At 30.4% G+C, this 43,945-nt stretch carries 46 protein-coding genes; 18 read left to right on the plus strand and 28 right to left on the minus strand.

Features of this window, described 5'->3' with window-relative positions:
* Nucleotides 1-133: 133 nt before the first annotated feature.
* Nucleotides 134-1,228: a tyrosine-type recombinase/integrase gene (locus tag HY951_14215; GenBank protein MBI5541216.1), complete on the minus strand. Its 1,095-nt coding sequence runs from the start codon at nt 1,226-1,228 to the stop codon at nt 134-136.
* Between the two features lie 130 nt (nt 1,229-1,358).
* Between HY951_14215 and HY951_14220 the strand changes: the two genes are divergently transcribed.
* The 15 genes from HY951_14220 to HY951_14290 all read left to right on the plus strand — a co-directional run bounded on the left by HY951_14220 (nt 1,359) and on the right by HY951_14290 (nt 13,614).
* Entirely contained in the window at nt 1,359-1,775 is a 417-nt protein-coding gene (locus HY951_14220) for a type II secretion system protein (protein ID MBI5541217.1), read from the plus strand.
* Nucleotides 1,775-2,308, plus strand: a complete 534-nt coding sequence (locus HY951_14225) for a prepilin peptidase (GenBank protein MBI5541218.1) — start codon at nt 1,775-1,777, stop codon at nt 2,306-2,308. The genes HY951_14220 and HY951_14225 overlap by 1 nt, the downstream gene beginning before the upstream one ends.
* A complete protein-coding gene (locus HY951_14230; protein ID MBI5541219.1) occupies nt 2,301-3,740 on the plus strand; it encodes a type II/IV secretion system protein in 1,440 nt (479 codons plus the stop codon). The genes HY951_14225 and HY951_14230 overlap by 8 nt, the downstream gene beginning before the upstream one ends.
* Before the next feature lie 12 nt (nt 3,741-3,752).
* Nucleotides 3,753-5,663 carry a general secretion pathway protein GspD gene (locus HY951_14235; GenBank protein ID MBI5541220.1) on the plus strand — a complete coding sequence of 637 codons (1,911 nt, stop codon included), beginning with the start codon at nt 3,753-3,755 and terminating at the stop codon, nt 5,661-5,663.
* The gene (locus HY951_14240; protein ID MBI5541221.1) at nt 5,663-6,886 is read left to right on the plus strand and encodes a hypothetical protein; all 1,224 of its coding nucleotides are present in this window, start codon (nt 5,663-5,665) and stop codon (nt 6,884-6,886) included. The genes HY951_14235 and HY951_14240 overlap by 1 nt, the downstream gene beginning before the upstream one ends.
* Nucleotides 6,886-7,425 (plus strand): hypothetical protein, encoded by a 540-nt coding sequence (locus tag HY951_14245; GenBank protein MBI5541222.1) that lies wholly within the window; start codon nt 6,886-6,888, stop codon nt 7,423-7,425. The genes HY951_14240 and HY951_14245 overlap by 1 nt, the downstream gene beginning before the upstream one ends.
* On the plus strand, nt 7,418-8,389 hold the full coding sequence (locus HY951_14250) for a hypothetical protein (GenBank protein MBI5541223.1): 972 nt from the start codon (nt 7,418-7,420) through the stop codon (nt 8,387-8,389). The genes HY951_14245 and HY951_14250 overlap by 8 nt, the downstream gene beginning before the upstream one ends.
* Nucleotides 8,379-8,882, plus strand: coding sequence for a hypothetical protein (locus tag HY951_14255; protein ID MBI5541224.1), 504 nt, complete (start codon nt 8,379-8,381; stop codon nt 8,880-8,882). Before HY951_14250 ends, HY951_14255 begins: the two co-directional genes overlap by 11 nt.
* A gap of 73 nt (nt 8,883-8,955) precedes the next feature.
* Nucleotides 8,956-9,627: a hypothetical protein gene (locus HY951_14260; protein ID MBI5541225.1), complete on the plus strand. Its 672-nt coding sequence runs from the start codon at nt 8,956-8,958 to the stop codon at nt 9,625-9,627.
* A 15-nt stretch (nt 9,628-9,642) separates the two neighbouring features.
* Nucleotides 9,643-10,896, plus strand: coding sequence for a hypothetical protein (locus HY951_14265; protein MBI5541226.1), 1,254 nt, complete (start codon nt 9,643-9,645; stop codon nt 10,894-10,896).
* Nucleotides 10,884-11,261 carry a prepilin-type N-terminal cleavage/methylation domain-containing protein gene (locus HY951_14270; protein ID MBI5541227.1) on the plus strand — a complete coding sequence of 126 codons (378 nt, stop codon included), beginning with the start codon at nt 10,884-10,886 and terminating at the stop codon, nt 11,259-11,261. Before HY951_14265 ends, HY951_14270 begins: the two co-directional genes overlap by 13 nt.
* On the plus strand, nt 11,262-11,744 hold the full coding sequence (locus tag HY951_14275) for a prepilin-type N-terminal cleavage/methylation domain-containing protein (protein ID MBI5541228.1): 483 nt from the start codon (nt 11,262-11,264) through the stop codon (nt 11,742-11,744).
* Nucleotides 11,734-12,882 carry a type II secretion system F family protein gene (locus HY951_14280; GenBank protein MBI5541229.1) on the plus strand — a complete coding sequence of 383 codons (1,149 nt, stop codon included), beginning with the start codon at nt 11,734-11,736 and terminating at the stop codon, nt 12,880-12,882. Before HY951_14275 ends, HY951_14280 begins: the two co-directional genes overlap by 11 nt.
* 21 nt (nt 12,883-12,903) lie before the next feature.
* A complete protein-coding gene (locus HY951_14285) occupies nt 12,904-13,335 on the plus strand; it encodes a hypothetical protein (protein MBI5541230.1) in 432 nt (143 codons plus the stop codon).
* A gap of 45 nt (nt 13,336-13,380) precedes the next feature.
* Entirely contained in the window at nt 13,381-13,614 is a 234-nt protein-coding gene (locus HY951_14290; protein ID MBI5541231.1) for a hypothetical protein, read from the plus strand.
* Between the two features lie 476 nt (nt 13,615-14,090).
* Here HY951_14290 and HY951_14295 read toward each other — a convergent pair whose 3' ends face one another.
* The 7 genes from HY951_14295 to HY951_14325 form a co-directional block, all read right to left on the minus strand.
* Entirely contained in the window at nt 14,091-14,636 is a 546-nt protein-coding gene (locus tag HY951_14295) for a hypothetical protein (protein ID MBI5541232.1), read from the minus strand.
* 69 nt (nt 14,637-14,705) lie between these two features.
* On the minus strand, nt 14,706-14,912 hold the full coding sequence (locus HY951_14300) for a hypothetical protein (GenBank protein MBI5541233.1): 207 nt from the start codon (nt 14,910-14,912) through the stop codon (nt 14,706-14,708).
* A gap of 41 nt (nt 14,913-14,953) precedes the next feature.
* On the minus strand, nt 14,954-15,301 hold the full coding sequence (locus HY951_14305; protein MBI5541234.1) for a helix-turn-helix domain-containing protein: 348 nt from the start codon (nt 15,299-15,301) through the stop codon (nt 14,954-14,956).
* A 158-nt stretch (nt 15,302-15,459) separates the two neighbouring features.
* The gene (locus HY951_14310) at nt 15,460-16,176 is read right to left on the minus strand and encodes a hypothetical protein (GenBank protein MBI5541235.1); all 717 of its coding nucleotides are present in this window, start codon (nt 16,174-16,176) and stop codon (nt 15,460-15,462) included.
* Between the two features lie 98 nt (nt 16,177-16,274).
* The gene (locus HY951_14315) at nt 16,275-17,387 is read right to left on the minus strand and encodes a site-specific integrase (protein MBI5541236.1); all 1,113 of its coding nucleotides are present in this window, start codon (nt 17,385-17,387) and stop codon (nt 16,275-16,277) included.
* Between the two features lie 106 nt (nt 17,388-17,493).
* Nucleotides 17,494-18,672: a site-specific integrase gene (locus HY951_14320; GenBank protein ID MBI5541237.1), complete on the minus strand. Its 1,179-nt coding sequence runs from the start codon at nt 18,670-18,672 to the stop codon at nt 17,494-17,496.
* The gene (locus HY951_14325) at nt 18,653-19,756 is read right to left on the minus strand and encodes a phage integrase SAM-like domain-containing protein (GenBank protein MBI5541238.1); all 1,104 of its coding nucleotides are present in this window, start codon (nt 19,754-19,756) and stop codon (nt 18,653-18,655) included. The genes HY951_14320 and HY951_14325 overlap by 20 nt, the downstream gene beginning before the upstream one ends.
* 350 nt (nt 19,757-20,106) lie before the next feature.
* Between HY951_14325 and HY951_14330 the strand changes: the two genes are divergently transcribed.
* Complete coding sequence (locus tag HY951_14330) at nt 20,107-22,518, plus strand: hypothetical protein (protein MBI5541239.1); 2,412 nt, start codon at nt 20,107-20,109, stop codon at nt 22,516-22,518.
* 4 nt (nt 22,519-22,522) lie between these two features.
* Here the strand turns inward: HY951_14330 and HY951_14335 are convergent, their stop codons facing one another.
* Entirely contained in the window at nt 22,523-22,876 is a 354-nt protein-coding gene (locus HY951_14335; protein MBI5541240.1) for a hypothetical protein, read from the minus strand.
* A 42-nt stretch (nt 22,877-22,918) separates the two neighbouring features.
* On the opposite strand from HY951_14335, the gene HY951_14340 reads away from it, so the two are divergent.
* On the plus strand, nt 22,919-24,361 hold the full coding sequence (locus tag HY951_14340; protein ID MBI5541241.1) for an ATP-binding protein: 1,443 nt from the start codon (nt 22,919-22,921) through the stop codon (nt 24,359-24,361).
* Nucleotides 24,362-24,422: 61 nt separating this feature from the next.
* On the opposite strand, the gene HY951_14345 is transcribed toward HY951_14340, so the two are convergent.
* From HY951_14345 to HY951_14390, 10 genes are all read right to left on the minus strand, one after another.
* Nucleotides 24,423-25,094: a hypothetical protein gene (locus HY951_14345; GenBank protein MBI5541242.1), complete on the minus strand. Its 672-nt coding sequence runs from the start codon at nt 25,092-25,094 to the stop codon at nt 24,423-24,425.
* A 64-nt stretch (nt 25,095-25,158) separates the two neighbouring features.
* Nucleotides 25,159-25,536, minus strand: a complete 378-nt coding sequence (locus tag HY951_14350) for a TIR domain-containing protein (protein ID MBI5541243.1) — start codon at nt 25,534-25,536, stop codon at nt 25,159-25,161.
* Between the two features lie 17 nt (nt 25,537-25,553).
* Entirely contained in the window at nt 25,554-26,150 is a 597-nt protein-coding gene (locus tag HY951_14355; GenBank protein MBI5541244.1) for a TIR domain-containing protein, read from the minus strand.
* Nucleotides 26,151-26,153: 3 nt separating this feature from the next.
* On the minus strand, nt 26,154-26,645 hold the full coding sequence (locus HY951_14360) for a TIR domain-containing protein (protein MBI5541245.1): 492 nt from the start codon (nt 26,643-26,645) through the stop codon (nt 26,154-26,156).
* A 4-nt stretch (nt 26,646-26,649) separates the two neighbouring features.
* Nucleotides 26,650-28,089, minus strand: coding sequence for an SIR2 family protein (locus tag HY951_14365; protein ID MBI5541246.1), 1,440 nt, complete (start codon nt 28,087-28,089; stop codon nt 26,650-26,652).
* Nucleotides 28,090-28,094: 5 nt separating this feature from the next.
* Nucleotides 28,095-28,643 (minus strand): toll/interleukin-1 receptor domain-containing protein, encoded by a 549-nt coding sequence (locus HY951_14370; protein MBI5541247.1) that lies wholly within the window; start codon nt 28,641-28,643, stop codon nt 28,095-28,097.
* A 132-nt stretch (nt 28,644-28,775) separates the two neighbouring features.
* On the minus strand, nt 28,776-29,051 hold the full coding sequence (locus tag HY951_14375) for a hypothetical protein (GenBank protein MBI5541248.1): 276 nt from the start codon (nt 29,049-29,051) through the stop codon (nt 28,776-28,778).
* 1 nt (nt 29,052) lies between these two features.
* Nucleotides 29,053-31,449: a T9SS type A sorting domain-containing protein gene (locus HY951_14380; protein ID MBI5541249.1), complete on the minus strand. Its 2,397-nt coding sequence runs from the start codon at nt 31,447-31,449 to the stop codon at nt 29,053-29,055.
* A 144-nt stretch (nt 31,450-31,593) separates the two neighbouring features.
* Complete coding sequence (locus HY951_14385) at nt 31,594-32,340, minus strand: response regulator transcription factor (protein ID MBI5541250.1); 747 nt, start codon at nt 32,338-32,340, stop codon at nt 31,594-31,596.
* A 33-nt stretch (nt 32,341-32,373) separates the two neighbouring features.
* Complete coding sequence (locus HY951_14390) at nt 32,374-34,329, minus strand: tetratricopeptide repeat protein (GenBank protein MBI5541251.1); 1,956 nt, start codon at nt 34,327-34,329, stop codon at nt 32,374-32,376.
* A 1,086-nt stretch (nt 34,330-35,415) separates the two neighbouring features.
* Between HY951_14390 and HY951_14395 the strand changes: the two genes are divergently transcribed.
* A complete protein-coding gene (locus tag HY951_14395) occupies nt 35,416-36,345 on the plus strand; it encodes a hypothetical protein (GenBank protein MBI5541252.1) in 930 nt (309 codons plus the stop codon).
* On the opposite strand, the gene HY951_14400 is transcribed toward HY951_14395, so the two are convergent.
* The 9 genes from HY951_14400 to HY951_14440 all read right to left on the minus strand — a co-directional run bounded on the left by HY951_14400 (nt 36,342) and on the right by HY951_14440 (nt 43,887).
* On the minus strand, nt 36,342-37,508 hold the full coding sequence (locus tag HY951_14400; GenBank protein MBI5541253.1) for a hypothetical protein: 1,167 nt from the start codon (nt 37,506-37,508) through the stop codon (nt 36,342-36,344). The two genes, HY951_14395 and HY951_14400, sit on opposite strands and share 4 nt — an antisense overlap.
* Nucleotides 37,508-38,791 carry a radical SAM protein gene (locus tag HY951_14405; GenBank protein ID MBI5541254.1) on the minus strand — a complete coding sequence of 428 codons (1,284 nt, stop codon included), beginning with the start codon at nt 38,789-38,791 and terminating at the stop codon, nt 37,508-37,510. Before HY951_14405 ends, HY951_14400 begins: the two co-directional genes overlap by 1 nt.
* A 16-nt stretch (nt 38,792-38,807) precedes the next feature.
* Nucleotides 38,808-39,104 carry a hypothetical protein gene (locus tag HY951_14410; GenBank protein MBI5541255.1) on the minus strand — a complete coding sequence of 99 codons (297 nt, stop codon included), beginning with the start codon at nt 39,102-39,104 and terminating at the stop codon, nt 38,808-38,810.
* 36 nt (nt 39,105-39,140) lie between these two features.
* Nucleotides 39,141-39,944: a hypothetical protein gene (locus tag HY951_14415; protein ID MBI5541256.1), complete on the minus strand. Its 804-nt coding sequence runs from the start codon at nt 39,942-39,944 to the stop codon at nt 39,141-39,143.
* Between the two features lie 37 nt (nt 39,945-39,981).
* Complete coding sequence (locus tag HY951_14420) at nt 39,982-40,851, minus strand: hypothetical protein (protein ID MBI5541257.1); 870 nt, start codon at nt 40,849-40,851, stop codon at nt 39,982-39,984.
* Nucleotides 40,852-40,889: 38 nt separating this feature from the next.
* Complete coding sequence (locus HY951_14425; GenBank protein ID MBI5541258.1) at nt 40,890-41,678, minus strand: hypothetical protein; 789 nt, start codon at nt 41,676-41,678, stop codon at nt 40,890-40,892.
* Nucleotides 41,679-41,716: 38 nt separating this feature from the next.
* On the minus strand, nt 41,717-42,199 hold the full coding sequence (locus tag HY951_14430; GenBank protein ID MBI5541259.1) for a hypothetical protein: 483 nt from the start codon (nt 42,197-42,199) through the stop codon (nt 41,717-41,719).
* Between the two features lie 136 nt (nt 42,200-42,335).
* Nucleotides 42,336-42,989, minus strand: a complete 654-nt coding sequence (locus tag HY951_14435) for a hypothetical protein (protein MBI5541260.1) — start codon at nt 42,987-42,989, stop codon at nt 42,336-42,338.
* Nucleotides 42,990-43,566: 577 nt separating this feature from the next.
* Complete coding sequence (locus HY951_14440; GenBank protein ID MBI5541261.1) at nt 43,567-43,887, minus strand: helix-turn-helix domain-containing protein; 321 nt, start codon at nt 43,885-43,887, stop codon at nt 43,567-43,569.
* Between the last annotated feature and the right edge of the window lie 58 nt (nt 43,888-43,945).

Consider the following 43,945-nt stretch of genomic DNA (forward strand, 5'->3'; position numbering starts at 1 on the left):
AATTACGTTGTGGCATTAGCATCCCGCCCGAAGGGTTATGTATTGATGTAACAGTATAAATATTATAATTATACAATGGTTAAGAAATTGATATTTTTGTATAACAAATTAAATTAACGATATAAATTTACAATTATTTTTCTATTGATTTTTTAGATTTTAACAAGTCAAATGCTTTTTCAGTTTCATTATCCATATATTCTTGAGATAATTCAACGTATCTATAAAATTCCTTACTATTTGGGGCATGTCCTGAAATTTTACGTACAGCTTTCTCAGACATATTTAGACAAAGTAAAGTTGTAATTGCCGTGCGACGCATTGTATGGCTGGTAATTAAATCGCAAAAACGATATGGCTCTTTAGTTTTCTTGTTTTTATACACAGGTATAGAAATTCCTCTGCGTTGACGTGTTTTTACAAATGTGTCAGTCCAAGGTGTAAGCTCAAAAAGCGATTTTATATTTAAGTTTAACCTTGCATTTGAAATTACAGGAAAAATATTTTTTCTGTAATTTTTGTACTTGTCAATTATCGTTAAAGCATAATCAGGTAAAAGAACACTCGTGTAAGTATTTGTTTTTTGAGATATTACTTTTAAATAAAACTTACCATTTGATCTTTCTATATTATCCTTTGTAAGTTTAAATAAATCTGAAATACGTAGGGCAACAGTGCATCCAAAAACAAAAATGTCTTTAGTTCTTTGTAAATGTTCAGGTAAAGATTCTTCAAATTCTTTATTGTAAATTAAAAAATTTAATTGTTCAGGCGAAAGGGTTAAAATTTGAATTTCCTCAGTAAAAACATAAAACGATTTATGAAAATTGCCAATGTTTAGTTCAAGTTCATTATTCAAGTAATTAAAAAATGTACGTATTTTTTTAATGTTGCTTCCTACATAATTATCGTAACAATCACATTCATTATATAAATAATCAGTGAAACTATTGTAAAATTCCGTCCAATATTTTTTTTCTGCTACAAGTTCCCTTTTTTTTAATCTGGCTACTGAGCAAAATCGTAACTTAAACTGTTTTTTATCAGAAAAGTCAATTAATAGTTTTCTTAAATCTTTATATGGCTTTAAACTTGAACTTCTAATTCGTTTTCCGTTTTTTTGCAATCGCTTACCATTTGTTGAATATTTTAGGAATTGATCATATAGTTTAATGAAATCATATTCAGTAGTTTTGTTGATTTTAATATTATCTCTTTTGGATAGCATGACCTCTGTTAATTTAGAAAATTTTAACAAATGTAATAATCTTTATAAAGGAATATTAATAGTTATATTAACTCTTTGTCTTCACGAAAATTTTTCATACAATTGTAATAGAAAATAAAGTCAATCAGATATGTTGAAGTCTAAAATATATAACAGTAGGCTTAAAGCCTTTTCGTTAACGGAGCTACTTGTTGCTCTTGTTATTATGGGAATTTTAATCCTATTAGCTTTGCCTGAACTTATGCCTTTAATAACCAAAGCTAAAAGTACAGAAGCACAAGTTCAACTGAATCATTTATACACTCTAGAAAAAAGTTTTTTTTATCAAAATTCTAAATACACGCAAATCATTGATGAAATAGGTTTTGAACAATCAAAACTGGTAACAGAAAACGGAAAAGCAAATTATAAAATCGAAGTTGTGGAAGCCAGTACTAATAGTTTCAAAGCAGTGGCAACGGCTGTAGTTGATTTTGACGGTGATGGAGTTTTTAATGTGTGGGAAATAGACCAGAATCAAAACCTTAAAGAAACAACCAAAGACTAATGTTTTGGCTAATTCATATTTCATTGTTTACTTTACTTTTGATAACCGCTTATCAGGATTTTAAGTGGCGTGAAATTCATTGGATAATTATTCCATTTTTAGCAATATCGCTTATTTTTTATTCAATTCAGGAAAGTACTTTAATAGAGGTTTTAAACAATTCATTAATTAATTTAAGTATTGTGTTAATTCAATTTCTATTTGTTACAATTTGGTTTTCCATTAAATCCAAAAAACTGGTTAATATATTGAGACAACATATTGGGTTGGGCGATTGGCTCTTTTTTGTTTGCTTATGCCTTGCTTTTTCACCAATAAACTTTATTCTATTTTTAGTTTCTGCTTTTATTTTAAGTCTTTTAATTCATTTAATCACGTTGTTAATTTTAAAAACCACTGAAAAAACAGTGCCTCTGGCTGGCTTGGTTGCTACAATTTTATTAGGTGTTTTGATAATAGAATCTGTTTTTTATCCGGGCAAACTTCAAAATGATAGTTATATAACGAATTTATTAGGTTTTTACCATGTCTGAGATAGATCATATAACAATTAGTACTGATTTATTGCAGATGGTTTCAGCAGACCAGGCTTGGCATTATGGTATTTTGCCAAAAGCAGCTAACAACGGAAATATTGAATTTTATATTGATGTATTAAAATGTAATGAAACTATTAAGGATGATTTAGAAGTCCTTTTTGGCAAAATAATAACATTAGAAAAAACTCCCTCTCCTATTGTTCAGAAATCGTTAAGTCTTTATTACAGAAAAGGAAAAGGAAAAACCGGAGAAGAAACACTTTCAGTAAACGGTAGGTTAAGTGATGATTTTCTTTTTCGACTAATTTCTGAAGCAAATTCTATAAATAGCTCAGATATACATATTGAAACCTATGAAGAAAATTGTCGCATAAGATTGAGAATTGATGGAAAATTAGTAGAAAGATATGTTATTAAAAAAGATGAATACCCATCTTTAGTTAACAAAATAAAAATAAAATCAAACCTTGATATTGCTGAAAAAAGACTTCCACAGGATGGTAGAATTTTTTTTAATACAGGAAAAGATAAATTTGATATAAGAGTTTCAGTTTTACCTTCCTTATATGGCGAAAAAATTGTTTTAAGACTTTTAAGCAAAGATTCAACAAATGTTGATATTACATCGCTTGGTTTTAACGCTCAACAATTAGAGGATTATTACGAAGGAATTAAGAAACCTCATGGAATTATTCTTATTAGTGGCCCTACAGGTAGCGGAAAAACAACTACCTTATATGCAACTTTAAAAATTCTTAACAAAGAGAATGTAAATATTCTTACAATTGAAGATCCTATAGAATATACACTTGATGGAGTTAATCAGGTACAATTAAAAGAAAGCATAGGTTTGACTTTTGCAAGTGCATTAAGAACATTTTTGCGTCAAGACCCGGATATTATAATGTTAGGTGAAATACGTGATAATGAAACAGCACAAATGGCAATACGTGCAGCTTTAACGGGGCATCTTGTTTTGTCAACAATTCACACAAACTCTGCATGGGGAACTATTTCAAGGCTTATAGATATGGAAGTTCCTTCATTCCTTTTGGCTAATACTTTGAGTCTTTCTGTTGCTCAACGCCTTGTTAGAGTTTTATGTCCACACTGCAAAACACAAGTACCTTATGACAGTTCTTTGTTACCAAAGAGTTTTGTTTTGCCACGCAAACTTGAAACTTTATATACTGCAACAGGATGTGAAAAATGCTATTATACAGGTTATCGTGGACGTAGAGCAGTTTATGAGGTAATTACTATGGATTACAATTTATCGGAACGGATAAAAGCCGGAGACATGAATGTAGGTTCTTTACTAAAAGAAAAGGGAATACTTCGTTTATCTGATAGTGCTTTTAATCTTCTTGAACAGGGCTTAACAACAGCCGAAGAAGTCTATCCAATCCTTATGACAACGATATAATGAAAAATTAGAATGATAAAAATCAAAGGAATTATATTTAAAATAGTCTGGTTTATTTTTCTTTCGGGAATAGTAAACTCTGCTTGGTCACAAACCGACCGTTTTACAGTTATTGAAAAAAAACTGACTGCACTTTCTGTAACTATGCCTGCTATTGACGAATCAGTTGATATTTCAATGAGTGGTGTATCAATTCAGGAGTTTTTACGTGCAGTTGCCAATAATGCAAAAATAAATATTTCAGTTGACCCTAATTTAAATATAAACATAGTAAATAATTTTTCTAATGTTAGAGTATTTGACATGCTAATGTTTATGGCTAAAGAATTTGATCTGGAAATAAATGTAATTGGAACAATTATTACTGTAGCAAAATATCAGGCTCCTATAGAAGAGGTGAAATTTATCCCCAGAAAACTTAACATTAAATATACTGCTGCAAATGACCAGCTTTCTGTTGATTTAACAAAAGATACTTTGGTGAGTGTTACAAAAGAGATAACACGTCAGTCTGGTAAAAATATTATTCTTGCATCTTCACTTAATGGAATATTAATTAATGGTTTTGTTCAGGATAAACCTTTCGATCAGGTAATTGAAATGTTAGCATTCTCTAATGATTTAAGTCTTACAAAAAACTCTGATGGTTTTTATATTCTGGATAAAAAAGAAATCCAGAAACTAGATAATAAAGCAACAGGAGATAATAAGAAAAATAAAAAATCAACAGATGCCAGTATATCTGCACAAATATACTCTATGGATAGTATTAATGTATCCGTTGTTAATGCACCAATAATTGATTTAATTAAAGATGTTTCTGATAAATTACATGTAAATTATTCAGTGGTCTCCCAAATTGATGGAACGGTTGATATGACAATTACTGGTTTGACTTATGATGAATTTCTGGATAATGTTTTAAATGGAACCGAATTTACTTATCGAAAGAATGATAATATTTATGTGTTGGGTGAACAAAAAGTAATGGTTTTAAAAGAATCTGAAGTAGTTCAGTTGCAATTCAGAACAGTTGAAAAAATCATGGAGGTAATTCCTGCTGATGTAAAAAAAGATGTTGAAATAAAAGAATTTCCTGAGTTAAATAGTCTTTTGCTAACGGGTATTAGCTCAAAAGTGCAACTTGTTAAAGATTTTATCAGAAGCATAGATAAAGTTGTACCTGTTGTTTTAATCGAAGTAATGATTGTTGATGTTACAAAGAAACATATTACTTCAACAGGAATTTCAACAGGAATAGGTGATAATTCCCAAGTGAAAACCGCAGGAAGTATTTTTCCGGGAATAGACATGACTTTCAGTACAAGTACAATTAATAATCTTATAAATTCATTTAACGGATTTGGCTGGTTTAATCTTGGTCATGTTACTCCTAATTTTTATTTAAGTATTAAGGCTCTTGAAGATAATGGAGTTTTGCATTTAAGATCAACACCAAAAATGTCTACACTTAATGGTCACGAAGCAACATTAAGTATTGGTAAAACGGAATATTACATGGAAGAACAAAATAATGTAGTAGGTACACAAAATCCTCAAAATATTACTACACGAACTTATAAATCAATCAATGCTGATTTATCTATAACAATAAAACCAATTGTCTCTGGCGATAATCAGGTAACACTTGAAATTAAAGTAAAACAATCTGATTTTACCGCAAGAATTTCCCCAAGTGCACCTCCTGGTTCTGTTACCAGAAATTTTGAATCATTAATTCGAATTAAGAATGAAGAAATGGTTTTGTTGGGTGGACTTGAAGAAAATGGAAGTAGTGAATCTGGAACAGGTGTTCCATTACTCTCAAGAATACCAATTATTAAATGGGTTTTTAGTAGCCGAACCAAAGAGAAAAAAGTAAGTAAACTCAATATTTTTATTAAACCTACAGTGATTTATTAATGCTTCAAAAGCTAAAAAAAATAGAGCTATTAAAAGGCAATTCTGTAGCCGGAGTATCAGTTATTATTAAAGCTGATGGTAGCTTTAGCTTTTCTGTTGTTATACTTCAAAAGAAAAAGAATAAAGTAGAAATCACTAAAAGACATTACGGAATTACAACCGTTGAAGAACTGATGAAAGTTCTTCCATCTTCACTTCCGGTTCAACTGGTTATTGATGGCAAGGGTGTTATTATCAGAAAAGTGATGGAGGAGAAAGACAGTTCTAATGAAAGCTTGTTAAATCAGGTATTCCCTAATTCAAACTCCTCAGAATTTTATTTTGAAAAACACAAAACAGAAGGTGATTTTATTTTTATTTCGCTTATCAGAATTCAGCAATTAAACGAAATTTACAATCTTTTTAATGATGCAGGAAGAATAGTAGTAAATGTTTCTCTTGGGCCATTTCTAATTAATCATTTATTAAATTATGTTGAAGCCAATGAAAGCATAATTGAAATACCTTCAAATCAGCTTCAGATAAAGGATAATCTAATTGTTGAAATTAACCGTACATCAAACCAAACAGCAGGATCAATTATTAAAGTAGGTACTGAAAACATTGAAGGCAGTATATTATTGCCATTTACTGCTGGGTTTTGTTATTTGTTAGATTTGTTTGATGAAACGATATTGCCTGATAATATTCAAAAACAAGCGGATGAATATTGGAATAAACGAATATTTGTTATTGGAGGTTGGTCTGCTCTGGTTTTAATATTCATATTGTTATTAGTGAGTTTTCTTCTTTTTGATAACTACCGGAATCAATCAAATGATTTATCTTACAAAGTGAGTTTAAATACAGATTTAATCAAGCGATTAGATACCCTAAAAGCAGAACTGAAACTTAAAAAAGAATTTTTTAAAGATTATAATTTATCTGAAAGCAGTCGTCAATCATATTTTGCAGATCAGATAGCTTTGTCATTACCAGAAACAATTACATTGACAATAATGGATATAAATCCATTAAATAAGAAATTAAAAGAAAATCAGGCTCCTGAATTTAATCGTAATACTATACTTATTTCAGGAATAACATCTAATTCAAATATTTTAAACGATTGGATAAAAAAACTACAGCATCAAAAATGGGTCAAACAAATTAACATTTTGAATTATTCACAGGAAAATGCTGTTGTAAAAGGTGAATTTAAAATAGAATTAATTTTTAATTAATGGCTGAAAGAAAAACATATAATAAAAAAGTAAAACTACTTGCAATTGGAGTAGTTGTAATGCTTTTTCTTTCATATTACCTTTCATTCAGAAAAACAATTAGCTCATATTCAGAATGTCAGGACTATAAAAGTCAATTAGAAAATATTCAAACAGCACCAGCCGAAATCTCAAATGTAGAACAACAACTTGCAACCATTGAGAGATCTGTAGGAATGAGTCCTGATACAAGTACCGATTTTCAGAAAGTATTACTAGAAAAAGTTAGTAGTTATTGTCAGCAAAATAATGTAGTATTAACTGAATTTCCTCAAACAATATATTTTAGTAATCAGGATTTTGAAGTGGAAACAAATCAGGTTGTAGTTGAAGGATCATTTGTTAAGATTTTGACCTTGGTTTATAACCTTGAACAAAAATTTCGTCTTGGAAAAATTGTATCACTGCGGTTCGCTTCTCAAAAGGATTATAAAACCGGTGCTACAAAACTTTTTGCAACACTCTATTTTCAAAACTTTAAAAAAGCAAGAAATGAATAAGACATGGCTCAATTTATTATGGATAATTCTTCCTGTAATATTTATTACTAGCTGTAAAGATATTATAGAAGAAGACTTGACTGGTAAAACAATTACCATTATTTCTCCTACTAATAATCTTCAAACAACAACTCTTTCACAAACATTTATGTGGGAGGAAGTTTTAGGAGCAACCAGCTATAATCTGCAAATTGTTGACTCTTCATTTTTAGCAATTAATCATATGGTTGCAGATACAAATGTTAAAACTAATAAATTCACATTTACTCTTTATCCTGGAACTTTTCAGTGGAGGGTTAAAGCAATAAATGGAAATAGTGAAACGGTTTATACAACTTACTCTATAAAAATAGATAGTACAGCTAATTTATCTGGTCAGCAAATGGTTCTTATTTCACCTACAAATAGTTTAGCAACAAATCAAACAACTTTACAATTCAAGTGGTATGAACTATATAATGCAACTGATTATCGTTTTGAAATTCGTACACCAGATTGGAATGGCTCTCTCGCATTTAATCCACAGATAGTTTCGGGAGATTATATTAATATTACTTTAGCTGAAGGATCTTATGTTTGGGGAGTTCAGGCACAAAACGGAACATCTACTTCTCTTTTTTCAACGAGAGCACTAATTGTAGATATTACGCAACCAAATACACCGACTTTAACTTATCCTGCAACAAATGCTACAATTAACGATAGTATTTTAACAACTTCTCTGCTTACATTCAGATGGACACGTGGAGCTAATAGTGGTTCAACACTGAAAGATAGTCTATTTCTCTCTACAGATTCTGTATTTTCGGCTTCTGGAAGTGTTTTTAAAGTTCTAGTAACTGACACAACTTATACATATACTATGCAAACTGCCGATACTTATTTTTGGCGAATAAAACCAATTGATGCAGCAGGGAATATTGGCACTATGAGTTCCTGGAAGAAATTTATTTATGAAAAATAAATCAGTAAGATATATATTGATTTTTTTAGTAGTGCTTATTTGGGGCACTATTGCATATAAGTTTTTGACATATGTTAATACCGATGAAGATGAAATATTAACTCAAAATACTCCAAAACAAAAAAACGAACAGAATACAATAACAGATACTTTTCAATTGGTTGCCAGTTATCGTGATCCGTTTCTGGGAAAGTCAGTTGTAACAAATGTTCAAAATACAAATCAGAGTAGTCAGAGAATTATAAAAACAGAAAAGCAAAAAGAAATTCCCAAAATTGAAAAAAAAGCTATTAGCTGGCCTAAACTAATATATCTTGGGATTATAGTCAATCAAAAATCAAAAAACCAGACCAGTATTTTGAAAATTAATGGAAAGGATTTTATTATTCATCAGGGAAATATTGTTTCCGAAGTGGAAATAATAAAATTATACAATGATTCTGTAACAGTTAAATATTCAGAGGATTTTAAAACAATTATCAAGATTAAATAACAATATGAAATTATCACTAATCTTTATATTACTGCTTATTAATTTAGTTGGTTTTGCACAAAACCCAGCCAAAATGAAGCGAACAGAAATTATAGTAAATAATAGCGATTCTACTGTAAAAGCTATCATACTGCTAAAAAAAACAAATCTTAAACCGAAAAATAGTTTCGTTTACTATTGGTATAATTCTGACAAAATCGAAAGAAATGCCGGAGGATATTACGGAAAACTTTTAGATGGAAAATATTTTGTTTTTGATAAAGATAGAAACTTAATAACTCAAGGAATTTTTAAAAAAGGTCTTAAAAAAGGAGAATGGAAAACATGGAACGCAAAAGGTGGAATAAGACTAATTGAAAATATGAAAAATGGTTATCGGAATGGTAAGGTAATTGCAATAAACGAAACAGGAAAAATTATTACCACAACAAATTACAGAAAAGGTTTAAGACAAGGCAAATGTACTATAGTTTCTCCCGATACAACAATTACAAAGATGTATCAAAAGGATAAAGAAATTATTAAAGAGCTAAAAGATACAACGGTAAAAGTTGTGGATGAGAAAGTCTCTAAAGAAAAAAAGGTAAAGAAAGAAAATCCTCAAAAAGATAAAAATAATTCAAAAGTAGAAGAGAATACTAAAAGTGATAAACCCGTTAAAAAACCTTTCTGGAAAAAGAAAGATAAAAATAATGCAATCGAAACTGAAAATAACAAAACTTCTAACACAAACTTAGAACATTAATTTTTTAACGAAAACATGGTAAAAGCCGCTGCATTACTTTACGCAGTTTTTATTTCAATTATTATCGCATTATTATCCGGTTTCTTTATTCTTTGGACATTTTATCAAAGCCGTTATCTTGATGATGAATTTATTAAAGAAAGGCTTGTTAGTGATGTGAATTCCGCTATGAATATTGTCCTCGAAATGCCGGAAACTTTAAACCAAAACAAAATAAAGTTATTCGACAATGAAGAAAGAGAAATAACATTACAAAAGAAAATATGGGGATTTTATCAGATTATAGTTTGTAGTGGAAATTGGAACAGATTTACTTATTCAAAAAAAGCTCTGATTGGTGATGATATTTTCAGTGGTGATAAAGTGGCTTTATACTTATGCGATCAGGGCGATTATCTGAATGTTTGTGGTAAAACTTTATTAAAAGGAACATGCTGGTTGCCAAAAAAGGGAATAAAAAGAGCGTATATAGAAGGAAGTAGTTTTTCAGGAACCAACTTCGTTGAAGGTGTAATAAAACAAAGTGAAAAGAACTTGCCAGAGCTTAATAAAAGCATGGTTGATTATAATGTTGCCATGCTTGAAGGAAAACCGAGTGTTCAGGATAGTTTAATTTGGTTTGAAGCGTTACAGGAAAAAGACACTATTTCTAATGATTTCAATAAAAAGACACTTTATATTTATTCTGAACAAGTAATTATTTTAGAAAATAAGATAATCTCAGGGAACGTTGTTATCAAATCAACTAAAGGGATTGAGATAAAAGAGTCTGTACAAATTCGTGATGCTGTAATTTATGCACCTTATGTTATAATTGAAAATAATTTTCAAGGAACTTTACAGGCATTTGTTTCAGATTCTGCAAAAGTAGGTGAAGATTGCCGTTTGAAGTATCCAACTGTAATAGCGTTACTGAATAAAAAGGATACAAAAACAAGATCATTTATTAGTATTGGCGAAAAGTCCGAACTTTCTGGTGCACTTGTATTGTACAAAGAAAAGGAAGAACAGAAAAACAGTTCAATTTTAAAAATCGAGAAAGATGTAGTAATTAATGGACAGGTATATTGTAATTCTTTAGTAGATCATAAAGGATGTGTTAATGGTAGCTTATATTGCAAACGATTTATTCTTTCTACACCTTCATCAGTTTACGAAAATCATTTATTGAATGCTACCGTAAATTTCGAAGGATTATCAAAGTATTTTACTGGAATAAGTTTACTTGAATCAAGCAAGAAAAAAGAAATTATACGATGGCTTCAATAAAAAAACTACCCTCGTTTACTTTGATCGAAGTACTTGTCTCAATGATTATCATTTTAGTCATGTCTAGCCTTGCTACACTTGCGTTTGTGAATTTATCGGGAATGGGAAAAAATCGTAAAAAACTCGAAGCAATTATTTATACCACTAATATTTTAAACGAAGCCAAAAAAGAATATAATTATCTTGATGAAGAATTTAATTTTCCCGGAATGATAATTAAAAAAACAACAGAAGAATATCCGAATACAAAATCCCTTAAAATTTTGAAAATATCCGCTTTCACCATAGAAAATAAGCCGATCATAGAACGTGAGGAAATTATAAGAGTTCAAATCACAGAAATAACAAATCAAGTCACAAATTAAATGAAGAGATTAAGAGCATTTTCGATGGTAGAACTGATGGTGGCAATGATTGTCAGTTCTATTGTTATTGGCGTTGCTCTTACTGTTTACATGAATTTAAATCAATATTATCAGGATTTTAAAGAAAAGGGTAAAATAGATAGTGAGTTGCTCCTGTTGGTCTCAACAATGCGTGCAGATATGGAGAAGTCGTATGAAGTACATGGTGATAATTCTGATTTAACAATGGTTTTTGAAGCCGGAAAAACCATCAATTATAGTTTTGAAGGTAAATTTATCTTAAGAAAAATAGATGATGTTACCGATACTTTTTATAATCCGATTCAGGAAGTAGAAGTAAATTATTTAGATAATGAGAATAAATACGTTAATGATCTGTTGGTAAACATTAAGCAAGTAGAATCTATTTTTCCGTTACATATAACAAAAGAATATTCCAGGGATTTGTTATTTTATATAGACCCAATTAACAATGAGCATTGATATAAAGAAAATAAAACCTAACAATGAAAAAGAGGTTCGCAAAGAGAAAAAGAAAAGCGAAATAGCTGATTTCTTTTCTCGTGATATTTCTCTTTTCGGAAACAAGCTAAATGATAAGAAAAAGGAAAATTTCTTTTCCGAACTTAGTACGTTACTTTCTTCCGGGATTGATGTTAAAACTGCACTTGAATTAGTTATCGAAGAACAAAAGAAAAAAAACGACAAAGCCCTTTTCGAATCAATCTATAAACAGGTAATTAATGGAAAAAGTTTATCCGAAGCAATCATGGATTCCGGGAAATTTACCGTATATGAACATTTCAGTTTAAAAATAGGAGAAGAGAGTGGTAGAATAAATGAAGTACTTGAGGATTTGGCTGAATTTCTTAATAAAAAAGTAAAACAAAAAAGACAATTAGTAAATTCTTTTACTTATCCTATTATGGTTCTTGTTACTGCTGTAATAGCTGTAATATTTATGATGAATTTTATAGTTCCTATGTTTGTTGATGTATTTAAACGCTTTAATGGAAAATTACCAGCATTAACACAATTTATAATTGATGTTTCAAATGTATTTTCAAAAAATATAGGTTGGTTTTTTATTATTGCTTTAGGAATTGCACTATTGATTTATTTACAACGAAAGAAAGACTGGTACAGAAAACTAAAAAGTAAAATCATTTTGCGATTACCCATCTTTGGCCCGATTGCCAAGAAAATTTACATATCCCGTTTTTGTCAATCGATGTCCATGTTAATGGGTTCGCATACACCAATGTTAAAATCCATCGAGCTTGTACAAAATATGATTGGATTTTATCCTTTTGAAAAAGCATTGGAAAAAATTCAGCAGGATATTTTAAAAGGTTCTTTGTTATATGAGAGCATGAATAAGTTTCCGATTTTCGAGAAACGTGTTATTTCATTGGTTCGTGTGGGTGAAGAAGTCAATCAACTCGATAAAATTTTCGATAAACTCAATAAACACTACTCGGAAGAACTGGAACATAAAATAAGTATGCTGAGTAGTCTACTTGAACCGATTTTAATTATTTTTGTTGGTATTCTTGTAGGAATTATTCTTGTAGCAATGTATTTGCCATTGTTTAGTATTAGTACAAGTGTGTACGGATAATATTTTTAAATAAATGAAAATATGAAAATCGGAGATAGCGTTAAAGTAAAGATAGGCGTATTAGATTCTGAATTTGAAAAATATAAAATTTTCGGATGGCAAGGTCGGATAATTGAAATATATGATTTAGATGAACTGCAACTTGAAATAGAGCTGGATAGTATTACTCTGAAACAACTTCCCAAAGAATATATTTGGGAAAGTCTGAATAATGGAAGTGACTATGCTCTCCTCGAAATTCTTCATTCCGACGTTCAATTGGTAGAACCACGTGATACTATTGATGAAGTAAAAGCAGTAAGACAAGAAATGAATAAAGAATTAGATTATGTTTCGGTATTAGATGAAGGAGAAGATGAAAACAAAAGATTTATTGCAGCGTTTAATGCTTTACAAAGTGTTATAGATCCGAGAATATCTTATAGTGAAATAAAATATCCATCTTTGAATTAATCGAATTTTGCAAAAACAAAGATGATGAAGTTTGGATAATTTATTATGAAAAACAAATCGCATGAACGTACTATTTTATTTGAAAAATACTATGATAGTGAATTGAAAGGAGACGATTTAATTAATTTTGAATTTCAACTAAAAACTGACAAAGATTTTGCAGAGGATTATTTTCTCCAAAAAATTATAATGGAAACTTTAGAGAGAAATGATATTTTTGATCTGCGTGATAAACTTGATAAAATAAGAAAAGACTTTAAAAATAAAAAAAAATCGTAGATTTTTACTTAAAATTCTTAATATTCTTCAAGTTTTTGACTCTGGCGAATAAAAAACATCATGAATTGACGGAAAAAAATGAGAAAATCATTATTCTATTCGGTTAATATCTAAAAAACGCCAAAAAACGCCCGAAAAAACCAAAGTGCACATTAAAAAATTTATTTCGCACATGAATTTTATCTTTTTTCGACCAGAAAACGACCATTTTCTCCGTTTTTCAAATTGGAAAATAAAAAGTGTACAAAAAAAATCATTAAAATTTTACAGAAATTCGACTAGAATGTAATCAGACTTGATATTTGAGTGATTAATCCTTGCTTCGTAATAAAGAGCAAGGGATTAATTTGAAAGCAATCTACCTTACTTTATTTGTTAATATAGAATAGTAATATTTTGCGATTTTCGACAATGGCGGTCTGTATATAACTCTAAAACTGCCCTCAAAATGTTTTTGGTTCGATTTCCTTACGATTTTAATGGGTTCTTTGTGGTTTGCTCTTTGCTAAGCTAAGTTCATTCTCTAATCGCTGAATTCTTTCGTCTTTGAATTTTAATTCGCTTTGAAGGAGTTTATGTTCAATAACCTTCTCCATTCCTTCCTGAGCTTTCTGTTGAATTTTTTCTCTTTCATCCAGTACTTTACTTTTAAGGTCAAGGACTTCAATTTTTTCTTTGAAAATTTCTTTTTCCTGTTCCTTTAGTTTTCTTTCCTGTTCCTGTAAGGATTTATTCTTTATTGCAAGTTGTTCTTCCCATTGTCTGAGCTTCTTCTCATTATCAGAACCTGTTTTATTTATCCCTGAATTTGAGATTTCAGAACTGTGAATGCTTTCATGTACACTGTGTACAAAAGAATGTGCATTTTCGTTTTCTTCCAGCTTTTCAGAGCAGAAATCCATAATTATAGCAGCCAAAGCAGGTTTTTTACCTGTTTTTATTCTGCGTTTTTCCTGTTCGGTCTGTAAGCTTTCATATAAGCTCTGTGGCACTTCAAGGCGGATTCCGGTAGTTGCGTTCATAATTTTAGTTTTAAGGTCTTAAAAAAGGGCAAAAGCATAGCCTTTGCCCTCAAATGAATTCTTTAGAGGTTAATCATCGTCTTCTTCATCGTCTGGATCGAGTAGTTCTGTGAGTTCAAATACAGCCAGACGTTCTCCCGTTTCGTAATAGACATCGACAATAATCTCATTGTCATCATTGATTCCCTGAATATCATTATCCAGTTCATGATTACCGATGATCTCGGCAAATTCAGGCATTTGCTCTGCCGGAACTTCAAAGGTTCTCGTTTTCATTTTTTTTGAATTTTAACTTGATTAATAATTGGTAAATAGAATTAGCCTTCCAGATGATCTTTTTTGTATATATAATCTTCGGCTTGTTTTTCGGAATCATAGATAGTTTTCTGCCTTCCGTTTTTAAGCCATTCTTCTACCTGAGATTTCTCAAAAATGAGTTTTTTACCCCTTTTGATATAAGGTATTTGTCTTCGGTGAACCAGACCGTAAATACTGGGAACAGCCAGATTAAGTTTCTTTGCTACTTCCTGAATGTTTAACAAATCATTTTCTGTGTTGTCTTTGGTCGGGTTATGACCAAATTCCCTGAGTGCCTGTCGCACTTCTTCCCGAAGCATGTTGCGTACTTCCTGGACTGATAGCTGAGTGAATACAAGATTTTCCATTTGATAAAGAATTATAAACTTTACCCAAAATTGCTATCAAAAACAAAGTTAGGGTGACCCTATGGGTGCACCCTAAATGTTTAATCATATTGATTATCAATACGATTATTTTTGCAAAAAGAAACTTTTTCTGATTTTAAATAATCAGAAAATTAATTTTATACAGCAATTTCATTATTAATCATCTTCACCACTTCCTCCATTCCCATCTTTTCAAAATATAATCTTATAAAGCGAAGGTCATCTTTTACTGATTTATCATTAACCTTAAAGGGATTTTGTAATTTTTTATAGATATTGTCGAAGTTTTTTCCTGTGAGAAACTGAATAAACCGGGCAATTTCTGTTTTATCTACATTTTTTACATTTTCATATTTTAAAAGATAATGAACAGCTAAAACCTGTCGTGCTGTTGTAAAATCCTTTATTTTTTCTTCGGTCTCTTTTTCAGGGTGGAGTAATTTTGCTCTTCTTAATCTTTTTTCAATTTCTTTATTTAGTATTTCTGAATTCAAAAACTCGTTAAATTTTTCATAGGCTTTATATTCTGAAAATATTCGTACTAACTCCAAATCTGAATATTGATCTATGAAATAATTTTCCGGTTTTTTCTTAGGAATTGTTTCATCAAATGTCGGAGTTTCTTTGCCCGGTATTATTTCAATAAAGTCTATAGTATCATTGAGAATCTGTTGATGTATTTCTTTACGTAAAATTTTTATAACAAGCGAAAACTCTTTGCCGATTTTATATTCATGTTCCAGAACATTAACAATTACCTCCCTCTCACTGGCTTTATAACGAATTTCCAGAACCGCTACACAATAATTTGCAAATTCATTATGGGTATAATCCTTATCATTGGCTTTTGCCATGCGGTTTTTGTAAATATTAACCAAACGGTTAAAATAGCGTTCAGTAGTTTCGCTAAAATAGGTATCGAGATTAGTTGACATATTTATATTTTTTTTGATTACAATGTAGGTAATTTTTGGATTTCATGCCTTTTCTTTTCATCTACAATTTTAGCATAAATTTCCGTATGGCGAAGATTAACGTGTCCCAAAAGTTTGCTCACAGTATAAACGTCCATACCATAAGTAAGGCTTATTGTTGCGAAAGAATGACGAGCAACATGGAAATGTACATTTTTCTTAATTTTTGCTTTTGCAGCCCAAAGCTTAAGTAGATTCCGGGCATTTCTCTGAGTAGGAAAATTACAAAACACTTTTTCGGAATTGTTCTTTTCCTGCTTCACTTCATCTAAAATAGCAATGGCTGATTCGGTAAGAGGTACTTTTAATATTTTACCGGAAGTGCTTTGTGTTTTTATGGGACGTATATTTAATAAATGTATCCTTTTTTTTGATTTGTCTCTCTCTACGGAAATATCCTTCCAAAGTAGAGCTTCACAGTCGGATACTCTAAGTCCTGTAAAGCAGGAAAATAAAAACACCAAACGTACATGAGGATGTGAAGGAAAAGGGGTTGCTATTAGCTTTTGTACTTCCTCTACATCCAGAGTAGTTCTTCTTGTTTCCAACTCGTGAGGCATATCAAATTTATCAAAAGGATTAATATTAATAATATCATTCCGATAAGCATCTTTAATTCTTGCCCTAAATATTTTAAGATAACCTTTCATTGTGTTATGAGATACTCTTTTTGTCAGGTAATCCTGTAAATTACTAATCCACTCAGTTGTAATATCCATAAATTTCACATCCTGACCTTCTGAGAAATTATTCAGATGATAAATGAGTGTTTTTATATGAAAATCTCCAGTCTTTCTCTGATAAGCACGTAAATATTCGTAGGCTGACTGATGTGTAGTTCTTTGTTTAGTTCGTAATCCTTTGATTTCTCCGGTCAACTCCATTTCTCGTTTTTTGCGAATGTCTTCTGCCAGATCAACAATATTTCTATCGTCAGCAATGATATTTTTAAGTTTACTGTAATCCTTTTGAGTATAAAGCTTCAAAAACTCATATTGACGTTTCTTATTTCCTTGATCGTCTGTTGAGAAAATATCTAAGTAAAGACTGTATTTACCTGATTTGAGTGATTTATATCGAACTTGTATCATAGCATTATGTTTTATTGTTCATTGTTTGTTGTTTGGTTATTGAGTCATTAAGTTATTTGTTATTAATTACTTAATAACTTAGTAACTTTATAACCTGTTAACTTCATTACTTAATAACTTTTTTCTTTCTCTTTTTAATTTTGCTCTTTGTTGTTTTTACTTCCTTTTTTCTTTCAATGAATGCCGGAAACTTCTTTACTTCCTTTTGTTTCTTTTCATCAATGATTTTTGCATAAATCTGTGTAGCATCAATACGTGTATGACCTAAAAGTTTGCTTACAGTATAAATATCAATACCTGATGTTAAACAAAGTGTAGCGAAGGTATGACGTGCTGAATGAAAATGAAGGTTTTTTGAAATATTTGCTGATTTAATCCATTTCTTTAGCCAGTTATTTATCACTTGCTTTTGTGGTAAAGCATCAAATAATAGTTCGCTTTTAGAACTACTTTTTACCTCTGCAAGAATTTTAACTGCTTGTTCTGATAGTGGAGCTTTCAGAAGTTGACCCGATGTTCTGGTAGTTTTGATTGGTCTGATAACTAAAACATGGAAAGAGTTACCGTCTTTGTCTTTATCTATTTGTATGTGTTCCTTTTTCAACGTTGTTATATCAGATAAACGTAATCCTGTAAAACAAGAAAATAAAAATGCTTGTCTGACTTGCGGTTCGCAGTTACAAGGTGTTTCGTTTAGTTTTTTTACTTCATGTAGTTCAAGAAAAGTACGATCAATATCCTGTTTTACAGAAATCTTGTACCTGATAAATGGATTTGCTACAATTATTTCTTGACGTATTGCTCTGTTAAGTATAGTTTTTAGGTTTTCAAGATAAAGTATTGTTGTGTTATGAGAAGTTAATTTTTTAAGATATTGTGCAAAATCTTCAATAAATACTGTGTTTACATCTGAAAAAAGGATATCCTTACCTTTGGAAAACTGTTCTATATGCTTGCTAAACGCAAGGTAACTTCTTCTATTGGTTCGTAAATATTCTTTCTTAACAAATGCCAGTAGGGATACATTTACTCTTTTAGAACTTGCATTTAATCCTTTTACAGTACCGTACATTTCAAGTTCCCTTTTAGAACGGATACTTTGAGCAAGCTCCATCAATGGCTTATCATCTGATGTTATTCTTTTTGAATGGCTGTAGTCTTTTGATACATGAATTTTCAGAAACTCATATTCACGTTGGGATTTACCTTCTTTACCCCGAATTGTATAATCAAGGTAGATGCTGAATTTCCCTGTAGAGAGTTTTTTATATCGTAGGTTTATCATAAGCTATTTCTTTACTCATTCTTTCGTAAACTCTTATATAATAAGTTCTGGAAACGTTTAATAAACGTTTTAATTGTTGTTTTTTGACACCATTCTTAACTTGATTCATAGCATAAGTATTGCGTGCCATGCTAAAACAAACGTTTTTCTCAATTCCTGCCATTGCTCCCCATAAACGAAGTTTTATATTAACGTTTGGCTTGTTTGGTAAATGTTTAAAAACGTTTCCTGAGAGTGTGCAAACGTTTACAGAACCGTTTTTATCTGTTTGAAATTTGTTGTTTACATTCTCTGGAGAAACTTTTATTGAAGCAACTTCTTTTAAAAGTGAAATAGCAAACTCAGAAAGTTCATTAGTGTAAATCGCATGGTTTAAATATCCATTAATTGTGATAGTCCAGACTTCTTTTTTCTTTTTCTTATCTACTTTGATTTGTTCCCATGTTAATGTAATTACTTGTTCCCATGTTAAACCGGAATGTAAGGAAAAGAAAAAAGCTAATCTGATAAGTGGATTAAAAGTAGTTGAAGTAGATTCCAAAGCCTCTATTTCATTATCTTTTAGAAAATGACGATCAAAAGAAGAATTGATTTTTTTGTATTCTGATAAAGGGTTAGTCTTAATATAGCCCGACTTAACAGCATCATTTAACAATTTTCTAAATGATAAAAGTAAGTCGTTAGAGTAAGATTCTGCCAATTGTTTATTAAGGTATGATTGAAAACTATTGATCCACTGTTTAGAAATAATATCGAAGGATAAATCTTTTTTACCACTAAACAATTGCAGGTGCATTACTAGTTTTTTATATGAAGATTGGTTTTTTTCTGTAGTTTGAATAAATTCTATTAGAGAAATCACGGTATCTTTTTTATTTTTTGTGATTTCACTTGAAAGTTCATTAACTATCTTTTTGGCTTTTTCTATTGCATCAAAATCTTCTTTAGAGACAAATTTTGTTTTTGTGTAATCTTTCGATGAACGAAGACCTGTAAATTTCCGTTCACGTTTTCCGGCTGAATAAATATCTAAATAAATGCTGTATTCTCCGTTGTGTAAGGGCTTATAGCGTATTGTAATCATCTTTTTGTCACTTTTAACTATTTGTCACTCGTGAGTAACATTCAGGTAACGCAAAGTAACAAAACTTTACTTTAAAAAGCAAATATTTGTTTTGTGTGAAATTATGTAATACGCTGTAATGGTGAGTTAATAAAGGATAGAGGAAATATTAAATAACTTTACGAAATAAGTATACACTTGATGTTGGTGTCGGGAAAACAGCCTGTGCCATAGCTTCTCTTGCAAATTTTATTTATTCGGGTAAATGTAAAAGACCACTTATTGTTGTCCCAAAACCAACTTATAAAAAGTGGATTAATGAAATATTCGGTTTTGAAGATAAAAAGTCCGGTGAGTTTATTTCTGGTATTTTGTCTCATACCGGAATCACCCTAAACGATTGGTATAATCTGGGAACTGATGTTGTAAAAAGAATCAACCTAAATAAAGTTGTACCGGAAAAATCCATTACCATCGTTACATACGAAGGATTTAAAAAGCTGGGTTTTGGAGATTCAGTTTCCGATGAACTTTTTGTTGAACTGGTAAACATTCTGGGACAAAGCAAAGAGAAATCAGCAAGGGACAAAGAAATTGAATACCAGAAATTCCGTGAAATGATTGGTGTTGGTTTAAAAGATACTGTTGCTGATGTGGATATATTGGGATTCGATTATGTTGTGATTGATGAAGCTCACCGTGCAAAAAATGTGTTCAGTTCAGTGAAAGCAGACGAAGACGGAAATAAACGCTATAATATTCAATCTGCAACATCCGAGACCGGACAGAAGGCTTTCCTCATCTTAAACTATATTCAGCGGAAATTTGGACGCAATACGATGCTTTTAACGGCAACGCCATTTACCAACTCTCCCCTTGAAATTTATTCCATGCTTTCATTGGTCGCTTATGAGAGCCTAAACAAAAGCGGTATCTACAACATTGATACATTCTTTGATTTGTTTGTATTGCCTACCGTAGAGTGGACTGCAAACTACAAAGAAGAAATCGTAGAAAAGGAAGTTATTAAATCCTTTACCAACCGCAGGATATTACAAAAACTCATTTACAACCACATTCTTTACCGTACCGGAGAAGAAGCCGGAGTAAAAAGACCAAAGAAAATTAATCTTCCGATGTTGTATGATGCTGTTGCCGGAAAACGTGAACGATTGGAACACGAAAAGCAGGTTCTTACTTACATCAACATGACTGCAAAACAAAGGGAGAATCAAAACAGTATTGTTGCTTTGGCAAAAAGCTCAACTAAAGGAAAGCTGGATATGGGCAATTTGTTTCGGGCACTGGCTTATTCTTTAGACAATGCACTCTCCCCTTTTTTGCTAAATGGTTCACCGGAAGACTACAATGAATTTGTAAATGAAAGTCCAAAAATCAAATATGTAATGGATTGCATTCAGTCTGTAAAAGATTGGCACGAACAACGTGGAGAATCTGTTTCGGGTCAGGTCATTTATATGAATCGTGGGAAACAGTTCTTTCACATGATAAAACAGTACCTCGAAAATGAAGTTGGTTTTCAGAAAGGGGTTATGTTCGATAAAACAAAAGTTGATGAAGTAGAAATTATAAGTTCTGAAATTAACGACAACCGGAAAGAAACCATAAAAGAAGCCTTTCTTGAAGGTGTGGTTAAAGTGATAATTGGAACTGCTACTATCCGTGAAGGAATTGACCTGCAAAAACAAGGAACTGTAATTTATGACTGTTATCCCGAATGGAATCCAACAGACATTCGCCAGCTTGAAGGAAGAATATGGAGACAGGGAAACCGCTATGCCTATGTACGAATTGTTATGCCATTGGTTCAGGATTCAATGGACGTTTTTGTTTTTCAGAAGCTCGAAGAAAAAACAAGCCGGATAAATGACATTTGGTTTAAAGGAGACAGAGGAAATGTCCTTGACCTTGAAAGTCTCGACCCTGAAGAAATAAAACTTGCCTTAATTACAGATGTTGACCGTTTGGTGAGAATGTTTTTCGATCAGGAGAAAGAACAACTTAACCGTGAAATGGCAAAAGCTAATCGTGCCATTGAAATGATTGAAGAAGTAAAATCCGACATAGAAGAATACAATCGTTATCGTGGAGAATCTCTCGATGCAATCCGCAAGTTTTATGAAAGCCTTATTAATTCTGAATATTTTGAAAACAAAACTGTAATAGAACCGGAATCAGAACAAAATACAAAAGCCAAGACTTATAAGAAAGCAAAGGAACTCAAAGAGGATATGGAAACATTTCTGAACTCATCCACCTTTGAGGATAAGGATGTACTTGCCATCGGAAGGAAAATTGAAAATTCTTACAGCACTCTTAGTATTTATTTTGACCGTTCTTGGTATCTGAAATATTTTAAAGAATATGTTTCCAAAGTTAGAAAAACAGAGCGCACAATACTAAAACCAAAAGGATATTCCATTGACAGCGACCTTGCCAAAGTTCTTGAAACATACCAACTCGAAAAACAAGCTGTAATAAAGAAATCCGAACTTTATGGAGGTGAAGTAAACTCTGAACGCTGGAAAAGTCTTCGTGTTGAAATTGAGCAAAAGAAATCCGCTTTACAGGTGGAAGGAAGAACTGCATCTGACAGAGCTGCTGAATTTGCAAAACTGAACTACCTGCTTGAATTCAAGTCGGAAGATGTTCAGGTAGCTGAACAAAGAATGCCGGATATACCTTCACTGGCTCCATCTATGAGTGAATTGGAACTGGAAGCATTGGCTTTAGAAATTGAACTTGATTTATTAACTCTATAACAAATTATGTTGTGAAGAATTCAATAGCCACATCAAAATCAGGAGAATCAGTTTTATTAGGAGTATTTTGGAAGCTAATGGTTATTTCTCCAATAAGGTTGGGAAACTTATGCAATGCTTTAGGACTGTCCTTTCTTAGAACAATTATTCCTTTTGTAACAGGAGCATACAAATCTATATATCCATTAAGATCTATCTGCTGTTTTTGTTTTACTGTTTTCCCATCTTCATTACTATCCCATGTAAGATTAAGAATAGCGTGTTTTTCATTCCCGACAAAAAACACTACAGAGGTAAAATACAATGTCTCACACTTAATGGTGTGTTTATTATTCTCCTTTGTAAACCTTAAATGCATCAATTATTTTTTTTCAAAGTTATAAATTCAAAACAAAAATTTATGATAACCACATCTAATTACATCGAGCAAACCCGGAATATTGATTTCGACAATTTACCAGCAGCGTTAAAGAACGGTGATAAACTCACTAAAGGGGCTGCAACAAATAACTGGTCTGCATACAACTCAAATGAAAATATAAAAAGGGTTGTAGATGCTTATATCCAAAAGCTGAATGAGTATCTGAAGAAGAATCCACCAGAAAAACCGAAAGCAGTAAAAAGTGAAAAGACAAAAGATGAAAGTAAGAAAAAGCCTGAGCCAAATGTAAAAAAAACGGAAAGCAAAAAGGTTGAACCGGAACAAGAGCCTGAAGGAGTTGAAAAAATTTTACCGGAGGTTGGTTTTATCAAACGGTATGTTGGTATGCACGGAAAAGAAAAAACTCAGGATGAAATATTACGTTTCCTGAACTCTTTACAAAAAGCTATACTTGAAAAGCGCATCCGTAAAACTTCTGTGTATGCAAAGGAAATTGAGAATATCCAGAACCAGCTTATTAAATGTTATGAAAAAATGGGAGACAGCATTAAAATTACCATTGACAATAAAACTATTGCACGTTACAACGAAATTGCACACAGCCAGAAAACCATGCTCTCTGTTACTTATATCCGACAGTACATTAACCTGCATGGGAAAAAGGATGTGAAGGAAAAAGCAAAATTATTAATGGCAAAAATGAAAAAAGCAGTGGAAAACAATAAAGTAAACAAAGCTGACCCCTATGCTGACCGACTTAACAAGTTGTACAATTCTCTGAATGATTATATAGAAAATAAAACAACAAGTCCAGTAATTAATAAAAGTGAATTGAATGGCTTAATGGGGATGGCTGGATTCAATCAAAAAAAAAGCCCCGAACTATACGGAATCGAAGAAGAACCAGAAAATAACGAAGTAATCCGTAGTTCAGAATTAGCAAACATGAATTTTAAAACCATCGGGCTTCAGGGAAAGTATTGTGAATTAATCGGTGATCCTTCCGTTGGTTTTTCTGCAATGGTTTACGGCTTGCCTAAATCCGGCAAATCCACCCTCTGCATTGACTTTGCCAAATATCTTGCCGAAAATCATGGCAAGGTGTTATATTGTGCTATAGAGGAAAAATTCGGATATACTTTAAAGGAGAAGATGGATAGGCTTGGTGCTAATCATCCGAAACTGTATGTATCAGAAAAAATACCGGATAATATTTCGGATTATGATTTTGTTTTTATTGATAGTATTTCTCGTGCTGGTTTTGACATGGATTATTTACGAAAACTCAGAAAAGACAACCCTAAAACTTCATTTATTTTCATTTACCACACTACCAAAGACGGAAAATTCAGGGGTACAAATGAGAATGCACACGAAGTAGATGTTATTATTGAGGTAACGGATGGGAAAGCAAAAGGAAATGGAAGGTTTGGGATAGGTGGGAATATTACAGTGTTTTAATTCTATTAATTTACAAACAACTCCCACTGAATAGAATTGCCATTAATAGATTCACTTTAGTTTATAATTTCTTTAATTCATCGATAGTTGATTCAATTACACTAGATATTTTTTCATCAATAATTTCTTGATATTTTACTGCCTTTCCATCTGTAACATCTATTGCAATACAATATTCAGGATTTACAAAATATTTCCCTGAATGAATCTTTTCTATATATCTGAATATCATTTCTGCAAACATTCCTAATTCTGTTTTTGTATAGCCTTTCAGTTTAGCAACAAACCAAATTCCACCTATTTCTTCATCTTTAGTTCCTGAATATGAGTAAACAAATCTTGGTCTTGATTCAATTGGTAAGCCATTTATATTAACTATCATATCAGATAGATGCTTTTTGATGTAGTTCAATTTTGATTTAGGTTTTGTTTCTTTTAAATCAAAATCTTTAAAATTTTCAAGAACATTTATGTTACGTTGAAATTGGTCTTTTACATTTTTGTTATTTGTTAATTTTATCTTATCTCTTAATTCTTCAATCTTTTCATCTAGTAATTTTAAATTTTCCGTTTTGAAAGAATTACTAATAGCACTTAAACTTGTAATCCAGTAATCACCACCTGAATCATTTTTAGGTTTTTTGTCTTTTTTTAAGTTATTTACAAAGGTGATTTTAGACTTATCACTTTTCCTTTTAAATTCTATTAACTTTTTTACAGTAATTTTTTTCATATAGTAATCTTTTTGGGTTAATACAGTCCAGCGCATTTAGTCCATTTTGTTTGTGAATAACTCATCATGAAATTAACTTTTTAATTGCTTCTGGGTCAAAACTTATTAGTCGTTTGTTTGCCAGCAAAGATGGAACTGCTCCTGTAGTATGAGGAACTCTAACGCAAATTATTTCCTTGTGAAAACTGTTTGAAAGTTCAACTTCTACTTCTATCCATTCGTGATTATGTGTATCTTGACCAACTAAAACCATTACAAACGCAGCGTCTTCAATTTTGCTTTTAATATGTCGCTTCACAGCTTCTTTTCCTTGTTGTCGTTTGTCTTCTGTTTCGTGAGTTATGGCAACATCGCCAAGGCGGTTATCTCTAACCCATTTTTTAATTGAGTCAATTCTGTGTCTGTCCTCAAATACACAACTTATAAAAATTGATTTGCTCATTGTTGCTTTTATTTTGTTTAGCGTCCTGCCTTTATTGCAGCTTCTTCAATCCATTTTGGAAAATTAACTTTGCCATTATCCCAATCGTAACTGTACCGTTTATAAAATTCAGAAAGCCTAAAATCTTTACCAAAATGTTGTTCGTTAAAAAAAGAGTTCTTGATTGAAAGTAAATCTTTATAAACAACCCACAGGCTGTCTTTCTTTTCAAATAACTCAATTATCTTTCCGTCTTTGCTAATTTTTACAGCAAGATAATCAAATGGATTTTCACCTGCCCATAGTTTCTTGTTACCGTATTTGTCTTTTATCCAGTTGATACCTACCCCAACTTGACCTTTATTGGCTTCAAAACTTTTCATTATTTCATATCTAACAAATCTTCTTGAATAAGTGTCGCTACCAATTAACACACAATTTACACTTGAACCTTTTAATTCTGCTTCTACAAGGGCTTTGATTTTTTTTACCTTCTTTTCCTCTGCTTCTTCCCAAATAGATAAGTCACGGAATTCCTCTCCTTTTTTGCGAAACTTTCCACTATTGCGAACAACATTTGCCCTAAAATCTATCACGTCTTGATAGCTGAAAGAAAAGTAAACGTTTCGAGGCATTGATTAATACTTATTCCTTATTTTAATTGCTTCTTCAATCCAATCTTCTATATTCTCCTTGATGTGGTTATATACATTTGTGCTTTTTTTGTAAGGTGGGTCATAGCACTTTACAATTGAAGATAATTTTTCTTTGCCTATTTTGAAATGATCAAATGGATTATTGCCCTTTTCTGTTTGTTCACCATCACTATCTCTCAAGTTGTGTACATAAATTCCGAAAATTCCTCTACCATCCTTCCATGCCTTTTCAATTTCATAGTCAATCCATTTTCTGCCTGCTGTTTTTTTTCCAACAAAGACAACAACACAAGACTTTCCATTCATATTATCATCAATCCATTTTTGAATAGCCTTGTTGCCTGCATTTATAACTTCCTCCCATTTGTTAGTTGTAGCGACACTGCTACCTTCAATTTTCCCCATACTTCTAATTTGAGAAGCTCTCCAATTATCGGGGATGTAATGAAAGCTTGTAAAAATTCGTTTAGCCATTTTATCACTTATTGATTGTATGAATAATTGTTATTACTTTTTTGATTATTTCTTCTTTTGTTAATTTGCTTGATGCTAAATCATTAACAAGAGGAATAATCCATTCAATCCCCTTGTAATATGACTCAGGTGCTTTCATAATTTCATCGAAAATATCTTTTGTGATATATCCAGTTGTTGCGATAGGAATGGGAATTAGACCTTGTGAGATTGCTATTTCAAATTCTCTTTTCACACCATTTGCAGGTATGATAATTCCTTTTTCGTCTTTTTTATTTCCGAAAATGATGATTGTAATTCCTGCTAGTGAAATCATTTTCTGTCTGTAATCTTCCCAAAGATCAAAGAGTTTTTTGTCTCCAGTCTCAAATTGTGGGAAAGGTTTCATGATTAATTGATCTTCAGAAAACCTATCAGGCTTTTCATAAACTGCTTCTAATGCACCATTGATAACAGCACTTCCAACTCCCCAACCAAAACCATTTACGATTCTGAAACCCGCCAAGACAATATTTTTACTAAGCGAATGAATAAAACCTTGTGCTTCGTTTCTATTCCATGCTCCGTATTCCTCGGCACTTCCTGAAATGAAAACAGTTTTCTTTCTAAACTTTCTTTCAATTTCTTTTAGAATCTCTGTGATGTCTGTGTATTCATCAACAACAAGAGCTTTGATTTTGTATCGTCTTAAGTCGTTCACCATCAACTCTTGTTTTCTTAAATTGTATCTGTACATTTCATCATCGTCTGATCCTTTGCTTTGCTTTCTAATAAAGCAATAGTGTTGTCTATTGTTTTCTCCAAACTGAATATTCAACCTACTTAAAACATAGTCAAGGTTTGGGTCAGTGAAACTAAAACCGATGAATAAAAATGTTTTTGAAATTAAGTCGCCACTTAAGGCTGTAATGAAATGCTCATGTGTTTTGTAATAAGATTCATATTGCTCTTTTGTGAGAACTGCATCAGCAGGGTGATGTGCATCACCGTGCATTTTGTAAAGTACGACATCTCTTTTGGGACGTGTATTTGCTAACTGCTTTATCTGGTGTTTAACATCAACAACTTTGTTTGCTGCTTTTACGGCATCTTCAATTAAAGTGTCATAGTTGGTTGTCCAAAAAGTTGTAATAGGGAGTCTTGCCAAAATTTTATGGTTTTCAGATGATTCGGCTTCTTCTGTAAATTCTTCAAGAATTTTTCTATTGATTTTTGCCTTGCCTCCTCCATGTTCATTTACATGATACTGTGCAAGAGAAATTAAATCATGCTCCTTGTCTACACTTAAACCTACTTCCTCTGCAATGTCTCGTAATAAGTCTGCCCAATTTACATAGCCTGCCGATATGGACATTCCTGCACCTGCGAAAACAGCAACGTTGTTTTCAGCCAAGTCCTTTACGAAATCTTTAATGAACGATTCGATTTCTCTGTTGTATGTCATATTAATTATGATTTTAGCCAGTCAAGTAATGACTTTTCAGTTTTGTCAGGAAAAATAATTTTTATGTGTTCTGCTGTGTATTCACTTTCTTCAATACGTGGGTAAATTCTTAGGTATTCAGAACCATTCCAAGAAGCTGAGTTATCAGCAATTGGAATAAGCGCAATATGATTAATGTATTTTTGAGCATCACCAAAACCTAATTCCCAGTTACACCATTTAGAATTTATGGCTTTATTGGTTGCTACCAAAATAAACTTGTTATTTAGTTTGATTTGCTCCTTAATTTTTTTTGCTGTTTCAGCACTTGTAAAAGGTGGAAGTGAAGAATCATTTGAATCAATGTATACTCTGACTCCCACTTTTCTTAAAAGCACAATAGTTTTTTCAACATCAATTTTTTCCAAATCATCATGACTATGAGAAAGAAATACAGAAACTACAGCAGTAGTTCTTGTTTCTCGTTTTGATTCATTCACTGTTTCGCTGAATATTCTTGTCCCAAGCTTACTTTCAGTCAGTGCTGTTAGTCTTGTCCTTGTTAAAATTGCCATAATTATATTTTTTTAATTCAGTCGGTTAATTGTTTGCATGGTAGTTTTAACAATGGGCAAAACTTATTAAAATGGACAATCTGTCCTACTTACATCTGCGACATTTAATAAAAACTACCAAACAAAAGATTGTTACATTTTAGAAATAACTACATCAGACTTATCTAATTGAATAGCATATTCAACACTTGGAATTTTACTAAACTTTTTTGCTTCTTGTAAATGAGTTATTAAATGTTTAATAGCATCATCTCTATTTGTATTTTCAGAGAAATTAGCCGTCCATGTAGTTGTTAAACTTGAAATTTTTACCCAATGTTTATTTTTTAATTCAGAATAAAATAAATCACGTAACTTACCATCATTGGTAGAGTTTAAGTCTAAAGTAATTAAAGCCTTGTATCCCATACTATTTATTTTTAATTATTTTCTTAACAGCAAAACCATCAGCAGTAGTTATATTTATAAAATATATTCCACTAGAAATATTTGACAAATCAATAAAACCATTCTCTTCTATACTAGATTTATTGCACGAGCTCACTAATTCACCAAAAACATTAAAAATCTCAACACCTTCTATTGTGTGTAAATTGCTTTGAATATATACCTTATCATTTGTTGGATTTGGGAAAACAAATATCTGATTTTCCAGTAATGTATTAATAATTGAAGTGGCATTATTTGAATAAATATTAGAAAATGAAGTGCTAAAATTAGAATTTGTACCTTTTACAGATGGTGTGCAATTTACACTCCAGACTGTTCTTACACGCCATGATGCAGTGTTTTGGTATATCACATACAATGGATCGCTTACAGTTTGCTGGGTTCCTGCCACACTTGCAACAACGTGCCATGTTCCATTGCTATTATCATCCCTCATTAGCTCATAGCTTGAAACAGGGTTTGGTCCATTCTGTATTGTGTAAGGTTGAGTCCAATAAAAAATTCCACTCCCATTATTTAACATGTATATTGTGTTATGGTACGGGCTCATATTACTAACTCTTCCACAAGAATCAATTATCTGCAATTTGTAACGATATGTGCCTGCATTTGGATCACCAGTATTTGGGAAATATAATGTTCTTACAGTATCAACAAACTGACTAAACCCATTTAATGGTATATGGGCAATAGGTTGATAATTATTAGTAGCTATTTCACGGTAAACAATAAATGAATCTGCATTTTGAAATCCGTTTTTATCCCATACAATTATATTATTTTGCGATAAAGAATCTACAGTTACCATGCAAATAGGTGCCGATGGAAATGTAACTGTAGTATTTGTTATAGTGAAATTCTCAACATATGTACATTGTACTGCATCAGTAATTGTTATTGAATATGTTCCCGCACTTAAACCTGTTGCACTCGTTGTTGTACTACCATTAGACCATAAATATGTCATCGGGTAATTCCCACTAACCGAAACATTTGCACTTCCGGTAGCGTTGCAGTTAGTATTAACAGTAGTAAGGTTTGATGCCATTTGATTTGGTTGTGTAATTGTAATATTTAATATTTCTTTACATCCTGAATTATCCACAACACTTAACCAATAAGTTCCGGCACACAAATTTGATAAACTTGTACTATTACCCATGCCATTGCCCCATAAATAAGAATAGGGTGCAACGCCTCCTGTCGCATTCACACTAATTGCTCCATTACATTGTCCAAAACAGGTTAAGTCAGTTTGATTTAAGTTTAAATCATAAGAAAAAACTTTTCTAACTCTATGAGAATCATAAAGAGAAATGTAAATATTTCCACAGGCATCAATAGCAACGCCAACTGGCATAGGCAACAAAGCGGTGAGTGCAGAAATTCCTTCAGCAGTGCTTCCACCAGACAAAGTACCAGCAACAGTATATATTCTATTATTAGTATGATTAACTTTAAAAATCATTTGATTAAATTGATCAGAAATAAAGATGTCGCCGACTGCATTTACTGCAACACTATTTGGATGTCTAAAATTTGCATTAATAGCAAGAATTCCATCACCATTATAAATATCATATACTCCAGTGCCGGCAACTGTTGTAATTATGCCGGTAACTGCATTTACTTTACGTATTCGATCATTTTCTTTATCAGCAATATATAAATTGTTTGATGCGTCTAAAGCAATACCATGAGGACCACTAAGCATTGCATGATCAGCTAAAATATTATCGCCATTGTATCCATTAATCCCATTACCTGCTATATCATATAAAAATCCGTTAGAAGCATCTATTTTTCGAATTCTTTCATTACCCATATCAGAAAAATAAACATTCCCTATATTGTCTACAGTTATTCCTGTAACATTTTTTACCATTGAAGTAGTCGCAAGAAGGCTGTCTCCGCTATAACCCCATACACCAGTACCTGCAACAGTAGAAATCAATCCGGTAACCGCATCAACTTTCCTCACTCGATTATTACTATAATCTGCTATGTAAATATTTCCGTTTTCATCTAAAGCAAGTGCATTTGGAGTATAAATCTGGGCAGATTTTGCAAGTATCCCATCTCCATTATAACCACCAATACCAGTTCCAGCTACAGTTGAGATCATGCCTGTTAAAGCATCAACTTTACGAATTCTATGGCTAAAAATATCAGCAAAATAAATATTTCCAGATTGATCAAATGCAACTGAACCATAAGGTGTAAGACCAGCATTTGTAGCTAAAACTGAATCTCCTGTAAAATAAACTGAACCATCGCCAGCAATAGTATATATCTTCTGTGCCCACATTCCAATTGATAGGAACATTATCGAAATAATAATAATAACTGTTTTCATAGTTTTAATTTATTATAGAAATTTAATAACCACCAATTTAATCAAGTAAATATAAATAAATAATAGCAAAGATTTTTAACAAATGTACCAGAGTGCATCTAATCTTATCCAACTGGCTATTATTTTGAGCAGAAATAAAATTAATTATATTTTGTTAAGAGCTGCAATAATATCACATTGCCTTTTTGATGACACAGGAACTTCTGATCCATCTTTTAAAATTAAGATACCGCCATCTCTTTTTTCCAAACTATCAACAAAAGATAAATTAATTAAATGAGAATGATGAGGTCTATAGAAACCCATTGGGCTAAGCATTTCATCGTATTCTTTTAGTGAACGTGATACAAGAACAGATCTTTTATTTGTAAGGTAAAACATTGTATAATTTCTATCAGCTTCGCATCTAACTATCTCATTCAAATTTATCACATGTATTTTGTGGTGACTGTTAAGTACAATCTTTTTTGTTTCACGATTAACGTTTTCAATATTATTTATAAAAACATTGAACTTCTCAATCATTTCCTCTGTGTTTAGTTGCCGCTCAGCACGGTCAAGTGCTTCAATAAGTTCTTTTGGGATAACTGGTTTAAGTAAATAGTCAAGTGCAGAAAATTTAATAGCTTGTAAAGCAAATTCATTAAAAGCAGTTATAAAAACAATCTTAAAAGTAATTGGGTATATTTGCTTTAGTAGGTCAAATCCAGACCCATTGGGCATTTTTATATCAAGCAAAACAACTTCTGGCTTATGTTTCTGAATAGCTTCAAATGCAATTTGAATATTTTCAGCTTCTGCAACTACAATAGCTTTCGGGTAATGTATTTTTAGTACATTAATTAATGAACTTCTTATTCTTTTTTCATCATCAATAATTAGAATACGCATTATTTATAGCTTGTTTAGTTATTATTCTATTTGTTATACAGGTATTGAAAATATTATTTTTGTTCCTTTGTTTTCTTGATTTTCATTGAACAAATCGGTAACTGAAAAAATCATTTTTTGTCTTTTTGATTTATTTAGAATCTTTAAACGTTCTTGAGTTATTTCCATCGCCATAGACCGATGTGTTTTATGAAGTTCTTTTTCCTGCGTTTCAGCTATTCCAATACCATTATCCGTAATCTGCACTTCTAAATATTTTTCTTTTAATGTAAATGTAATCGTGATAATTCCGGTTTGATCAATTCCTCGAAATCCATGTTCAATTGCATTTTCAATAAATGGCTGTGCCAGCATAGGTGGTAAGTATACCTGATCTGTATGAATAACATTACTCAGTTCAATAGAATAATCGAGTGTGTCATTTAATCTAAGTTTTTCAAGTGAAAGGTAAAAGTTTAATGTTTCAATTTCTTTTTCTAGTGTTATATATTCCGATTTTGAATTTTCAAGGATAAGTCTCATTAGTCGTGAGAAGCTTGTTAAATATTCACCAGCTTCTTTGGGTTGTTGGTCGTAAATAAAACTCTCAATACTTGCTAAAGAATTGAAAATAAAATGAGGATTCATTTGAGTTCTTAAAAGCTTTTGCTCAAATTGTGAAGCTGTATGTTTAAATTTTAATTTATTTTGTCTAAAAAGTAAAATTCCAGAAACTAAAACTAGTAATAACAAAACAATAAGCCCTATTATAAAGTACCTATTGTTATTAATTTTTAGTGCTTGTATTCTATTTTGCTCTGCAAGGAAAACATTTGCGACATCCTTTTTCTCTGTTTCATACTTAATTTGTAATTCAGAAATAGTATTCTTATTGTTTTCGTTGAAAACACTATCTTTTACGGCTACATATTTCTTGTATTGTTCAAGTGCTTTAACAGGTAACTTCATTTGTTCGTACAACTGACTTAATCGTTGATGTCCTGCAATAATTTCATCTATGGCACTAATGTTTTCTGAAATTTTAATTGCAGCTATGATAGATTCTTCAGCTTCTTTAAATCTATTTTTTGTAATATAAATTGCCCCCATATTACCAAGAATACTCGACTTATAATAATCATTGCCTAATTTATCTGAAAGTTTTAAAGCTTTTGAAAAGTACTCAAGAGATTTATTACATTTTTCTTCCATTTGATTTAAATTTCCGGCTTCTTTTGCAGAATCACTTTGAAGTTGATAAGCACCTGCAATATTAATATACCAACCTGCCACGTTTACTTCATAGCCTAATTTTTCGTCAATTTTTAAAGCAAAGAAATAATAATCTAATGCTTTATTTTGCATTCCTTGGCTCGAATAAATATTTCCTAAATTTCCAAGTGCAATAGATTTGTAATTTTCAAATTTAGGTTCATCAGATAATTTTAAAGTTTTTTGGTAATATTCAATTGCTTTGTCTAAATTATTTTGATCGGCATGTACGCTTGCTATATTGCAAAGATTTCTAATTATTTTCTCTTTGTTCTTAATTTCTTCAGCAAGTTTTAATGCTGAAATATAATACTCCAGAGCCTTAGTATAATTACCAATGTTATGATAAGAGATTCCTATTGTTCCAAGAGAAGAGCAAATGCAATCTTTATCATTAAGTTCCTTCCATTTCTCAAGTTCTTTTAATCTGTATTGAAGTGCCACTGGAGATCTCCCTTGTGCATCATACGCATAACTTATTCTAAAATATGATGACGCAATTCCTCTATTCCATTTAATTTTTTCAGCTACAATCAATGCTTTTAAAGCATATTCGAGAGATTTTTGAGGGTCTGTTTTGCATAAATCTTCTGAAATAAAAATCAAGTGCCTAACCTTATTAGTGTCTTCTTTATCTTTAGGTAGAAGTTTTAATAAACTATCAAGTTCATTGGGACTTTGCCCATAAATAAACAATAATAACAAATTGCATAATATAAATAAAATAAATTTTCTCATCAAATATTATTATAATGCAAATTAGTTAAAATATTAATTGATTGTGTTGAAATAACAAACTTACTTTCAAAGGCATTAAAATATTGTACAGTTACATGTAAATTGTGAACGGCTAAACAATTTTAGTACAATTAAAAAAACATATTTCAATATTTTTTTTCCTGAATTTTAATGTAAAAGAAGTTTCTAAATTATAATAACCACAAAACAAAAGTTAGTATGGAGTTATTATCAATATGAGCTAATATACTATACTTTAAACCAAATTTTATTCGAAAAGTAAGAGCAAGTGAATCCACCTTCGGTATATAATTGTTATATAACAATACTTGCTTCCTGTTTTTCTACGTTATTTTGTGTCATTTTTTGCGACAACGTATGTTTCCTATTGTTATACTCAGAGTAAGTTAAAATATTTCTCATTTTCTTCTTATTAAAGAATCATTATTTGAGCTTAATAGAAAAAAGCATTTACCATAATCAGATAGTTTCTTTTAACAAAAATCTATCTATTTTAATAAATACACAAACGTTGATTTAGAATAATCCACCAATAATCCCTTTATATATTAATTAATATATATATAATCCTATATCTCATCTCATTATAAATGTCATGAAATTTATAAATTAAAAGCATTTAATTAAAATAATATCAGGGAAATAAAAAAGGCTTATTAGAGTGAACCAAGTTTAACAAACTTCATATATTTTACATATCTGTCAAAGGTGTCATTATCTGAATAACGGATTCAGATAATTCAACATTCTTGAAACAAAATTAAATCCTGTTGTAGTTGAAAGTATTCTAACTAATCCTAACGTAAGAAAATTAGGCGACACATCAGAATCTTTTAATTAAAAAAATACATTATTTCTTTTTTAATTCTTGCAATAACAGCAACATGTTTCACACTTTTCATTCTCGAATTTTAATAGTTTATTTTCGTAACACTTTCTTTAAGTGTTACAAAGCTATGAATAAATAGTGAATTTTATTTGTATTTCATGATTGAAATAGTATGAAGAATTTCTCTTTAATTAAAAAATTACATATATTTAATCAGTTAAAATAATTTATCTAACATGAAATTAAATAAATATTATTTATTTGTCCTATTTATCCTATTTTTTAACAATATTTTTTGTCAAAATAATGATTCGTTATTTATTGATAAACTAAAAAAATATTTTTGCAATCAAATAGAATATAAATTAGACGGAGATTTATATTCCAATTGGGAGAAAACAGATTTGCCTGATTATTATCTTTTTGTTTCATACTCAAACAAAATTCAGTTTCCTGATGAATACATCTATCCTGAAAATATTGATGGATTATCTAATAAAATTAAAATCAAACAATTTTATCCATTTGTTCGATTTATTAACCTTGATTCTGCAAAGATTATAGAATCAGCATATACCCAAAAAGGGTATTCAACTTACATTTATTATGCTTATCAAGATTCTAGAGCCCTTTTAAATAAAAAACTAATTAATTATTCTAAGGCATCCATCTGTTTTATTGTATTTCATGAATTGTCTCATAATTATTTAAAACAAAAATCTATTAAAATTCCCTATGAATTTGAAGAAGCTCTATGTGATGTTATTGGCAATTATCTAACTTTAAAATATTATAATAACACTATAAATTCTCAAATCAATGAAGCTAAAAAAGAAATTCATAACACTGAACAAATTTATAAATGTCTTAATATTACTATCAATAAAATTTCTATAGATTCTAATAAAATTTCAATTTTTAATAATACTTGTCAAAGAAAAATGAATAAGCTTTTAAAAAAATCCAGTGATTTTCAAAATGATAGATTTAAATATCCTGTAAATAATGCTTTTTTATTAAAAAATAGCAACTATTGTTTAAACTACTTTCTTTTAAAGAAAGTTATTTGGAAACACGATGACATGCAATCAATTATAACTATTATTGATAATCTACCTCAAACAAAAAGTAATTGTGATGAATACTTAAAATTATTAATACGTTAAATTAATTCATTAGAGTAACCCAATTTATATTCGACATTACAATAATTTTCATTTATTATTTCATGTGATGTAATAAATGGGCAGAATACTGAATAAAGACATTTCTTACAAGGAATAACATCTTTCCTTGTTAATGTCCAATATTGGTCTTTTATTGTAAATGATTTTATTGCATCTATTATATCATTTATTATAAAGTAGTTATTTTTAATAAAAAAATTATCAAAAACATTATTTTTTCCATCTATATATATCTTTCCAAATAAATTATTATTAATATTATTTCTAAATCTAATTAACATATTGTCTGGACCATATAATTTAATCATTTCCTCATCAATACAGTGATTAAGCATTAACTTATTATTTCTATTAAACCTAAATATTTTTTTATCAGGATTATTTTCAATAATTTGAGAACAATTATCATCAATTAAACAATAAAAAGAAATATCTGAATTAAGTCCATTTATTTGATGTTTTATTTCTGATATGATTTTTGAATCAGCAGGATAATAGTAAATTTTATGGCTAATATTATTATACAATTTCAGCATTTCTAAAGTATCTACTTCACCAAAAACTGATATTACACAAATTCTTTGATGCGATAAGAAATCAGTTAACAGTAAATGAAGATCATTGATGTTATTGATGTAAAGAAATAATTTTGACAATTGTGCTTTATTATGAATATCGATTATTTTATTATATTCTTCCATATTAAAATCAGAAGAATTATTACAATAAGAATCAATTCCATTAAAAAAATGTCCAAAGTACTTTTTCGAAGAATAAAATGGAAAATAGTGTATTTCTTTAATTATTGAGTAGATATTATTTTTAACTATTTTTTCAATATTTAACGGACTATGAATAAAAGGATCCATTATTATTGGTTTTTTAAATGTATCACCAATTTGGATATAATCCAAAAAATACAAATCCCTTAATGTAGAGAAAACATCTTTATCATTTTTTGAGATATCTGAAAAGCTTACAAAGCAATATCTTTGCTTGACTAAAGAAATAAAAATATTCTTAGTTAATCTATTTGCTATAAGTAATTTAATGTTTTTACTCAATGTATTATACAAAAGTACAGAATCTTCAATTACCTTAATATAACAATATGATTCTAAATATATAAAAATGTTTTGCATTAAATAATAGATTCTATAGTATTTAGAAAGGAGGTTGTTATTTCATCTTTTCTAATACAATTATTAGATAAATATATACAACTATTGCAGAACATTACTTTTGAACATTTTTCACAACCTTTTTCGAAGTTTTGAATATCAGAGGAAAATGAATTTAAAATTGAATTAAAATTGATGTTTAAAGAATTAATTGAACATGAACCAAGTGGTTTTAATAAATTAGACTTTTCACAAGGAAAAATAGACCCATTGGCATTAATAAATATCTTTCTACTGAAAGGAATACAAGTTCCGCTATTATAATATGGCGAATAAAATTTTTCATTAATTGACTCATCAATAAAATAACGATTATAAAAATACCGTAAAGAAGGATTTCTTTCCCAAAATGAATCTTTATTTAATTCATAACGTCTTTTTTCAACATTCAAATCAAAAAGAACTTCTTGCTGAAGGTCATTTTCAAATTTATCAATATATTCTTCTTTTAAATTTGTTAATGAAAGTTGTAATGGATAAGTTTCCTTATCATACTTTCTTTTAAAATATGCGTTTAGTTCATCAATATTCGAATTGTACTTAGTTATAACACTTTGAAATGATATATTATCATTAAAAAATAATGGGAACTTTATTTTGATAATTTCTAAAATATTTGATAAAACCTCAAATGATTCTCCTTTATCTGGAAAAATTCTATTAGCATTTTGTATCTTATTTCCATCTATACTAATTCTAATAATAAAATTATTATCAACAAGATATTCGATTTTGTTCTCAAGTAACAATCCATTGGTAGTGATATGAAATTGAGTGTTTTTTGAAAATATTTTTTTTGAATAACTTACGATTTCTCGAAGTAAATCCCATTCTAATAGAGGCTCACCGCCATAAAAACTAATGTAAAATTCAGAATTTCTTCGTTTAATGTAATATTTTTTTTTATATTTTTCTAAAAAAGAAAATGCTAATGCAGAATCCATTGTACTTTCCGATTTTTTTTTGTTTTGAAAAAAGTGTTTATTACTTTCGCAATAAGTACAACAAAGATTACAGTTTTGTGTTAATTCAAATACTATTCCTGGTGAATTTGTAAATGAATCAATAATCATTGATTCATTTAATTCTTCAAAATTTTGATTCTCTTTTTTTAAAAACCAATTATAATATTTTAAAAAAAATCTTTTATTCTGATAATATGGATCATCTGAACAGAAAAGTGGAGGAATATACTGTAATTTAACATCCTGATTCAAGTAGTAATTATTATTACTACTATTCATTGTAATCATAAAATTTTTATTGTGAAGCTACAATTGGTCCCGGATCAGGACAACTACTATACCCACCCAATGCTGAAGCTGCTTCTACCATTTTTGCTGTTCTTGAATTATCAACTGAACAACACCCACTACAAGTACAGCAATTCCCTTCAGCTGCACGCATTACAACAACAAAATCATTTAGATTATTTATATCTTCAATATAAGGGTTAACTATTATCTTTTTAAGATTTTTATTATAAGGTATATCTGTCAAACCTTTAGATCTGAAATTTACATTTCTAAACAAAGAAAGTTTTTCATTATTATCCATAATATTGTTGTTAAAATTGTTTTTACTATAAATTATTTATGCTGGATATGCCCAATCAAGACCTTCTGCAATAACATTAAAAGCTTCAGAATTTTCAGTTGTAGCTCTTATGCTCCATTCTGCTTGCAAAGCAAAATCATTACCGCCAAAATTTAATCTATGAGAGAAACTATGTGCAGTACTTGATTTAGTTACTAAGGGTACTGGAATTTCTGTAAGTAAAAAATATAAAGATCCAGTTGGATTAAAAAGAAATAACCTAATCATACCTACAGTAGTAGTAATTTGAGCTTTAACTGTTATACTCTGAATAATAGTTCCATTTGAAGCCGCACTAATAATATTCCAAATATTTGTATCTAATGTTGTTCCACTTCCTGTCATTGTGCTAATTCCTGAATTAGGCGTTTTCATTCCGGTATTTGCAGTATACCTTGTACTTTCAGGTCTAACAGAACCATAATATGCCCAGTTAAGGCTTTCGGCAATAATGTTAAACGTTTCGGCATTTTGAGTGGATGCCTTTAAGATTCCTCCTGATTTTAAAACATAATTTAATTCAATTACAGTTTCAAAAGATGGATCTGTTGCAGATCTTGTAATTGTTGGAACAAAAACTTCAGCAAGCATTTTTGTATTTGTTCCATCATAAGCAAAAAGCCTAATCATACCATCTGTAGTATTACCTTGACTTTTGATAAAAACTCTTTTTATTAATGTCCCATTAGATGCACCTGTAACAACATTGTAATAATCTCCAGTTGTACCATCTCTATTGGGGTTCCCTCTTGAAATTACAACTGCACCTGTATTCGCTGTATATTGAGTTTCTGTTGCCATAATTATTATTTATTAAATTTCAGTATGTAAACTAACACTATGCAGGATAAGTTAAATCAAGACCTTCAGCAATAATATTGAAATCATCATTTGTTTCTGTTGTAGCTCTAAGTTTCCATCCTGATTTTAAAAAAAAGCCTTTACCACTAAAATCTATTCGTCTTGAAAAACTATGGGCTGTTCCAGACTGTATTGTTGCTTCTACAGGTATTTCTGTTAAGAGGAAATTATGTGTAGTGCCATCACCACTGCCATCATTTAAAAATAATCTTACCATTCCGGCTGATGTTGTCGCAGTTAATTTTGACTTTACAGTTACACTTTGAATTTGGGTTCCATTTTTACCAGCCGTAGCTGTAATAATATTCCAAATATCAGTGCCTTGGGTTCCTGCCCCAGTAAGATTTGTATTTGCAGCAGTTATTGTATCCATACCTGTGTTTGCTGTATAGTTACTACTTTCTGGTCTTACAGCAGCAGAATAATAGTTCCAATCCATTCCTTCTGCAATAACATTAATACTAGGACTACCAGAGGCAAATTCAAAAGTTGCCCACAATTCATCGTTTGCTAAAAGTGCATAATCAACTGGAATTGTAATTTCAAAAGCTGGGCTGGTTGCAGATTTTATAACTGCTGGTATCTCTATTTCAGATATTAATTTATTATATGCATCACCAGTTGAACCACTTCCATTGTTTATAAAAAGCCTTACCATACTTTGAGTAGTGTCTGTTTGCGCTTTTAAAGTAATAGTTTTTATTATTAATCCCTTAGAAGGACTTGCAGCAGCATCAATTACTTTCCAAATATTAGTACCTAAAGTTCCTACTGCAGTTAAAGTTGAATTTGAAGTGTTTAAAACAGCAACACCTGTATTTGCTGTATATTGAGTTTCTTCTGCCATATTATTTTGTTTTAAGTTATTATTTAATCGATTTATATTTATCCCCATGTTGGATATGACAAGTCAAGGAATTCAGAGATTATATTAAAGTTCTCACCACCTACTTGAGTTGAAGCTCTTAATTGCCAGCTAGATTTTAGTGCATAGAAATTTTCGAAAACAATTTTATGATAAAATGAAGGTGATATTGCTGATTTTATCGTTGCAATAACGGGTATTTCCATAAAAAGAAACGAACTTGTTCCGTTATATAAAAATAATCTTATCATTCCTGCAGTTGTATTAACTGTAGCTTTAATAGTAACGCTTACTAAATTACAGCCACTTGATGTCATTACTGTTCCTAAAGTGCCTGAACCGTCAAGTGCCGAATTTGCAGTAGAGATAGACACAGCTCCATTATTTGCTGTATATTTTGTAGTATCCGATAATACAAAATCAACATTATAAGCCCAATCTTGTGCTTCAGCGATTACATTAAATGAATTACTAACTTCAGTTGATGCTTTTAATGACCAACCAGCCTTTAAAATAATATTTAACGGGAATGTAATTCCATATGACGGTGAAGTTGCCGATTTTATAACTGCTGGAACCTCTACTTCTTTAATTAATTTAGTAACTGATCCGTCATAAATAAAAAGTCTTACCATGCCCTGCGCTGTATCGGTAGTCGCTTTGATAGTAACAGTTTTTATAAGTGCCCCTTTATAACTTGCATTTGCGGTAAAAACAGTACCTACTGCTCCTGATCCGTCAATTGCAGTATTACCTGTACTTATTGTTACAATGCCTGTATTAGCTATATATTGTGTTTCTGCTGCCATTTTAAAAAGATTTTATTTTAAATAAATGTGTGCATTTATTATTGAAGATAGGTATAGTTTAATCCTTCAACAGTTACAATAAAAGTTTCAGCTTTCTCTGTAGATACTCTTAATTTAACTGTGGTACTATTTTTCAAATAAAAAATTTCATTTAATTCAAAACTCCATGTGGGAACATCATTTGCTGGGGTAACTGCAGGAACTTCAATTTCTCTTAATAGTCGTGTTGTGCCACCAGCATCTTTGTGAAATATTCTAATCATACCTTGAGTAGTAGTTCCTTGGGCTTTAAATACTATTCTTTTAATAATAGTTCCATAAACTGCCGCTCCTGCAATCAAATCAACGATAGTTCCTGTTCCATCAAGATTAGAATTAGCGGCTGATATTATAGCTATTTCTGTTCTTGCAGTGTATCTTGACCTCTCAGAAAGCATAAGCCCAGTCTCATCAATATTTGCACTTGATATAGGTAATTGCAGTCCGAGATAAGTCTCTTTATTTTCTGCTTTGTTATACATAATTTATTATTGCGTTTTAATTTTTAGAATAATCTTTTTCAAATAACGTTAAAGCAAATGTCCAATTGAAATTTTAAATTAACAAGTGGTTATGTTATTTTGTCATAGAATAATTCCAGAATAATCCCTAGATAATTTATGATATTGCTTTCATAATATTGTCAACTGCACTAATAATATCAATATAATTCTTGGGATTCTTTAATATTTTTGAACTGTTTTTCACAAGTGCATTTTTAGTAAAAGATTTTCCGGAATAATCCACAATATGAATTTCTGCAACTTTAAAATATCCTTTTGTGTTTACTGGGCGTAAAAACCCATCTTTTTTTAATCTATATAGAAGATAAGCAAGCTCATATTGATATTGTGTATTCCAAAATATTTTAACATTTTCATCTTTATTTTCAAATAATTTTGAAAAATTGTTTTGGGATTTAATCCACCTTCTTTTAATTAGTTCAGATGTAAGGAAATCAAGGTTCCCTTTTCCTGTCCATATTAAATAAGCTATTTTTTTATTTGTTTCATGATTACTGTTTTTGATTGATTCTATATCACTACTCTTAACTCTCTCAAACAAACACTTTTCGTGTTCAGAAATCAATTTATTAATATCCTCTGTGTCAAAACTCTCAATTGCTTTTTGATAATCGGATTTGACTATTTTTCTAGTTTGAAATAAAGTACAGTTAGCCAATGGTTCACTAAAAGGACAAGAAAATATAAGTGCTATCAACTGCTTTTCATTAGCTGTAAACTGTTTAGTGTCTGAAAGTATTGGTTCCATATTACTTATTTATAATTGCTTATTTTAGTATTAATACCATTCACCCTTAAAAGTTATCTTTTTGCATTCAAATTGCATTCTGGTAATGTTGTTAAAACAAAACACTTTATTTATTTTTTTTCATCTTCACAACCCATAGTCGATGAAGTTGGCAAATAGTAACCACAGAAATTGAAAAATAATTAAATTTATTTTTTATGTTTCTCATATTATGACACTTGAAATACAATTTTTAAATGAACATTTTTTAGATTTTTTTAGAAATTACTGAAAATCGCCTTGTTTTCGCCCGGAATTCGCAAATTTTCGCCTGATTTTCGACCAAAATTTTCATTTTGCATCCTGTATCGTCCTGAAAATAGTTGATTTTTAGCTGTATTTACAGGCAGAACAGCTAATAAAATAAAAAAAGATTTTAAAATGTACAATTTGAATCGAACTTTTAGTTTTAAATGAAATTCTCTATTCATATAAAAAAAAGCTGATAGAATTTTTCTATCAGCTTTTTTCAGATTTATTTTGCACGTTATTTACCCGAAAATAATTACACAGATACCACTGCAATAGTTTTAATTACTCACTGGTTGCTTGATCTCTTCCTCCTTCCGTTATTTTCACGTATTACTTTCAGATTCTCATTCAAAAATTTCTCAACATCACAGGCACGGTAATACATACGATGCTTTATTTGGGAGAAAGGAAGCATATGTTCATCACGATACATTTGCAAGGTACGTTTGGAACAGCAGAAGATTTTGCACAGAGCTTCGTTATCAAGCCAACGTTCACTCAAAGGATAGCTGGATGTTCTTACTGCTTTTTTAAGCTCCTCTTCAAACTTATCGAGTTTTGCCATGATATTATCATAGACAGCAGACTCCATTGTTATGACATTCATAAAATGTTTTTTTTAATGTTAGACAATCGATGAATGGTCAGTTGCAACTTAAACCTGT

Source organism: Bacteroidia bacterium (genome assembly GCA_016218155.1).
GTDB lineage: Bacteria > Bacteroidota > Bacteroidia > Bacteroidales > GWA2-32-17 > GWA2-32-17.

What these genes read in the sequence shown, in the direction of transcription:
- HY951_14435 (MBI5541260.1), bottom strand. Translation starts at nt 42,989, where the DNA reads ATGGAACCAATACTTTCAGACACTAAACAGTTTACAGCTAATGAAAAG.
- HY951_14275 (MBI5541228.1), top strand. Translation starts at nt 11,262, where the DNA reads ATGAAGAGATTAAGAGCATTTTCGATGGTAGAACTGATGGTGGCAATG.
- HY951_14410 (MBI5541255.1), bottom strand. Translation starts at nt 39,104, where the DNA reads ATGGATAATAATGAAAAACTTTCTTTGTTTAGAAATGTAAATTTCAGA.
- HY951_14305 (MBI5541234.1), bottom strand. Translation starts at nt 15,301, where the DNA reads ATGGAAAATCTTGTATTCACTCAGCTATCAGTCCAGGAAGTACGCAAC.
- HY951_14385 (MBI5541250.1), bottom strand. Translation starts at nt 32,340, where the DNA reads ATGCGTATTCTAATTATTGATGATGAAAAAAGAATAAGAAGTTCATTA.
- HY951_14400 (MBI5541253.1), bottom strand. Translation starts at nt 37,508, where the DNA reads ATGCAAAACATTTTTATATATTTAGAATCATATTGTTATATTAAGGTA.
- HY951_14370 (MBI5541247.1), bottom strand. Translation starts at nt 28,643, where the DNA reads ATGGCAATTTTAACAAGGACAAGACTAACAGCACTGACTGAAAGTAAG.
- HY951_14260 (MBI5541225.1), top strand. Translation starts at nt 8,956, where the DNA reads ATGAAGCGAACAGAAATTATAGTAAATAATAGCGATTCTACTGTAAAA.
- HY951_14340 (MBI5541241.1), top strand. Translation starts at nt 22,919, where the DNA reads ATGATAACCACATCTAATTACATCGAGCAAACCCGGAATATTGATTTC.
- HY951_14345 (MBI5541242.1), bottom strand. Translation starts at nt 25,094, where the DNA reads ATGAAAAAAATTACTGTAAAAAAGTTAATAGAATTTAAAAGGAAAAGT.
- HY951_14320 (MBI5541237.1), bottom strand. Translation starts at nt 18,672, where the DNA reads ATGATAAACCTACGATATAAAAAACTCTCTACAGGGAAATTCAGCATC.
- HY951_14310 (MBI5541235.1), bottom strand. Translation starts at nt 16,176, where the DNA reads ATGGCAAAAGCCAATGATAAGGATTATACCCATAATGAATTTGCAAAT.
- HY951_14235 (MBI5541220.1), top strand. Translation starts at nt 3,753, where the DNA reads ATGATAAAAATCAAAGGAATTATATTTAAAATAGTCTGGTTTATTTTT.
- HY951_14255 (MBI5541224.1), top strand. Translation starts at nt 8,379, where the DNA reads ATGAAAAATAAATCAGTAAGATATATATTGATTTTTTTAGTAGTGCTT.
- HY951_14220 (MBI5541217.1), top strand. Translation starts at nt 1,359, where the DNA reads ATGTTGAAGTCTAAAATATATAACAGTAGGCTTAAAGCCTTTTCGTTA.
- HY951_14360 (MBI5541245.1), bottom strand. Translation starts at nt 26,645, where the DNA reads ATGGCTAAACGAATTTTTACAAGCTTTCATTACATCCCCGATAATTGG.
- HY951_14325 (MBI5541238.1), bottom strand. Translation starts at nt 19,756, where the DNA reads ATGATTACAATACGCTATAAGCCCTTACACAACGGAGAATACAGCATT.
- HY951_14315 (MBI5541236.1), bottom strand. Translation starts at nt 17,387, where the DNA reads ATGATACAAGTTCGATATAAATCACTCAAATCAGGTAAATACAGTCTT.
- HY951_14395 (MBI5541252.1), top strand. Translation starts at nt 35,416, where the DNA reads ATGAAATTAAATAAATATTATTTATTTGTCCTATTTATCCTATTTTTT.
- HY951_14270 (MBI5541227.1), top strand. Translation starts at nt 10,884, where the DNA reads ATGGCTTCAATAAAAAAACTACCCTCGTTTACTTTGATCGAAGTACTT.
- HY951_14215 (MBI5541216.1), bottom strand. Translation starts at nt 1,228, where the DNA reads ATGCTATCCAAAAGAGATAATATTAAAATCAACAAAACTACTGAATAT.
- HY951_14365 (MBI5541246.1), bottom strand. Translation starts at nt 28,089, where the DNA reads ATGACATACAACAGAGAAATCGAATCGTTCATTAAAGATTTCGTAAAG.
- HY951_14380 (MBI5541249.1), bottom strand. Translation starts at nt 31,449, where the DNA reads ATGAAAACAGTTATTATTATTATTTCGATAATGTTCCTATCAATTGGA.
- HY951_14425 (MBI5541258.1), bottom strand. Translation starts at nt 41,678, where the DNA reads ATGGCAGCAGAAACACAATATATAGCTAATACAGGCATTGTAACAATA.
- HY951_14390 (MBI5541251.1), bottom strand. Translation starts at nt 34,329, where the DNA reads ATGAGAAAATTTATTTTATTTATATTATGCAATTTGTTATTATTGTTT.
- HY951_14430 (MBI5541259.1), bottom strand. Translation starts at nt 42,199, where the DNA reads ATGTATAACAAAGCAGAAAATAAAGAGACTTATCTCGGACTGCAATTA.
- HY951_14375 (MBI5541248.1), bottom strand. Translation starts at nt 29,051, where the DNA reads ATGGGATACAAGGCTTTAATTACTTTAGACTTAAACTCTACCAATGAT.
- HY951_14300 (MBI5541233.1), bottom strand. Translation starts at nt 14,912, where the DNA reads ATGAAAACGAGAACCTTTGAAGTTCCGGCAGAGCAAATGCCTGAATTT.
- HY951_14280 (MBI5541229.1), top strand. Translation starts at nt 11,734, where the DNA reads ATGAGCATTGATATAAAGAAAATAAAACCTAACAATGAAAAAGAGGTT.
- HY951_14265 (MBI5541226.1), top strand. Translation starts at nt 9,643, where the DNA reads ATGGTAAAAGCCGCTGCATTACTTTACGCAGTTTTTATTTCAATTATT.
- HY951_14240 (MBI5541221.1), top strand. Translation starts at nt 5,663, where the DNA reads ATGCTTCAAAAGCTAAAAAAAATAGAGCTATTAAAAGGCAATTCTGTA.
- HY951_14335 (MBI5541240.1), bottom strand. Translation starts at nt 22,876, where the DNA reads ATGCATTTAAGGTTTACAAAGGAGAATAATAAACACACCATTAAGTGT.
- HY951_14440 (MBI5541261.1), bottom strand. Translation starts at nt 43,887, where the DNA reads ATGAATGTCATAACAATGGAGTCTGCTGTCTATGATAATATCATGGCA.
- HY951_14290 (MBI5541231.1), top strand. Translation starts at nt 13,381, where the DNA reads ATGAAAAACAAATCGCATGAACGTACTATTTTATTTGAAAAATACTAT.
- HY951_14420 (MBI5541257.1), bottom strand. Translation starts at nt 40,851, where the DNA reads ATGGCAGAAGAAACTCAATATACAGCAAATACAGGTGTTGCTGTTTTA.
- HY951_14405 (MBI5541254.1), bottom strand. Translation starts at nt 38,791, where the DNA reads ATGAATAGTAGTAATAATAATTACTACTTGAATCAGGATGTTAAATTA.
- HY951_14245 (MBI5541222.1), top strand. Translation starts at nt 6,886, where the DNA reads ATGGCTGAAAGAAAAACATATAATAAAAAAGTAAAACTACTTGCAATT.
- HY951_14350 (MBI5541243.1), bottom strand. Translation starts at nt 25,536, where the DNA reads ATGAGCAAATCAATTTTTATAAGTTGTGTATTTGAGGACAGACACAGA.
- HY951_14415 (MBI5541256.1), bottom strand. Translation starts at nt 39,944, where the DNA reads ATGGCAACAGAAACTCAATATACAGCGAATACAGGTGCAGTTGTAATT.
- HY951_14230 (MBI5541219.1), top strand. Translation starts at nt 2,301, where the DNA reads ATGTCTGAGATAGATCATATAACAATTAGTACTGATTTATTGCAGATG.
- HY951_14250 (MBI5541223.1), top strand. Translation starts at nt 7,418, where the DNA reads ATGAATAAGACATGGCTCAATTTATTATGGATAATTCTTCCTGTAATA.
- HY951_14355 (MBI5541244.1), bottom strand. Translation starts at nt 26,150, where the DNA reads ATGCCTCGAAACGTTTACTTTTCTTTCAGCTATCAAGACGTGATAGAT.
- HY951_14225 (MBI5541218.1), top strand. Translation starts at nt 1,775, where the DNA reads ATGTTTTGGCTAATTCATATTTCATTGTTTACTTTACTTTTGATAACC.
- HY951_14285 (MBI5541230.1), top strand. Translation starts at nt 12,904, where the DNA reads ATGAAAATCGGAGATAGCGTTAAAGTAAAGATAGGCGTATTAGATTCT.
- HY951_14295 (MBI5541232.1), bottom strand. Translation starts at nt 14,636, where the DNA reads ATGAACGCAACTACCGGAATCCGCCTTGAAGTGCCACAGAGCTTATAT.